The 57,671-nt window shown below is 70.4% G+C and carries 47 protein-coding genes (1 of these 47 running past the window's edge); 29 read left to right on the top strand and 18 right to left on the bottom strand.

Going from position 1 to position 57,671, the window contains the following annotated elements:
• The 8 genes from ACFU95_RS36245 to ACFU95_RS36210 all read left to right on the top strand — a co-directional run.
• Window positions 1-219 carry the 3' portion of a hypothetical protein gene (locus ACFU95_RS36245; RefSeq protein WP_383837041.1) on the top strand. It extends 1,908 nt beyond the left edge of the window, so only the last 219 of its 2,127 coding nucleotides appear in the window; the start codon falls outside the window, past its left edge; its stop codon occupies window positions 217-219.
• A 115-nt stretch (window positions 220-334) separates the two neighbouring features.
• Window positions 335-1,846: a GT4 family glycosyltransferase PelF gene (pelF, locus tag ACFU95_RS36240; RefSeq protein ID WP_383837038.1), complete on the top strand. Its 1,512-nt coding sequence runs from the start codon at window positions 335-337 to the stop codon at window positions 1,844-1,846.
• A complete protein-coding gene (locus tag ACFU95_RS36235) occupies window positions 1,843-3,258 on the top strand; it encodes a hypothetical protein (protein ID WP_383837036.1) in 1,416 nt (471 codons plus the stop codon). Before pelF ends, ACFU95_RS36235 begins: the two co-directional genes overlap by 4 nt.
• Window positions 3,259-3,352: 94 nt before the next feature.
• On the top strand, window positions 3,353-4,354 hold the full coding sequence (locus ACFU95_RS36230; protein WP_383837033.1) for a GDP-mannose 4,6-dehydratase: 1,002 nt from the start codon (window positions 3,353-3,355) through the stop codon (window positions 4,352-4,354).
• 31 nt (window positions 4,355-4,385) lie between these two features.
• Window positions 4,386-5,099: an NDP-sugar synthase gene (locus ACFU95_RS36225; RefSeq protein ID WP_383837030.1), complete on the top strand. Its 714-nt coding sequence runs from the start codon at window positions 4,386-4,388 to the stop codon at window positions 5,097-5,099.
• A gap of 6 nt (window positions 5,100-5,105) precedes the next feature.
• Window positions 5,106-6,032, top strand: a complete 927-nt coding sequence (locus tag ACFU95_RS36220) for an NAD-dependent epimerase/dehydratase family protein (RefSeq protein ID WP_383837027.1) — start codon at window positions 5,106-5,108, stop codon at window positions 6,030-6,032.
• A complete protein-coding gene (locus tag ACFU95_RS36215; protein ID WP_383837024.1) occupies window positions 6,029-6,691 on the top strand; it encodes a spherulation-specific family 4 protein in 663 nt (220 codons plus the stop codon). Before ACFU95_RS36220 ends, ACFU95_RS36215 begins: the two co-directional genes overlap by 4 nt.
• Window positions 6,692-6,741: 50 nt before the next feature.
• Window positions 6,742-7,497 (top strand): endo alpha-1,4 polygalactosaminidase, encoded by a 756-nt coding sequence (locus ACFU95_RS36210; RefSeq protein WP_383837093.1) that lies wholly within the window; start codon window positions 6,742-6,744, stop codon window positions 7,495-7,497.
• 48 nt (window positions 7,498-7,545) lie between these two features.
• Here ACFU95_RS36210 and ACFU95_RS36205 read toward each other — a convergent pair whose 3' ends face one another.
• The gene (locus ACFU95_RS36205) at window positions 7,546-8,376 is read right to left on the bottom strand and encodes a hypothetical protein (RefSeq protein ID WP_383837021.1); all 831 of its coding nucleotides are present in this window, start codon (window positions 8,374-8,376) and stop codon (window positions 7,546-7,548) included.
• 179 nt (window positions 8,377-8,555) lie between these two features.
• Entirely contained in the window at window positions 8,556-10,196 is a 1,641-nt protein-coding gene (pgm, locus tag ACFU95_RS36200; RefSeq protein WP_383837018.1) for a phosphoglucomutase (alpha-D-glucose-1,6-bisphosphate-dependent), read from the bottom strand.
• Window positions 10,197-10,391: 195 nt separating this feature from the next.
• Between pgm and ACFU95_RS36195 the strand changes: the two genes are divergently transcribed.
• From ACFU95_RS36195 to ACFU95_RS36185, 3 genes are all read left to right on the top strand, one after another.
• Complete coding sequence (locus ACFU95_RS36195; RefSeq protein ID WP_383837015.1) at window positions 10,392-11,378, top strand: hypothetical protein; 987 nt, start codon at window positions 10,392-10,394, stop codon at window positions 11,376-11,378.
• Window positions 11,379-11,510: 132 nt separating this feature from the next.
• On the top strand, window positions 11,511-13,367 hold the full coding sequence (locus ACFU95_RS36190) for an HSP90 family protein (RefSeq protein WP_383837012.1): 1,857 nt from the start codon (window positions 11,511-11,513) through the stop codon (window positions 13,365-13,367).
• A 2-nt stretch (window positions 13,368-13,369) separates the two neighbouring features.
• Window positions 13,370-16,309, top strand: coding sequence for a hypothetical protein (locus ACFU95_RS36185; protein ID WP_383837009.1), 2,940 nt, complete (start codon window positions 13,370-13,372; stop codon window positions 16,307-16,309).
• A gap of 48 nt (window positions 16,310-16,357) precedes the next feature.
• Here the strand turns inward: ACFU95_RS36185 and ACFU95_RS36180 are convergent, their stop codons facing one another.
• The 5 genes from ACFU95_RS36180 to ACFU95_RS36160 all read right to left on the bottom strand — a co-directional run bounded on the left by ACFU95_RS36180 (window position 16,358) and on the right by ACFU95_RS36160 (window position 23,181).
• On the bottom strand, window positions 16,358-17,683 hold the full coding sequence (locus tag ACFU95_RS36180; RefSeq protein WP_383837006.1) for a DUF6236 family protein: 1,326 nt from the start codon (window positions 17,681-17,683) through the stop codon (window positions 16,358-16,360).
• A gap of 48 nt (window positions 17,684-17,731) precedes the next feature.
• The gene (locus tag ACFU95_RS36175) at window positions 17,732-20,365 is read right to left on the bottom strand and encodes an amino acid adenylation domain-containing protein (RefSeq protein ID WP_383837003.1); all 2,634 of its coding nucleotides are present in this window, start codon (window positions 20,363-20,365) and stop codon (window positions 17,732-17,734) included.
• Between the two features lie 103 nt (window positions 20,366-20,468).
• A complete protein-coding gene (locus ACFU95_RS36170) occupies window positions 20,469-21,293 on the bottom strand; it encodes an SDR family oxidoreductase (RefSeq protein ID WP_383837001.1) in 825 nt (274 codons plus the stop codon).
• Between the two features lie 41 nt (window positions 21,294-21,334).
• Window positions 21,335-22,045 carry a thioesterase II family protein gene (locus ACFU95_RS36165; protein ID WP_383836998.1) on the bottom strand — a complete coding sequence of 237 codons (711 nt, stop codon included), beginning with the start codon at window positions 22,043-22,045 and terminating at the stop codon, window positions 21,335-21,337.
• Window positions 22,042-23,181, bottom strand: a complete 1,140-nt coding sequence (locus ACFU95_RS36160) for an LLM class F420-dependent oxidoreductase (protein WP_383836996.1) — start codon at window positions 23,179-23,181, stop codon at window positions 22,042-22,044. The genes ACFU95_RS36165 and ACFU95_RS36160 overlap by 4 nt, the downstream gene beginning before the upstream one ends.
• Before the next feature lie 122 nt (window positions 23,182-23,303).
• Here ACFU95_RS36160 and ACFU95_RS36155 point away from each other — a divergent pair, with 122 nt between their 5' ends.
• The 3 genes from ACFU95_RS36155 to ACFU95_RS36145 are packed head-to-tail and all read left to right on the top strand — an operon-like array spanning window position 23,304 to window position 25,825.
• Window positions 23,304-23,489 carry an MbtH family protein gene (locus ACFU95_RS36155; protein WP_383837090.1) on the top strand — a complete coding sequence of 62 codons (186 nt, stop codon included), beginning with the start codon at window positions 23,304-23,306 and terminating at the stop codon, window positions 23,487-23,489.
• 23 nt (window positions 23,490-23,512) lie between these two features.
• Window positions 23,513-24,514, top strand: a complete 1,002-nt coding sequence (locus tag ACFU95_RS36150; RefSeq protein ID WP_383836993.1) for a TauD/TfdA family dioxygenase — start codon at window positions 23,513-23,515, stop codon at window positions 24,512-24,514.
• 60 nt (window positions 24,515-24,574) lie between these two features.
• Window positions 24,575-25,825, top strand: coding sequence for a diaminobutyrate--2-oxoglutarate transaminase (locus tag ACFU95_RS36145; protein WP_383836990.1), 1,251 nt, complete (start codon window positions 24,575-24,577; stop codon window positions 25,823-25,825).
• A 94-nt stretch (window positions 25,826-25,919) separates the two neighbouring features.
• Here ACFU95_RS36145 and ACFU95_RS36140 read toward each other — a convergent pair whose 3' ends face one another.
• Window positions 25,920-26,126: a DUF2180 family protein gene (locus ACFU95_RS36140; protein ID WP_383836988.1), complete on the bottom strand. Its 207-nt coding sequence runs from the start codon at window positions 26,124-26,126 to the stop codon at window positions 25,920-25,922.
• 295 nt (window positions 26,127-26,421) lie between these two features.
• Between ACFU95_RS36140 and ACFU95_RS36135 the strand changes: the two genes are divergently transcribed.
• Complete coding sequence (locus ACFU95_RS36135) at window positions 26,422-26,970, top strand: GNAT family N-acetyltransferase (RefSeq protein WP_383836985.1); 549 nt, start codon at window positions 26,422-26,424, stop codon at window positions 26,968-26,970.
• A 372-nt stretch (window positions 26,971-27,342) separates the two neighbouring features.
• Here ACFU95_RS36135 and ACFU95_RS36130 read toward each other — a convergent pair whose 3' ends face one another.
• Window positions 27,343-27,711, bottom strand: a complete 369-nt coding sequence (locus ACFU95_RS36130; RefSeq protein ID WP_383837087.1) for an antibiotic biosynthesis monooxygenase family protein — start codon at window positions 27,709-27,711, stop codon at window positions 27,343-27,345.
• Window positions 27,712-27,998: 287 nt separating this feature from the next.
• Between ACFU95_RS36130 and ACFU95_RS36125 the strand changes: the two genes are divergently transcribed.
• On the top strand, window positions 27,999-29,939 hold the full coding sequence (locus ACFU95_RS36125; protein WP_383837085.1) for a protein-arginine deiminase domain-containing protein: 1,941 nt from the start codon (window positions 27,999-28,001) through the stop codon (window positions 29,937-29,939).
• Window positions 29,940-30,135: 196 nt separating this feature from the next.
• Window positions 30,136-30,516, top strand: coding sequence for a nuclear transport factor 2 family protein (locus ACFU95_RS36120; RefSeq protein ID WP_383836982.1), 381 nt, complete (start codon window positions 30,136-30,138; stop codon window positions 30,514-30,516).
• A 75-nt stretch (window positions 30,517-30,591) separates the two neighbouring features.
• On the opposite strand, the gene ACFU95_RS36115 is transcribed toward ACFU95_RS36120, so the two are convergent.
• Complete coding sequence (locus ACFU95_RS36115; protein ID WP_383836979.1) at window positions 30,592-31,698, bottom strand: LacI family DNA-binding transcriptional regulator; 1,107 nt, start codon at window positions 31,696-31,698, stop codon at window positions 30,592-30,594.
• Between the two features lie 126 nt (window positions 31,699-31,824).
• Between ACFU95_RS36115 and ACFU95_RS36110 the strand changes: the two genes are divergently transcribed.
• The 6 genes from ACFU95_RS36110 (at window position 31,825) to ACFU95_RS36085 (ending at window position 41,447) form a co-directional block, all read left to right on the top strand.
• Window positions 31,825-34,065: a glycoside hydrolase family 36 protein gene (locus ACFU95_RS36110; protein WP_383836976.1), complete on the top strand. Its 2,241-nt coding sequence runs from the start codon at window positions 31,825-31,827 to the stop codon at window positions 34,063-34,065.
• Between the two features lie 317 nt (window positions 34,066-34,382).
• Window positions 34,383-35,708: an ABC transporter substrate-binding protein gene (locus ACFU95_RS36105; RefSeq protein WP_383836973.1), complete on the top strand. Its 1,326-nt coding sequence runs from the start codon at window positions 34,383-34,385 to the stop codon at window positions 35,706-35,708.
• A gap of 39 nt (window positions 35,709-35,747) precedes the next feature.
• Window positions 35,748-36,701, top strand: a complete 954-nt coding sequence (locus ACFU95_RS36100; RefSeq protein ID WP_383836970.1) for a carbohydrate ABC transporter permease — start codon at window positions 35,748-35,750, stop codon at window positions 36,699-36,701.
• Window positions 36,698-37,564: a carbohydrate ABC transporter permease gene (locus ACFU95_RS36095; protein WP_383836967.1), complete on the top strand. Its 867-nt coding sequence runs from the start codon at window positions 36,698-36,700 to the stop codon at window positions 37,562-37,564. Before ACFU95_RS36100 ends, ACFU95_RS36095 begins: the two co-directional genes overlap by 4 nt.
• A gap of 10 nt (window positions 37,565-37,574) precedes the next feature.
• Window positions 37,575-40,502, top strand: a complete 2,928-nt coding sequence (locus ACFU95_RS36090; RefSeq protein WP_383836963.1) for a Tat pathway signal sequence domain protein — start codon at window positions 37,575-37,577, stop codon at window positions 40,500-40,502.
• Between the two features lie 132 nt (window positions 40,503-40,634).
• A complete protein-coding gene (locus ACFU95_RS36085) occupies window positions 40,635-41,447 on the top strand; it encodes an alpha/beta fold hydrolase (RefSeq protein WP_383836960.1) in 813 nt (270 codons plus the stop codon).
• A 222-nt stretch (window positions 41,448-41,669) separates the two neighbouring features.
• On the opposite strand, the gene katG is transcribed toward ACFU95_RS36085, so the two are convergent.
• Window positions 41,670-43,859, bottom strand: a complete 2,190-nt coding sequence (gene katG / locus ACFU95_RS36080) for a catalase/peroxidase HPI (protein ID WP_383836957.1) — start codon at window positions 43,857-43,859, stop codon at window positions 41,670-41,672.
• 406 nt (window positions 43,860-44,265) lie between these two features.
• Here katG and ACFU95_RS36075 point away from each other — a divergent pair, with 406 nt between their 5' ends.
• The 3 genes from ACFU95_RS36075 (at window position 44,266) to ACFU95_RS36065 (ending at window position 46,901) form a co-directional block, all read left to right on the top strand.
• On the top strand, window positions 44,266-44,829 hold the full coding sequence (locus tag ACFU95_RS36075) for a dihydrofolate reductase family protein (protein WP_383836954.1): 564 nt from the start codon (window positions 44,266-44,268) through the stop codon (window positions 44,827-44,829).
• A gap of 327 nt (window positions 44,830-45,156) precedes the next feature.
• Complete coding sequence (locus ACFU95_RS36070) at window positions 45,157-45,870, top strand: haloacid dehalogenase type II (RefSeq protein ID WP_383836951.1); 714 nt, start codon at window positions 45,157-45,159, stop codon at window positions 45,868-45,870.
• Between the two features lie 368 nt (window positions 45,871-46,238).
• The gene (locus ACFU95_RS36065) at window positions 46,239-46,901 is read left to right on the top strand and encodes a hypothetical protein (RefSeq protein WP_383836948.1); all 663 of its coding nucleotides are present in this window, start codon (window positions 46,239-46,241) and stop codon (window positions 46,899-46,901) included.
• 148 nt (window positions 46,902-47,049) lie between these two features.
• On the opposite strand, the gene ACFU95_RS36060 is transcribed toward ACFU95_RS36065, so the two are convergent.
• The gene (locus ACFU95_RS36060; RefSeq protein ID WP_383836945.1) at window positions 47,050-48,513 is read right to left on the bottom strand and encodes an MFS transporter; all 1,464 of its coding nucleotides are present in this window, start codon (window positions 48,511-48,513) and stop codon (window positions 47,050-47,052) included.
• A gap of 520 nt (window positions 48,514-49,033) precedes the next feature.
• Here ACFU95_RS36060 and ACFU95_RS36055 point away from each other — a divergent pair.
• Complete coding sequence (locus tag ACFU95_RS36055; RefSeq protein WP_383836943.1) at window positions 49,034-49,462, top strand: hypothetical protein; 429 nt, start codon at window positions 49,034-49,036, stop codon at window positions 49,460-49,462.
• A 448-nt stretch (window positions 49,463-49,910) separates the two neighbouring features.
• On the opposite strand, the gene ACFU95_RS36050 is transcribed toward ACFU95_RS36055, so the two are convergent.
• From ACFU95_RS36050 to ACFU95_RS36035, 4 genes are all read right to left on the bottom strand, one after another.
• Complete coding sequence (locus tag ACFU95_RS36050; protein ID WP_383836940.1) at window positions 49,911-51,257, bottom strand: hypothetical protein; 1,347 nt, start codon at window positions 51,255-51,257, stop codon at window positions 49,911-49,913.
• Window positions 51,258-51,448: 191 nt separating this feature from the next.
• On the bottom strand, window positions 51,449-51,616 hold the full coding sequence (locus ACFU95_RS36045) for a hypothetical protein (protein ID WP_383836937.1): 168 nt from the start codon (window positions 51,614-51,616) through the stop codon (window positions 51,449-51,451).
• Window positions 51,617-51,749: 133 nt separating this feature from the next.
• The gene (locus tag ACFU95_RS36040; protein WP_383836934.1) at window positions 51,750-52,187 is read right to left on the bottom strand and encodes a hypothetical protein; all 438 of its coding nucleotides are present in this window, start codon (window positions 52,185-52,187) and stop codon (window positions 51,750-51,752) included.
• 425 nt (window positions 52,188-52,612) lie between these two features.
• Window positions 52,613-53,485: a DUF4394 domain-containing protein gene (locus ACFU95_RS36035; RefSeq protein ID WP_383836931.1), complete on the bottom strand. Its 873-nt coding sequence runs from the start codon at window positions 53,483-53,485 to the stop codon at window positions 52,613-52,615.
• A 279-nt stretch (window positions 53,486-53,764) separates the two neighbouring features.
• Between ACFU95_RS36035 and ACFU95_RS36030 the strand changes: the two genes are divergently transcribed.
• Window positions 53,765-54,970, top strand: a complete 1,206-nt coding sequence (locus ACFU95_RS36030) for a PucR family transcriptional regulator (RefSeq protein ID WP_383836928.1) — start codon at window positions 53,765-53,767, stop codon at window positions 54,968-54,970.
• Window positions 54,971-55,052: 82 nt separating this feature from the next.
• Here the strand turns inward: ACFU95_RS36030 and ACFU95_RS36025 are convergent, their stop codons facing one another.
• Complete coding sequence (locus tag ACFU95_RS36025) at window positions 55,053-55,574, bottom strand: hypothetical protein (protein ID WP_383837082.1); 522 nt, start codon at window positions 55,572-55,574, stop codon at window positions 55,053-55,055.
• A gap of 231 nt (window positions 55,575-55,805) precedes the next feature.
• On the bottom strand, window positions 55,806-56,384 hold the full coding sequence (locus ACFU95_RS36020; RefSeq protein ID WP_383836925.1) for a TetR/AcrR family transcriptional regulator: 579 nt from the start codon (window positions 56,382-56,384) through the stop codon (window positions 55,806-55,808).
• An 89-nt stretch (window positions 56,385-56,473) separates the two neighbouring features.
• Here ACFU95_RS36020 and ACFU95_RS36015 point away from each other — a divergent pair, with 89 nt between their 5' ends.
• The gene (locus ACFU95_RS36015; protein WP_383836922.1) at window positions 56,474-56,920 is read left to right on the top strand and encodes an anthrone oxygenase family protein; all 447 of its coding nucleotides are present in this window, start codon (window positions 56,474-56,476) and stop codon (window positions 56,918-56,920) included.
• The last annotated feature ends 751 nt before the right edge of the window (window positions 56,921-57,671 follow it).

Genomic DNA, 57,671 nt, shown 5'->3' with positions numbered 1-57,671 from the left:
GGCACCACACGAGCCGGCGCCGCCTTCGGCGACGCGTACGCGGGCGAACGGTCCGCATGGACCACCGCGTCCGCCACACCGCTCACCCTCACCCTGCCGCAGTCCGCGGCCTCCTCCACGGCCACCGGCACGGACACGTCCGCGCCGGCCACCGACCCGGCACCGGACGCCCGCGTGCCCGAGGGCGTGGCCGAGCCGGTCCTGCCCGCGGGGAGCTGACCGGGACAACCGGCAGCGAGCGGTCCCCGGCCGCGGCGTACGGCGCACTCAGGCGCCGTCACCCCGGCGGCCGGGACCGGCACCCCTTTCCACACCTCGGCCGTGGAGCACATCGATGCACGTTCACCACGGCGCGCGACGCAACGCCGCCGCGCGCGTCACCCTGCTCACCGAAGGCACCTACCCGCACAGCCATGGCGGTGTGAGCGTCTGGTGCGACCAACTCGTCACCGGCATGCCCGACATCGAGTTCGACGTCATCGCCGTCACCGGCACCGGACGGGAGCCGATCGTGTGGGACCTGCCCGACCATGTCCGCGGCGTCCTGTCCGTCCCCATGTGGGGCACCGCTCCCGAGGGCCGCCCGCCCCGCGGCCGGTCCCGCAGGCGGCTCGCCGGCGCGTACGAGCGGTTCCTGACCGCGCTCGTCGACCCCGCCGCCGAGGACGGCTTCGCACCCGCCCTGCACACCCTGGCGCGGGCCGCGGCAGGCGGCGAACTCAGCGCGTTCCTACGGGGCGACACCGCCATCGCGATCCTGACCGCCGTATGGACGCGCCCCGGGCTCGCCGTGCGCGAGGCGCTGCCGACCCTGCACGACGCGCTCACCGCCACCGCCCTGCTCGAACACGCGCTGCGCCCGCTGGCCGCGCCACCCCCGCAGGACGGCGTCGCACACGCCGTCAGCGGAGGCGTCGCCGTCCTGCCGGGGCTGGCCGCACGCGAGCGGCACGGGGTTCCGCTGCTGCTCACCGAACACGGCGTGTACCTGCGCGAGCGCTACCTCGGCTACCGCACCGCACCGTACCGCTGGCCGGTCAAGGCCGTGATCCTGGGCTTCTTCCGGCTGCTGGCGGAGGAGAGTTACCGCCAGGCCGCACTGATCACCCCCGGCAACCGCTACAACCGGCTGTGGGAGGAGCAGGGCGGCGCCGACCCGGCGTCCATCCGCACGGTCTACAACGGCGTCGACCCCGCCGCCTTCCCGCCGGCCGGACCGGAGCCGCAGACCCTCACCCTGAGCTGGGCCGGACGGGTCGACCCGATCAAGGACCTGGAGACCCTGATCCGCGCCTTCGCCCTCGTCCGGGACCGGCTGCCGGACGCCCGCCTGCGGATGTTCGGCGGCACGCCCCGGGGCGGAGAGGCCTACCGGGAGCGCTGCGAGGCCCTGGCCGCCAAGCTGGGGAACGCCGACGCGGTGACCTTCGAGGGCCGCGTCGACGACATCAAGGACGCCTACGCGGCCGGGAACGTGGTGATGCTGTCCAGCATCAGCGAAGGCTTCCCGTTCACCCTGATCGAAGCCATGTCGTGCGGGCGGGCGACCGTCTCCACCGACGTCGGCGGGGTGCGCGAGGCCGTCGGCGACACCGGCCTCGTGGTGCCGCCACGCGACCCGGCCGCGATGGCCGCCGCCGCACTGGAACTGCTGGGCGACCCCGTCCGGCGCCGGGCCATGGGCGAGGCGGCGCGGCTGCGGGTGATCGAGCAGTTCACCCTCCGCCAGACCATCGACACCTTCCGCGCCATCTACCACGAACTGGCGGCAGGCAAAGCGCAGTCGCCGGCCAGAATCGTGCTGCCCGCTCCGGCGGTCACCGGCACGGGGAGCCTGACCGGATGAGCGGCCCGATATCCCTCGAACCCGGCGACTCCGGCCAGGACACCCTCGCCCTGCGCCTGGCCGAACCCCGCCCGCCGCGCCGCCGCCCCCGCTGGGCCCTGGACGACGCCACGCTCGCGATCCGGCTCCCCGGCCACGGCCCCGACGAGGCGGCGGTCAGCACACTCGCCGCCGAACTCGCCGACGCCATCGGGCCCGCCGTACACCCCTACGAGGTGGCGGCGCTCCTGGAGTCGGAGGGCCTGTCCGCCTCGCTGATCAAGGAGAGGTACGGCCACCCGAACCTCTTCTCCCTGGCGACCGCCCTGTACGAGCGGGTGCCCAGGACGTTTCCCGAGCCGCCGCCCGCGACCGACCCGTGGCAGCCCGACACAGCGCGCTGCCTGCTGCGCGGCGTGCTGTTCGCGCTGCCCGCCCTGGCCTACCTGCTCACCGCGCCGCTGTGGGCGGTCGACCGGCATGCCCCCGTCCTGATCGTGGCGGGCATCGCCTCATGGGCATGGGGGCAGGCGCTGGGCCACCGCGCGCACCTACGCCTGGTCACGGGCCGCCGGGAGGCGTCCGGCACGCTGCTCACCGGGTCCCTGCTGGGCGCCGCCGCGGCCACGGCCCTGGCCGCACTGCCCGCCGACAGCGCACTGGCTCTCACGGTCGCGGCCGCCCAGTCGCTGTACCTGGCCGGCGCGGGCGTGTTGCTGGTCCTGGGCCGGGAACGGCTGCTGCTGGCCGCGCTCAGCCCCCTCGTCGCGGGCGCCGCGGTGCTCCCGTGGTGGGAGCCCGGACCGGCACTGCGGACCGGATTGCCGGTCCTCGCGCTGCTGGCCACGCTGCTGACCGCCGCCCGGGTCCTGTGGGCGGGGCGCGCCGGCCCGGCCGCGTCCGACGCCGGGCGCCCACGGCTTCGCGCGTCCCTGCCCTACGGACTGTTCGGACTGGCCGCGGCCGTACTGGTCATGCTGGAAGGCCGACGACAGCCCTACGCGGTGATCGCGCTGACCCTGAGCATGGGCCCGGCCGAGTGGCTGCTGTACCGCTACCGCGGCTGGTCGGTGGCCGCGCTGCGCGTCAGCGCGACCCCCGCCGGATTCCGGCTGCGGTCGGCCGCCGTCCTCGGCCTGTGCCTGTCCGGCTACCTGTCGCTGCTGCTGCCCGCCGCGCTGCTCACCGGCTCCGAACCGGCCACACTGCTCCTGCTCGCGGCCGTCCTGTGGACCGCCCTGCTGCTCCAGGCCTTCGGGGTGGCCTGGCCGCCGGCCGTGCTCTGTCTGGCAGCCGCCGGCGCGTCCGGGGCGGTGCCCGCGCTGGACCTGCCGCCGGGGCCGGCCGTGCTGCCGTGGGCCTGCGGACTGGCCGCCTGCTGTCTCGCGGCCTGCGCTATACGCCTGCTCGGCAGGCCCTCCCCGCACGCCTGACCACGCCAACGACCCATCGGACGACAGACCGGCACCCGCTCCGCGCGGGGACACCGGCCTCCCGCCCGACGACCACTACGAAGGGAACCAAGAGTTGACCACCGCACCGCTCGCCGCCGTCACCGGGGCCGAAGGCTTCATCGGCTCGCATCTCACCGAGGCGCTCGTCGCCTCCGGACACCGTGTGAGGGCCATGGCCCAGTACAACTCCTTCTCCTCGTACGGGTGGCTGGAGACCCTGCCCGCCGACGTCCTGGACCAGGTCGAGATCGTCCTCGGCGACGTACGCGACCCCGGCTCGGTGCGCGGCCTGCTCGACGGCGCCGACTGCGCCTACCACCTGGCCGCGCTCATCGCGATCCCGTACTCCTACCAGGCCCCGCACAGCTACGTGGACACCAACGTCACCGGCACGCTCAACGTGCTGGAGGCGGTGCGCGCCCTGCGGACCCCGCGTCTGGTGCACACCTCGACCAGCGAGACGTACGGCACCGCGCAGACCGTGCCGATCACCGAGGACCACCCCGTCAACACCCAGTCGCCGTACGCCGCTTCGAAGGCGGGCGGTGACCGGCTGGCCGACAGCTACCACGCCAGTTTCGGCACACCCGTGGTGACGCTGCGGCCGTTCAACACCTTCGGCCCGCGCCAGTCGATGCGCGCGGTGATCCCCACCGTCATCGGCCAGGTGGCCGCCGGACAGCGCACCATCACGCTCGGCGACCTGCGCCCCACCCGGGACTTCACCTTCGTCGAGGACACCGCGCGGGCGTTCCTCGCGGTGGGCACCGCTCCGGCGGAGCGGGTCGTGGGGCGCACCTTCAACGCCGGGACCGGCGGGGAGATATCCGTCGGCGACCTCGTCGCGCTGATCGGGAAGGTCATGGACGCCCCGCTCGACGTCCGGGAGGAATCCGCCCGCCTGAGGCCCGCGGGCTCCGAGGTGATGCGGCTCGTCGCCGACGCCACCCGGCTGACCACGGCGACCGGCTGGCGCCCCGGCAGCACGCTGGAGCAGGGGCTCGCCCGGACCGCGCGCTGGTTCACCGACCCGGCCAACCTGGCCCGCTACAAGACCGGCATCTACAACATCTGACCCGACCGGCACGTATCGCAGGAGGTATGCCATGCACGCAGTGATCCTGGCCGGCGGAAAGGGCGTCCGGCTACGGCCGTACACCACCGCGCTGCCCAAGCCGCTCGTCCCCATCGGTGACCAGCACGCGATCCTGGAGATCGTGCTGCGCCAGCTGTCCACGGCCGGCTTCACCCACTGCACCATCGCCATCGGCCATCTGGGCGAGATCATCCGCGCCTACGTCGGCGACGGCACCCAGTGGGGCATGCACGTCGACTACGCCACCGAGGAGAGCCCCCTCGGCACCATGGGCCCCCTGCTCACCCTGCGCGAGCGGCTGCCCGAACACTTCCTGGTCATGAACGGCGACGTCCTCACCGACCTCGACTACGCCGACGTACTGCGCACGCACCAGGTGTCGGGCACGCCCCTGACCATCGCCACCTACGCCCGCAAGGTGCACATCGACTTCGGGGTGCTGACCACCGACGCCAGCCGCGTGGTCGCCTTCACCGAGAAGCCCAGCATCGACTACCGGGTGTCCATGGGCGTCTACGGCGTCTCCCGCGCCACGCTCGACGACTACACGCCCGGGCTGCCGCTCGGCTTCGACGAACTGGTGATGGACCTGCTCGCCGCCGGACGCCCGCCGCACGCCTACGAGTTCGACGGCTACTGGCTGGACATCGGCCGCCCCGACGACTACGACCGGGCCAACGCCGAGTTCACCAGCCGCAAGTCGCTGCTGCTCAAGGGGGCTTGACGAACCATGCGCATCCTCGTACTCGGCGCCACCGGCTACCTGGGCACGCACGTCGCCGAGCGGCTGCGCGCCCTGCCGGGCGCAGGGGTGCTCGTCGGCGGCCGTTCCCCGGCCGCCGACGTCAGGGTCGACCTGGCCGCCGACCGCCCGGCCGACCTGACGGCGGCGCTGGCGGCGGTCGCACCCGACGCCGTCGTCAACTGCGCGGGCGCGACCGGCGGCGACGCCGTCACGCTCGCCGAAGTGAACGCCCGCGGCCCGGCCGTGCTGTGCGCCGCACTCCGGGACGCGGCGCCCGGGGCCCGCCTGGTCCATCTGGGCTCGGCCGCCGAATACGGGCCCACAGAAACCGCGGTGCGGGTGACGGAGTCGGCCGCGACCCGGCCCGCCGGGCCGTACGGCGCGACCAAGCTGGCGGGCACGGTGGCGGTGACCGCGTCCGGGCTGGACGCGGTGGTGCTGCGGGTGGGGAACCCGGTCGGCCCGGGGGCCCCGCCCACCGGACTGCCCGGCCGGGTCGCCGCGCTGCTCGCCGATGCCGGGGACGACGCGGAGGCGGTGCTGCGGCTCGGTGACCTGTCCGCGCACCGCGACTTCGTGGACGTACGCGATGTGGCGCGGGCGGCCCAGCTGGCGGTCACCGCCGGGGGACCGCTGCCGCCGGTGCTCAACATCGGCGGCGGAGACGCCCGCCCGGTGCGGGAGCTGGTGCGGACGCTGGCGGACGCGGCCGGATTCCGGGGCCGGATCGCCGAGGAGCAGACCGACGGATCCGCCCGGTCCGCGCAGGTGTCCTGGCAGTGCTCCGACATCACCGCCGCCCGCGACGCCCTCGGCTGGTCGCCCTCCCACTCCCTCGAAGCGTCCGTGGCAGCGCTGTGGGCGGCCGCCCGCCCACGGGCCCGCACCGCCGAGGGGGTACCGGCGCGGTGAGCCTGCTGATCCCGCTGTACGTGCATCCGGCGGAGGACCCGGCCGCCTGGCACCGGCTCATCACCTGCGCCGCACGCACCTACGCCGTCGTGCTGAACCCCGCGAACGGACCCGGCCGAGCCCCTGATCCGGCGTTCGTCGCGGCGGCCGAGGCGCTGCGCACGGCGGGAGCCCGGCTGCTCGGCTACCTCGACACGGACTACGGCGCCCGCGACCCCGACGACATCACCGCCGAGCTGCGCCGCCACCAGGAGTGGTACGCCGTCGACGGCTGCTTCCTGGACCAGGTGCCGACGGCCCCGCACGGACTGCCGGACTGCCGCCGGCTGGTCCGCTCCGCACGCCGGCTCGGCGCCTCGACCGTCGTCCTCAACCCGGGCGTCCACCCCGCACCCGGCTACGCCCGCCTCGCCGACCTGACGGTCACCTTCGAAGGCCCCTGGTCCCGGTATGTGTCGGACTTCAGCCGCCCCTCGTGGACCACACGGCTGCCCGCCGAGCGGCTGTGCCACCTGGTCTACGGGGTGCCCGAACCGCTCGTGCCGCTCGCCCTGCGAACCGCGGGGGAGCGGGGCGCGGGAGTGAGCGGACCGGTGACGGGAGAGCCCCCGAACCCCTGGTCCCGGCTGACCCCCGCACTGGCGGAGGCGGACCGGTGAGGCGGACCGTATCGCCCGTAGTGGCCGCGCTGATCACGCTGATCACCCTGATCGCCGTGGCGGGGTGTTCCGGCGGCCCCGCTCCCGCTCCCGCCCCTGCCCCCGGTGCGCGGTGGCAGCCGCGTCCCGGGCTGGCGTGGCAGTGGCAGCTCGACGGGAAGGTCGACCCGTCCGTCGACGTACCCGTCTACGACATCGACGGATTCGAGAACTCCGCCGCCGACGTCGCCCGTCTGCACCGGGACGGCCGCAAGGTGATCTGCTACGTCAACGTCGGCGCCTGGGAGGACTTCCGCCCCGACCGACGCGCCTTCCCCCGCTCGGTACTCGGCAGGCCCAACGGATGGCGTGGCGAACGCTGGCTGGACATCCGCCGGCTCTCCCTGCTGCGGCCTCTCATGGAACGCCGGTTCGACATGTGCCGGGACAAGGGCTTCGACGCCGTGGAACCGGACCTGGTCGAGGGCTACGGCAACGACACCGGCTTCCCGCTCACGGCGCGGGACCAGCTCCGGTACAACCGCATGATCGCCGCCATCGCCCACGAACGCGGCCTCGCCGTGGGCCTCAAGAACGACCTCGCCCAGATCCCCCACCTGCTCGACGACTTCGACTTCGCCGTCAACGAGGAGTGCGCGCAGTACGACGAGTGCGCACTCCTCGAACCGTTCACCGCGGCGGGCAAGGCGGTCTTCCACGTGGAGTACGCGGAGCTCCCGGACCGCTTCTGCCCGACCTCCCGTGAACTGCGCCTGTCGTCGATGCTGAAGAAACCGGAGCTGGATACCTGGCGGAGGCCGTGTTGACTTCCCGCGAAGGGCGATGCCGGTCAATTGCCGGGGGCCGGGTGTGAGTCAGTCCCGTGGAACGGCCCGCATCGCGGTCACGACGATGGCGCCCGGAAAGAGGATCGCGAACGCGCTCATCGTGTAGATCAGCCCCCACGGGACATCGAGCTCATCGGGAGGAGTGCCGACGTAGTAGGCGCTGGCAGCCGCGAGGACCGCGCTTACCAGCAGAGCGGTCCAGGCGCTCACCGTCACCCTCTTGTTCAGGTACGTGTCATAGGCCCAGTCAGCCGGTGCGCTTGCGGGAGGAGAAGGGACAGGCTTTTGCCAGAAACGGACGACCAGGCCGACGAGAAGGACGAAGATGCCCCAAATCATTACGTCGGCACTCCACGGCGCCTCGCGCTCCGTCCACGCGTTTTGGAATGCGACAGAGGACACGGCAAGCATCAGCAGCACAAATATCGACGCCACGAGTATGAGCCGCCGGAAGAACCGGACCTCACCATTGCCGTTCCGCTGGTACGCGAGGAGCAGCCAGGCCAGCGCGGCGATGACGACGGCCGCGTCGGCCGCCAGAATCGCGCCGGCGAAGAGCTGTTCCACCAGGGCGCGGCGGCAGACCAGCTCCCCGGCGGTCAAGGCATAAAGGTAGGCCGCCACCGCCAGCCCGAAGAAGCTGGACAACAACAGGCGAAGGCCGCGGGAGGCGTGCCCGTCACCGCCTTGCGGGTTCTTCTGCCCGATCACCATGACAATGCCGGCGAAGACGAAACCCGCGAAGATTCCGCAGAAGGAGCTCATCGCTTCGGCGGAGGCGACCGGGCTCCAATCGACGGATCCCGTGTCGCAGATATCCGGCGTGAATTCTGCCGTGTCGGCGGCAAAGACAGTCATGTGCCGATGGTGCCAGGGAAGGACCCGGACCGGGGCCCGAACATACAAATTGGTATGCCGTACTGCCGAATTCGGGAGTGCGCTCAACTCCGAGAGTTCGGGCCGCCGACCGTAATGGGAACTCCACCGCGCGCCTGCCGTTCCGGTTCAGCGGCGCGGAAACCGCGTTCCCGTCCCTGTCAGGCACCCAGCGCGCCGAGCACGACGGACCTTGCCTCCTCCTGGACGCGGCGCAGATGGTCCGGGCCGAGGAACGACTCCGCGTAGATCTTGTACACGTCCTCGGTGCCCGAAGGACGTGCCGCGAACCAGGCGTTGGCGGTGGCGACCTTGATCCCGCCGAGGGCGGCGCCGTTGCCGGGGGCCTCGGTGAGGACCGTGGTGACCGGCTCGCCGGCGAGCGTGTCGGCGGTGACCTGGCGCGGGGACAGCTTGGCGAGCAGCGCCTTCTCCTCGCGGGAGGCCGGGGCGTCGACGCGCGCGTAGGCGGGGGCGCCGAAGCGGTCGGTGAGCCGGGCGTAGTGCTGCGACGGGGTCTTCCCTGTGACCGCCGTGATCTCGGAGGCGAGCAGGGCCAGGATGATGCCGTCCTTGTCGGTGGTCCACACCGAGCCGTCGCGACGCAGGAAGGACGCTCCGGCCGACTCCTCACCGCCGAAGCCGAGCGTGCCGTCGGACAGGCCGTCCACGAACCACTTGAAACCGACCGGGACTTCGACCAGCTGTCGGCCGACGTCCGCCGCGACCCGGTCGATCATGCCGGACGACACCAGGGTCTTGCCGATCCCGGCGGTCGCCGGCCACTGCTCCCGGTGCGAGAACAGGTACGAAATGGCCACCGCCAGATAGTGGTTGGGGTTCATCAGGCCCCCGTCCGGCGTCACGATGCCGTGCCGGTCGGCGTCGGCGTCGTTGCCGGTGGCGATGTCGAACCGGTCGCGCTGTTCGATGAGCGAGGCCATGGCGTACGGCGACGAGCAGTCCATGCGGATCTTGCCGTCCCAGTCCAGCGTCATGAAACGCCAGGTGGGGTCGGTCAGCGGGTTCACCACCGTCAGATCGAGCCGGTACTGCTCGGCGATCCGGCCCCAGTAGGCGACGGAGGCGCCGCCGAGCGGATCGGCGCCGATACGCACACCGGCAGTCCGGATCGCGTCCAGGTCCAGCACGTTCGGCAGGTCGGCCACATAGGTGCCGAGGAAGTCGTAGCGGCCGGTGCCGGATGCGGCCAGGGCGCGGGTGTACGGGATGCGCCGTACGTCCTTCAGACCGCCCGTGATGATCTCGTTGGCGCGGTCCTGGATCCAGGAGGTCGCCTCGGAACCGGCGGGGCCACCGCTCGGCGGGTTGTACTTGAAGCCGCCGTCGGCGGGCGGGTTGTGCGAGGGGGTGACCACGACGCCGTCGGCGAGGCCGGACGTGCGGCCGCGGTTGTGGGCGAGGACGGCGAGCGAGACCGCCGGGGTGGGCGTGTAGCCGTCGGCCTGGTCGATGAGGACCGTCACGTCGTTGGCGGCGAACACCTCCAGCGCCGTGATCCGGGCGGGCTCGGACAGCGCGTGGGTGTCGGCGCCGAGGAAGAGGGGGCCGTCGGTGCCCTGGGCGGTCCGGTACTCGCAGATCGCCTGGCTGGTGGCCGCGATGTGGTCCTCGTTGAACGCCGCGGCGAGGGACGAGCCGCGGTGCCCCGAGGTGCCGAACGCCACCCGCTGCCCTGGTTCGGCCGGGTCGGGGTGCAGCGCGTAGTACGCCGTGACCAGTCGGGCCACATCGACCAGGTCCTCGGGTCCGGCGACCTGTCCCGCTCGCGCGTCCTGCATTTCCCGCTCCTCTGCCCAAGGGTCGACCGCTGGGTACGGCCCCCATTCTCCCCTGCCCGGCCGACAGGGATGCCCACGGGCGGGCCGTCGACGAGGTCCGGACCGTGGAGCGGGAGTGAAAACCCTGTGGAAGCGGTGTCAGTGGGGCCGTTTATGCTGCACCGAAGATCACGCGGGACCTGGGGAGGGCGCGGCATGTTCGGCAAGCTGTTCGGCAGGGGCGAGGAAAGACCGGGGGCGGATCCGTACGCCCTGCCGGTCCCGCGCAGGCAGAAGAACGGGACCTACACGCTGCGTGCGCTGGGGGACGCCCGGGTGCTCGCGCTGGTGGAGGCGGCCGACGCGGGGGACTGGGAGGGCGTCAAGGCGGCGCTGGCCCCCTTCGACCTCGGCCGAGACCACCAGGTCCTGGACGAGATCGCCGACCTGGACGGAGTGCAGGACTGGATCGGCCGGGCCGTCGAGGAGGACAAGGAACACCGGGCTACGGCCCTGCTGATATCCGGGGCGCGCCACATCACCTGGGGCTGGGAGGCGCGCACCGCCCAGCGCGCCGTGAACGTCACACAGGAACAGTGGCGGGTCTTCCGCGAACGGCTGGAGATCGCCGAGGAGCAACTGCTCGAGGCAGCCGAGCTACGGCCCGAGTGGATCACGCCGTGGCGCCGCCTCCTCACCTCCGGCCGCGGCATGTCGCTGGGCACCGCCGTCAAGGAGACCCGGCTCGACGCCGCCCTGCGCCGCGACCCCCTGGACCTGGAGACCCACGTCGACTGGGTGTCGCAGTTGCAGCCCCGCTGGGGCGGCAAGCCGGGGCAGGCCCTGGCGTTCGCCCAGGACGCCGTCTCCCGCGCCCCGCAGGGGCACCGGCTCGGATGCGCGATCGCCATGGCGTACATCGAGGAGTGGGTCGAGGCGGATCGCGGGGACTACCTCGAAACCTCCGAGATCCAGGCGCAGTTGAGGGAAGCGGCCGACCACAGCATCCTCCACCCCGCCTACGCGTGGCGCCCGGGCTGGCAGCAGGACTTCAACATGTTCGCGATGGCCCTGTCGCTGTCCGGTGAGCGCCACACCGTCCGGCGTGTCTTCCAGACGCTGGACGGCGCCTACACCAAGTGGCCGTGGACCTATTTCGCGGAGCCCGAGAAGCAGTTCGCGCGCCGTCACCGCCGCGCCTGAGCACACCTCGCTCCCCGCGCCTGAGCACACCTCGCTCCCCGCGCCTGAGCACACCTCGCTCCCCGCGCCTGAGCACACAGCGCTCCCCGGTCCCGATCGTCACCTGTCACCACTCGCACCCCGGACTGCCCGATGACTCTGCCCGACACCGCCGCGAACACGGCCGGCGCCGACCGCACCTTCCAGGTGGATCTGCGCGGCCTCGTCGACCTCCTCTCCCACCACCTCTACTCCAGCCCCCGCGTCTACCTGCGCGAACTGATGCAGAACGCGGTGGACGCGCTGACCGCCCGGCGCGTCCTCGAACCGGCCGCCCCCGCCGACGCCTTCGGGATCCGCCTGTACGCCGACGGCTCCGTGGTACGCGTCGAGGACGACGGCGTCGGCCTCACCGAAGCCGACGTCCACACCTTCCTCGCCACCATCGGCCGCAGCAGCAAGCGCGCCGAAAAGATCGCCGAGCAACGCGCCGACTTCATCGGCCAGTTCGGCATCGGCCTGCTCTCCTGCTTCCTGGTCGCCGACGAGATCCACGTCCTGAGCCGCTCCGCCCGCACCCCCGACGCACCCGCCGTGCAATGGCGGGGACGCGGCGACGGCAGCTACACCGTCCGCACCCTGCCCGCCTCCGCCCGCCCCCGGCCCGGTACCACCGTCACGCTGACACCGCGCACCGACGCGGGGGAGTGGACCCGCCCGGCCCAGGTGCACGCCCTGGCCCGCCACTTCGGCTCCCTGCTGCGCCACCCGGTGACCTTCGACGACGGCACGGGCGCCGCGGGCGGCCCGGGTGCGCCCGTCAACCCCGAGCCCGCACCCTGGGCGCGTACGTACCCCACCCCCGGAGCCCGGGCCCGCGCCCTGGCCGCGTACGGCGAAGAGGTCTTCGGGTTCAAGCCGCTGGACACCATCGAACTGGACCTGCCGGCCGTCGGTCTCAAGGGCATCGCGTGCGTGCTGCCCGAGACGGTGCCGGCCGGGCGCCGCCACGGCCACCGCGTGCACGTCAAGGGCATGCTGCTGTCCGAGCAGGCCGAGGAGATCCTGCCCGAGTGGGCGTTCTTCGTGCGCTGCGTCGTCGACGCCGAGAGCCTGCGCCCGACGGCGTCCCGCGAGGCCCTGTACGAGGACGACACCCTCGCCGCCGTCCGTGACGCCCTCGCCGAGCGGCTGCGCGACTGGATCGCCCGGGCCGCCGCCAGCGACCCCGACCTGCTCGCCCGCTTCCTCCAGGCCCACCACCTGGCCGTGAAGTCGCTCGCCGTGCACGACGACGAGATCCTGCGGATGCTGCTGCCCTGGCTGCCGTTCGAGACCACCGACGGCCACTGCACCCTCGACGAGTTCGCGCGCACCCACCGCACCGTGCTCGTCACGGCGAGCGTGGAGGAGTTCCGGCAGGTCGCCGCGATCGCCTCGGCCGCCGGACTCGGCGTCGTCAACGGCGGCTACACCTACGACCGTGAACTGGTCCACCGGCTGCCCGAGATCAGGCCCGAGGCCACCGTCGCCGACCTCGACCCGGCGACGCTCACCGCCCACCTCGACCCCGTCGACCGGGAGACCGAACTCGCCGCCGCGGCCTACCTCGCCCAGGCCCGCGACGCCCTCGCCGTCTTCGACTGCGACGTCGCGCTGCGCACCTTCCAGCCCGTCTCCGCCCCCGCCCTCCTCATCGACAGCCGCGAGGCCCGGCACGAACGCACCCGCTCCCAGCTCGCCCGTGAGCAGGAGGGCGGCCTGTGGGGCGACATCCTCGGCGCCCTGCGCCAGGAGGCCCCGCGCGCCCAGCTGATCCTCAACCAGCTCAACCCCCTGGTCCGCACCGCCGTCGCCATCGACGAGCCCGAACTGGCCCGCACCAGCGCCGAAGCCCTCTACGGGCAGGCCGCGATGCTGTCCCGGCGCCCGCTCAGGCCCGCCGAATCGAGCCTCATCAACCGCTCCTTCCTCGACCTTCTCGCCCACGCCCTCCGCAAGGACAGCTGACGATGCCGACCGCACCCCATCCCCAGAGCACGGACGAGCTGTACCAGGCGCTCCAGGAGAACGACCACCGCCCCTACGGCCGCACGCGCACCGTCACCGCCGAGGAACTCGTCGACGCCGCCGAGCAGTTCGCGGAGCCCGTCGCGCTCGTCCACGCGCTCCTCGAACTCCAGGAGGCGTACACCTACGGCTCCGAACCCCGGAAGTCGCCCGTCGTCTTCGCCCGCCTGCTGACCCTCTTCGACGAGCAGCCCGACGTCTTCGACGACCGTCTGCGGCACATGATGTTCTGGCGGTTCAAGTGGGTGGGCAACGCCCTGCGCCAGCTGCCTGAGATACCCCTGGCCAGCATGCGCCAATGGCTGACCGAGATGCGCGACCGCTACGAGAAGGCCGGCCTCGGCCTCCAGCCCTACTACGGGCAGGCGTACCAGCTCGCCGCCCACGTCGGGGAGGACACCACCCTCGCCTATGAGCTGTGGGCGGGCCGCACCCGCACCCGGCTCAGCGACTGCGAGGCCTGCGAGATCTGCGAGCGCGCCCTGTACCACCTCACCGCGGGCGACGACGAGCGTGCGCTGCGCGCCTGGGAGCCCGTCCTGGCCGGGAAGGAGTCCTGCCAGGAGGAGCCCGCCCGCTCCCTCTCCTACGCGCTGCTGCCCCTGCTGCGCACCGACCGCGCCGACCGGGCCCGCGAACTGCACCTCACCGGCTATCGCGGTTGTCGCCGCAACCCCTCGATGTCCGGGGAGGTCGGCCGGCACCTGGAGTTCTGCGCACTGACCGGCAACGAGGCACGCGGCCTGGAACTGCTCGCCGAGAACCGGAACCTGTTCGACGAGGTCGACTCACCACTGGACCAGCTCGACTTCCTCACCGGCGTGGAAGTCCTCCTCCAGCGCGTCGAGGGCTTCGGCCACGGCGAACTGCCCGCCGCCGGATACGCGGGCCGCACCTGGACGGTGGCCGCTCTGCGCGCCGAGGTGCGGGGCCGCGCCGACGACCTCGCCGCCCGCTTCGACGCCCGCAACGGAACCACGGCCCACACCGACCGCCGCAGGACCCGTCTCGACCGCGAACCCCTCCTCGACGCGCTGGAACTGACCCTGCGCACCCGCAGCCTCGACGACGTCGCCCCGGCCACCCCTTCGGCCGCACCCGCCTCCCGTACGGCCGCCGCCGTCCCCGAAGACCTGCACGAACTCATCGTCAGCGCAAGGGAGTTGGAGGAGCGGGGGCACCCGGAGGCCCGCGCCTGCTGGGCGCGGCTGCGCACCCTCGTCGCCGCCCGCGACTACACCCACCCCGACGACCCGGCCGTGGGCCCGCTCGTCCGGCTGCGCGCCGACCTGCTGGCCGAAGAGGCGGGCCGGGCGGGCGCGAAGGACGAGTACGCCGACGCCGCCGCCCTCCATGAGGAGGCCGCGGCCCTGTACGACGACGCCGGACTGCCGGGTGACGCGGCGCTCGCCCGCGCCTGTGCCCTGCTCGCCACCGCCGAGATTCCCGCGCAGGGCGGGGACGGATCCGAGGCGAAGGCGGCCGCGCTGACCGCCGCCCACGCGTCCATGGTTCGCCTGCACGAGGAGACGGCCGGCTTCGCCCCGTACCAGGAAGCCCGTCTGCTGCGGCTGCGGGCCACCGCTCTCGGCCTGCGCCTTCAGACGACGGGGAACGAGGAGCATGCCGCGCCGGTCTTCGCCGAGGCGGAACTGCTGCACCGGTTCGCCACCCGGCACGCCGTCGACGGGCAGATCTCCGGTGCCTTGCTGCTGCGGGCCAGCACGTACGCCATCTCCGGCGACCTGCCCACCGCCGTCACCGAGATCGACGCCCTCCTCGACCGGCTGAAGACGGACGGCCCCGCCTGGCACCTGCCCCGCACGCTGGGCATGCGCGCCCGGATCCAGCTCGCCCTGCGAGACCCGCAGGCCGCGCACGCGAACCTCACCGAGGCCCTGCGCCTGGCCGCCGACTGGCCGGCCGACTCGGTCGACGCCGGGCGCCTGAACGGTGACCTGGCCGAGGCGTGTATGCACCTGGGCCGCCCCGAGGAGGCACTGCGGCACCTGACGCGCTCGGCTGAACTGGACCTGCGCGACGGCAGCCGCACGGACGCGTTCTGCGCCTACAGCAACGCGGCCCAGCTCAGCCTCGACCTCGGCCGCGTCGAGGACTGCATCGCGCTGCTCGACTCCCTGCTGGCCGAACCCGACGTCACCGCCGGAGAGCTGGACGACCGGCTGGTCGCCCAACTGCGCCTGACCCGCGCCCGGGCGCTGCACGCGGGGGAGGACCTCAAGGCCGCCACAGCGGAGTTCGTCGCCCTCGCGGCCGAGTCCGCGGGCTGGGAGGACGACCCGGGCAGCCACGCCATGATCGCCGCGGAGACGGCCACGCTCCTCGGTGAGTCCGGCGAGTTCGGCCGGGCCCGCGAGGCCGCGGACCAGGCGATCGCCGCTCACGCGCGGGACCCGCGCTACGAGCAGCTCAGCAGCTGCCTGCGTGAACTCGGCCGCCTCCAGGCGCAGCAGCAGGGCCGCGACGGCCTGGCGGACGCCCTCGCCTTCCTCGCTGACGCCGGCCGTATCGCCGACGAGGCCCGCGCCGCCGACCACGAGAGTCAGGGCCGCTCCCTGGACACGGCCCTGGCCTACGAACACGGCCGGGTCAACGCCTACGCGGGCGCGTACGAGGACGCGCTGGCCGCCCTGGACAAGGCCCTGGCCCTGCTCGGAGAGCCGGGAGCGCAGGACGGCCGCGCCGGTGAGTGGGCCGAGTGCGTCCGCCTCGCGGGCGCGGTGGAGGGCCTCTACCTGGAACGCCCCGCCCCCGCCCTCATCCGCCTCGACGCGGCGGTCTCCCTCCTCACCGCCCAGGGCCACACCGAGGAGGTGGAACCGCTCCTCTCCCTGGCGGCCCGACTGCGCGACGAGGAGTGAAGCGGCAGGCACGGCCGCGTTCCCGCGGCCGTGCCTGCCTGCCGTGTGTCAGGTGAAGCGGGTGATCCGCCGCAGGAGGGACGGCGGAGTGAGGCCGCGCTGGACTGCCAGGAGGTACGCGGCCGGGTTCTGCGCCTTCAGGGCCCTGGTCTGCTGAGCGTGTGTGTGGCGAAGGCTCGCGAAGGCCAGGGCCGCGCCCACCGCGCCGCCGATCAGCGGCTGTTGGCCCGCGAGGAAGCCGGCCCCGCCGGCCGCGGCCGCCAGCGCGGGGACCTCGAACTTGACGTTGGCGGCGCTGTAGACGGTGCTGACTCCCTGACCTTTCATGGCCGCCCGCAGTGCTCGCAGGGGAGCCTCGAAGCGCTGTTCCACGGCCATCTCCAGGTAGCGTTCGCGTGCCTCGGGCAGCGTCGTTCCGGCCAGTTCCTGCTTTAGTTGGTCCACCGTGTCCGATACCGCGCCGGTGAACGCCGCGAACTCGTCACGGTGGTCCTGGCGCAACTTGACGATCTTCTCGACGGGGATGTCGGTGAGGTCGGCGGGGACGACGATGCGGATCGCCAGCAATCCGACCACGTCGGCGGAGAGGTCGGGCGAGGCGGGCGAGGCGGATGTGCCGGGTGTGCCGGGTGTGGGCAGGAGCACCTCGGCGATGCGGGAGGCGTCCCAGCCGTCCGACGCGAGATGGGCGTCGGGCTGGTCGGTGGTGGGTGTGTACCGGCCCTGGGCGGCGAGTGCCTCGACGAACGCGCACTTGTAGACCCAGGCGAGTGCGGCGTCCATGGCGACCCACCGCCCCTCCAGGAGCGATCGCCTTGCCTGGAGGGAAGGAGTACGACGCGCGTCCGTGGCCAGACCCGTGGCTAGCAGCGCCTCGCGCAGCTCGGGGGTGAACTCGTCCCAGTAGGAGGCCGCCACCCGGGCCCGTTCGGGCCGCGTGGAGCGACCCTCGCCGGACGGGTGCCGCAGCGAACGCGGGGGCGTGGGGTCGAGGGTCGCCGCGGTGTGGAGGTTTCTCTCCCCCCACGCGTCCGACGCGCCGTATCCCGCGGCGCGTAAGGCGTCCGCGTGGCGGTCGAGCAGTTCCAGGAACATGGGTGCCACCTGCCGCGCTGTAGCGCCCGGAGACACCTCGGTCACGAAGCCCAGCTCCTCGGTGAGGACCCGGGCGGTGCGGGAATCGGAGAGCCGGTAGCCGTCCGGGACGACTCGGGCCAGCTCCCGCCAGTAGAGCGCAGCCGTCTTCAGCCAGCGCTCGTCCCGAACGTGGATGTAGGGGTAGTACAGCCCGATGTGCGGCAGCACGGCGTTCTCCTTCCCGGCGGCCGTCCGTACGGCGGCCGCGCTCGGGCCACCGTAGTCGGGAGTGATCATGCGCTGCCAGGGCCGCCACAGGGCGGCGGTGGCAGGGGTCGGTGTGGCCTACACGCTCCCCGCGTCCGAGGAGGCGAGGCTCCGGGCCGTCGCGCGGATCGTCGGATGGCGGTACAGCTCCCGCAGCCGCAGTGACGGAAGGCCACGCGCGCGCAGGGCGGCGCCGATGCGGACGGCGAACAGGGAGTTGCCGCCCAGTTCGAAGAAGTCGTCGTCCAGGCCGACGGATGTGCCGAGCACCTCGCTCCAGATGGCCCGCAGCTGCTCGGTGAGATCGTCGTCGGCGGTGCCGGATCCGGGGGTCGGGGTCGGCGGCGCCGCGGGTGTCGCGGGGGCGGGAAGGCGGGCCGTGTCGAGTTTGCCGTTGGCCGTCAGTGGGAGGGTGTCCAGGGCGGTGACCGTGGTGGGGAGCATGTAGTCGGGCAGGATGCCCGCGGCCCGTTGGCGGACGGCGCCGGGGTCGCCGGCGGAGAGGACGACGTAGGCGTCGATCCTGGCGGTGGCGGCGTCGGCCGGGTCGTCGCGGCGGACCACGACGGCCGCCGTCCGCACGTCCGGGTCCTCCAGCAGCACCGAGCGGATCTCGTCCAGCTCGATCCGGAACCCGCGGATCTTGACCTGGCTGTCGATCCGGCCGAGGTGTTCGAGGCGGCCGTCCGGGCGGAGCCGTCCCAGGTCGCCGCTGCGGTACATGGTGCCGCCGGTGTGAGGGTCGGGAACGAAGCGCGTGGCGGTCAGTTCCTCCTGGCCGAGGTAGCCGAGCGCGACCCCGGCGCCGCCGACGCAGATCTCGCCCGCCACTCCGGGCGGCAGCAGCCGGCCGGCCGGGTCGGTCACGTACAGGTGCCAGCCGGGCAGCGCACGTCCGACCGAGCGGGTCGCCGCGAGCGCCGGCCCGCGGGTGAGGGTCTGCTCGGTGACGTGGACCGTCGTCTCGGTGATGCCGAACATGTTCACCAGCCGGCAGACCGACTCGGGGTGCCGGTCGAACCAGGGCAGCAGCATGGGCGCGTCGAGCGGTTCGCCGCCGAAGACGACCAGCCGGACGGCGACCTGCGTGTGGTCGACGTTCAGCAACTGGGCGAAGGCCGACGGGGTCTGGCTGAGCACGGTGACCTGCTCGGCCACCAGCAGGTCACGGAAGCGGTCGGGTTCCCGCGAGACGAAGTACGGCACGACGACGAGCCGTCCCCCGGTCAGCAGGCAGCCCCAGATCTCCCACACCGAGAAGTCGAAGGCGGCGGAGTGGAACCAGGTCCAGACGTCGTCGCCGCCGAAGCCGTACTCCTCGCGGGTCGCGTCGATCAGCGCGATCACGTTCCGGTGCGGCACCTCGACGCCCTTGGGACGGCCGGTGGAGCCGGACGTGTAGATGACGTAGGCGGGGCTGTCGGGTGTGGTGGCCGACGGTGGGGGCACGGTGCCGGTGAACTTCCCGGTGGCGTCCAGCAGTTCGTCCGGAGTCACCGGCGCGCAGCCCGCCACGTCCGGGAACTGTGACTGCCGGGTGACCACCACGCGCAGTCCCGCGTCCTGTGCCGTGTGCGCGATGCGGTCCGCCGGGTAGGCCGGGTCGACGGGTACGTAGGTCGCGCCGGCCTTCAGCACGGCGAGCAGGGTGACGACGAGTTCGGCGGTGCGCTCCAGGCAGACGCCCACCCGGTCGCCTGCCGTGACTCCGCGTTCCCGCAGGCCGTGCGCCAACCGAGCCGACCGCTCGTCGACCTCGCGGTAGGTGAGCCCGGCGGCGCCCTCGGTCACGGCGATGCGCTCCGGTGTCGCCGCCGCGATCCGCGCGAACGCCTCGGGCACGGTCACCGGGGTGGTGACCAGCGGGCGGGGCGGGCGGCCCAGTGCCGCCACGCTGTCGCGTTCGGCCTCGTCGAGCAGCTCGACGTCGTCGACCGCGGTCCGCGGCGAGGTGAGGATCATCCGGTGCACCCGCACCAGGTGCCGGGCGAACTGTGCGGCGATCTCGGTGGACACATGACCGCTGACGTGGTCGCAGCGCAGCCGCCAGCCGTCGGCGTCCTTGAAGACCGACAGGGTGAGCGGGAAGGGCGGTGCGAGGCAGGGCACGTACGCGCCGGGGAGTTCCGCCTTGCCGAAGAGCAGGCCGGCGAGTACGGGACCCTCCGCGGGGGAGGGCTTCAGCTCACCGAGCGTGGGGGCCTGCGGCACGGTGAAGGTGCCGTGGCCGGTGCCGATGACCGGGGTGGTGTCGGGATCGTGGCGGTGCAGGGTCACGGCGAGGGCGGCGAGCCAGCTCGCCTCGTCGCCTCCGTCGTCCAGGGCGAACAGGTGTGGGACGCCGGGGCGTTCGTCGCCCAGGCCCCAGGCGGGAGGGGGCGCGGTGGCCGGTGCCTCGGGGGCGGGGTGGCCGCTCGCCGGTGCGACGGACTCGCCGGCCGCCAGCCGTCCGAGGGCGGCGCGGTCCCACTGGTCGCGCGGGGCCACCAGGATCAGGTCGCAGGGGCCGTCGGCGTAACGCAGCAGGACCTTGCGCGGTCGGTCGGCCGGGCGGGCGAGTTCGATGGCGCGGCGGCGTTCGGCGAGGGGGTCCGACGCCGGTACGGGAACGTCCTCGATCCACAGGTCGGGAAGGGCCGTCGGGTACGGGGGGCGCTCCGGGCGGACGCGCACCGCGTGGCAGCGGGCCGCGGGGTGGAGGGGGCCTGACACGGTCGTACTCCTTGTTGTCCAGGGGAGTTGTACGGGGCGAAGGGCGAAGGGCGAAGGGCGAACGGCGAACGGTGAAGGGCGAGGGCGCGGGCGCTCCGTGACCTCAGCGGCTGCTGAATCCGCCGTCCACGGTCAGGACCGAGCCGGTGATCTGGCGGGAGTCGTCCGAGGCGAGGAAGACCACCGCCGCCGCGACGTCCTCCGGCTCGATCAGCGCGTTCATCGGCTGCGCCTCGACGAAGGTCTTCTCGTGTTCGTGCACCGGCACGTCCAGAGCCCGGGCGATCTCGGCGAGCATGCGGCCCTCGGCCTGCGCGTCGTCGCGCACCGACCCGGGACAGACCGCGTTCACGCGGACCTTCGTCGGCGCGTAGTCGAGCGCCGCCGCCTTCGTGAGCCCGACCACGGCGTGCTTGGCGGCGACGTACCCGGCGAAGTGCCGGTAGCCCACGAGCCCCGCGGTCGAGGCCACGTTGACGATGCTTCCGGCGCGCCTGGCGCTCATCGCCTTGCCGACCTCGCGGATCACCCGCCAGGCGCCGGAGAGGTCCACGTCGATCATCAGGGACCACTCGTCCTCGTCGATGTCGTGCACCGGCTTGCCCGAGGGCGCGGCGATGCCCGCGTTGTTCACGACGACGTCGATCCGGCCGTACCGGTCCTCGGCCCGGGTCACGGCCTCCCGTACGGCCCGCAGGTCCCGGATGTCGGTCTCGGTGGTGAGGACGGCCGCGCCCGCCTCCCGGCACAGCGCGGCCGTGTGCGCCAACTGCCCCGGTGTGCCCAGCGAGTAGGGCACACCGGGCAGCTCGGCACAGATGTCCAGCAGGGTGAGATCGGCGCCCTCGGCGGCACAGGCGAGGGCGATGGCCCTGCCGAGTCCGCGGGCGGCGCCGGTGACGAGGACCGACTTGCCGTCGAGTCGCATCGGGTACTCCTTGAAGCTCGGGGAAGCTGGAACGGGCGGGGCTACAGGACCGTCGAGACGATCAGCCGGACCAGCGCGGGCGCGGCGTCGGTGAGGTACATGTGGCCGCCGGGAACCTCGACGTGCTCGAAGTCCCGGGCGACGACCTTGCTCCAGGACTCGGCGTCGTCGTAGCCGACCAGGTCGTCGTCCTCGCCCCGTACGACCGTGAGCGGCGCGTCCAGCGGGAGGCCGGTGGAGGGCGTGTAGTTCTCGTGCATCTCGACGTCCGCGCGCAGGGCGGGCAGGATCATCTCGCGCATCTCCGGGTCGTCCAGCGCGGGATGGTGGTAGCCGGCGAACTCGCCGACCCGGGCGAGGAAGTCCTCGTCGGTCAGTCCGGTGGCCCGCCGCTCGCGTCCCCGGGCCGGTTCGGGGGACCCGCTGACGAACACGTGGACCAACTCGACGCCGGGCTCGGCGACCAGCCGGTGGGCGAGTTCGTAGGCGAGCACCGCACCGAGGCTGTGCCCGAAGAGGGCCACCCTGCCCCCGCCGTCACCGAGCAGTTCCCGCAGCTCGGCCAGGAGGCCGTCGACGGCCTGGTGCACGTCCCGGTACGGCTCCTCGTCGATCAGCCGTTCGCGGCCCGGCAGTTGCAGGGGCACGATCTCCAGCGTGTCCCCGGCCAGGGTCGTCCAGGGACGGTAGAGGGAGGCGCCCGCCCCGGCGTACGGCAGGCAGATCAGCTTGGTCGTGTCATGCGTGGTCATGGCTTCGGGTCTCTCCTGGTGTGGTGGGTGCTTCGTGGGCGGGAACCTTCGGGGCGCGGGTCGGGCGCGAGCAGCCCGGCGAGTTCCGCCGCCTCGACGGCGATGCGCAGCGCACCGGCGGCGCGGTCCGGTCCGGGCAGACCGGGGCCGACCGGCATGACGTTGAGCGTGGTGGCACCGGCCTCGGCGAACGCCGTCATCCGCTCCGCGATGCGCTCCCGCGGCCCGAGCAGCGAGGTCGCGTCGAGGAATTCGAGCGGTACGGCGGCCATGGCGCCCGGGTAGTCACCGGCCAGGAACCGCTCCTGGACGGCACGGGCCTCGGGGCCGAAGCCCATGCGTTCGGCCAGCTGGGTGTAGTGGTTGTCCGCCCGCCCGCCCATGCCGCCGAGGTACAGCGCGGCGTACCCCCGCACCCGGCGTGCGCAGGCCCGCCAGTCGGCGCCGGTCACCAGGGGTACGCCGGGGGCGATGTCGAACCCGTCGAGGGTGCGCCCCGACTTGGCGAGGCCCGCCTTGAGCGGCGCCAACTGCTGGGCGGCGTGGGCGGGGGAGAAGAACACCGGGAGCCAGCCGTCGGCGATCTCCCCGGCCAGCTCCAGGTTCCTCGGGCCGAGCGCGGCGAGGTACACCGGGATCCGCTCGCGCGGTGGCCGGATGGTCAGCGCGAGTGCCTTGCCGGGGCCGTCCGGCAGCGGCAGCGTGAAGTGGCGGCCCCCGTACTCCAGGGGCTCGCGGCGCAGCGCGCGGCGCACCAGGTCGACGTATTCGCGGGTACGGCCCAGCGGTGAGCCGAATCTGACGCCGTGCCAGCCCTCCGAGACCTGGGGGCCGGACACACCGAGGCCGAGCCTGAGCCGACCGCCGGACAAGGTGTCGAGGGTGGCGGCGGTCATCGCCGTCATGGCGGGCGAGCGGGCCGGGATCTGCAGGACCGCGCTGCCGACGTCGATGCGGGAGGTGCGGGCGGCGATCCAGGACAGCAGGGTGACGGCGTCGGATCCGTAGGCCTCAGAGACCCACACCGCCGAGTAGCCGAGGTCCTCGGCCAGGGAGGCGAGCGGGAGGTTGGAGGCGTCGTTGCCGCCGACCCAGTAGCCGAGGTTGAGGCCGAGGCGCAGGGTGGGGACGGTCATGGGGGCTCCTGTGCGGGGTGGGCGCGGGGATCGGCCCGGCCCGGTGGTGGCGCGATCGCGGTCGCGGTCAGCGGCTCGTGCGGGTGCGGTAGCGCCAGGTCGACAGCGTGACGAAGACGGTGATGAGCAGCACCGAGCAGGCGGCCAACGACGAGGGCCAGCACTCGCTGTGGCCCGACTTCACCGCCGTACCCGCCGGCTGGACCACTGTCTTCGGCCCGGACAACCGCACCGCCTGCCTGGAGTACGTCGAGCGCGAGTGGACCGACCTGCGCCCCAAGAGCCTCGTGCAGGCCATGGGCGAGTGACACGGACGAAAGGGAACACGCACGTGAGCAGCGTCGAGATGACGCAGGCGCCGTACGCCCCGGCGAGCGCCGACGGCACGGTGCGGTGCGACGCCCGCACCCTGGCCCGGCTGGGCCATGTGGCGGCTGAAGTGCTGGACCAGGCGGGCGACCGGGTCGACGACCCGGCATGGGTGGCGCACGCCCGGCACGCCTGGGAGGACGTACCCGCCGAACTGCGGCGCACCGTAAGGGAGTTCCGCAGGCATTCCGGCCCGGACGGCGCCCTCGTCCTCAGGAGGCTCCCCATCGGTGCCGCCCACCTGCCGCCGACCCCCATGGTGCGGGGCTCGGTCCAGCACAGCCCGTCGCTGCCGGCGGCAGCACTGCTGCTGTTCGCGGCCGGGCTCGGCGACCCGGCCGCGTTCGCGGCGGAGAAGTCCGGCGCCCTGGTCCAGGACGTGGTGCCGGTGCCGGGCCAGGAGGCGGTCCAGGGCAACGTCGGCTCGGTCGAACTCACCTTCCACACCGAGAACGCCTTCCACCCCCACCGGCCCGACTACGTGATGCTGCTGTGCCTGCGCCCCGACCACGAGGGTGTCGCGGAACTGCGCACCAGCTGTGCACGCCGCGTCCTGCCCCTGCTCACTCCCCGCACCCGCGAGGCGCTCGGCAGGCCCGAATACCTCACCGAGGCACCACCGTCCTTCGGCCTGACCGGCGAGGGCACCGCACACGCCGTGCTCACAGGTGACCCGGGCGACCCCGACTGGTGCTTCGACGAGGCGGCCACCAAGGCGGTGACTCCCGAGGGCCGGGCCGCCCTCGCCGAACTGGCCGAGGTGGCGCACCGCACGTACACGGGGGTGCTGCTGCGCCCCGGCGACCTCGCCGTCGTCGACAACCGCGTCACCCTGCACGGCCGTTCGGCGTTCACCCCGCGCTACGACGGCCGTGACCGCTGGCTCCAGCGGACGTTCGCGTTCAGCGACCTTCGCCGCTCCCGGGACCACCGCCCCGATGACGGAACGGTGCTGGTCAAGTGACGCCTCAAGCGACGTCGGCCCCCGACGCGTTACGAGAACCGATGAAAGGTACGTGCTGACATGACCGAGACCGACCGGACGCCCCTGGCGGTGTTCGAACGTCACGAGTCGAACGTACGCAGCTACTGCCGCGACTTCCCGGTGGTCTTCGAACGAGCCGCCGGACACCACCTGTGGGACGCCTCCGGGCGCCGCTATGTCGACCTGCTGTGCGGGGCCGGCTCGCTCAACTACGGCCACAACCCGCCCGCGATCGTCGAAAAGGTGACGGCCTATCTCGCGGCCGGGGGCCCGGTGCAGTCCCTGGACCTGCACACGGCGGCCAAGGCCGACTTCCTGGAGCGCTTCGCGAGCCTGGTCCTGGAACCGCGCGGGCTCGGCGACCACGTGATGCAGTTCCCCGGACCGGCCGGAACCCTGGCGGTCGAGGCCGCCCTGAAGCTGGCCCGCAAGGTCACCGGACGCACCGAGGTGATCGCCTTCACCGGAGGCTTCCACGGCGCGTCACTCGGAGCCCTCGCCGCCACGACCTCCCCGCTGCTGCGTGGAGCGGCTGGCGTCCCGCTGACCGACGTCACGATCCTCCCGTACGGCGACGCCCCCGACGCGGCCGCCGCCCTGGAGCGCGCCGAGGCCGGCCCCCCGCCCGCGGCGATCCTGCTGGAGACGGTCCAGGGCGAGGGCGGACTCCACACAGCGCCCCGCCTCTGGCTGGCCCGGATCCGTGAACTCGCCGACGCCACCGGCGCGTTGGTGATCGTCGACGACATCCAGGCGGGCTGCGGACGCACCGGCACCTTCCTCAGTTTCGAGGACGCCCCCGAACTCCGCCCCGACCTTGTCTGCCTGTCGAAGTCCCTCAGCGGCATGGGGCTGCCCATGGCGGCCCTGCTGATCCGGCCCGAGATCGACCAGTGGGCGCCCGGCGAGCACAACGGCACCTTCCGTGGCCACAACCTCGCCTTCGTGGCGGGCTCCGCAGCACTCGACCACTGGACCGACCCGCACTTCACCCACCACACGGCCGAACTGGCCACCGCCATCCGCACCAGCCTCGTGAGCATCACCGACTCCCTCCCAGCGGGTGCCGCCGAAGTCGTCGGCAAGGGAGCGATGAGCGGACTCAGGTTCCCCGACCCCGAAGCAGCCGAGCGGGTACGACGGGCCTTGTTCCGCGCCGGCGTCATCGCCGAGACCTCAGGACTGGGACACGTACTGAAGCTCCTGCCCCCCTTGACGATCTCACTCGCCGACTGGAAGGAAGTGGCGGACCTCATGGGCGACACCGTCCAGGCGCTTGCCACGGCCTAGCCGGCCGGCGCCCCGGGGAGCCGGCCGTACGGCGGCCGTCCCCGGGGGCGGGTGGTGCGTTCAGGCCCAGGCGCTCACACCGTGCCGCCGGCCCCTACCTGGATTCCTCAGCCTCGCGGCATACGGGGCACGTCAGGCTGCGGGCCGCTCGGTCATGAGTCACCTTGCCCGGACTCGCGGTCTCACGGAGAAGCTTGCTCTCGGAACGCACGTGATCAGTGCACACAGCTGCTCCGCACACTCGGCAGACGGCGATCGCGGCCACCGTTCGACCCTGCTGGGCACATTCGTAGCAGTTCATGGCCGGACCTTCCTTCGGACGATGTCATCGCATGCTCTGGCCGTCCGCCGGCGGCCGGAGTACAGAGCCGTGCCCAGCGGCCAGGCGGCAGCGCCGGAGCCTGTCGCATCGTTCGATCAACTCCGTAGGAGCGAGGGGTGCGCCCTGATCATGGATTCCTCCCTGCGGTCTGGCCCGAGTGGACCACGCCCCTCACCTATACGGTCGCAGCCGTCGGATCCCGCCGCATCCTGAGTCCTCGTATGCCGGGCCATTCTCGGGTTCCTGAGCGGGGGTGTGCGGTAGGTTGCCCGCCATGACTGATCTCGGACCCGTCGCCTGGCCACCTGCCCCGATAAGGACCGAACGGCTCGTGCTCCGTGAGTCCGAGGCCCGGGACCGCGCGGCGTTCATCGACTTGTTCGCCTCGCCAGAGGTGGGCACCTATGTCGGCGGCGCTCGACCGCGTGATGAGCTCGAGCGTGCGGTGCCTGAGGTGCCCGGGCGGCGCCCCGGCTTCTTCGTGATCGATCTCGACGGGGCGATGATCGGCATGGTCACGCTCGACCGGCGCGACGCAGGACGTCAGGGGCGCGTCCGTCCCGATGGCGGGGAGACCGAGCTCGGCTACATGTTCCTGCCGCAGTCCTGGGGATTCGGGTACGCCGCCGAGGCGTGCACGGCGGCACTCGACTGGTTCTCCGACGCGCTTCCCGGCGAGCCGGTGGTGCTCTGCACCCAGACTGCCAACGACCGCGCGATGCGCCTCGCGGCGAAGCTGGGGTTCACTGAGGCGGAGCGGTTCGAGGAGTTCGGCGCCGAGCAGTGGTTCGGCGTGAGGTTGGCGGTCACGCCGTCTGGTTGAGGTCCGCCACCTGCGTGGACCCCACCGCCATCGACGCAGCCCCAGGCCGATGACCTGGGGCTTCGTCGGGGTAGGGGACTGTGCCCTTTACCGGTCGAGGACCTCCCCCCACGCGTGGCCGATGATGCCGGCGATGCCTCCCAGAACAGCCATCACGAACAGCAGGACCTCGCGTCGGCTCCCGCCCGATGCACGGTGGTTGGCGCTGCGCTGGGCAACGAACCCCTGTCGACCATGGCGGGACTCTGGCGCGCTGGACGGGCAGGTGCCGAGGATCGTCCCGAGCCTGCGGAGCGTCCCGGCCCGGCCAGCTGAGCAGGCGGCCTGGGGCAAACCCACATGAGCTTCACGGAACCGCGCACTGAGCCAGACTCAGGGAGCCTCATCAGCGCCGTTCAAGAACCCGTGACTGCGCTCCACCTTCGCCACATGCAGCGTGTAGCTCTGGTACCACTCGGCTCGTCCGCGCTCTTGCGCCGCGCGGTGCTCGACGTTGGTCCGCCACGCGGTGAGGGCATCGGCGTCACGGAAGTAGCTGACGGTGATGCCCAGTCCGCCAGGAGTCTGGGCGTGGTCCATCCCCAGGAACCCGGCAACGCCCTGCACCAAATCCTCCATGCGTGCGTTGGTCTCGCTGAAGTCGTTCTGGTTCTCGGTTCGCACCGCGGTGAAAACAGCCACGTAATAGGGGGGTTCATGGGCCTCGACGGACGTGACAGGCACTTCGGAGTGACGGCTCATGGCGTCAATGCAGGGCAGGGTGCTCCAGCGATCCGGCGTCATTCCTGAACGCGAGAGGTCGGCCACGGAGCGGCCATCCGCGGCGTGCGCTCCAACCCTGTACAGCCTGATCCGGCCCCCCGATCGGCGGGGCCCCGTCATACCTCGGTATGACGTTCTGTCAGCACAGTGAACGCACAGCCGCTTCTTTGTCTCTTGCACGGTGCACACCCCCCTGAACTGAGGAGGAACGCACTGTGCGTTCACACCGCCACATACGAACGAACCCTGTCGGCCCCGTGGCCCTCGTGCTCGCCGCGGTCGGAACGGTCCTGGCCGTGCCGCCCGCACCTGCCTCGGCCGCGGGACCTGCCGCACGGGCCGACCTCCGTGCCGACGTGAACCGCGACGGGCGGGTCGACGTCACCGGACGCACCGACACCACGGGTGAGGACACCTGGTCCGTGGGCCGCGGAGCGGTCTACCTGCCCAACATCGACGATGACACCAAGCGCTGCCCAGTCACCGGACCCGGCGGCAGACCACTGTCCGACGCCAAACTGGCCGCCTGCAACGACGCCTCCGACACCCGCGTCAACGGCTCCGCCGACGCCGCCGACCTCGCCCGTGTCCGCTCGGTTCCGATGAGCGGCCTGCCGTCGGGCGCCAAGGGCAGCGTCAAGGTCACCACCGGCGCCAAGCACACCCGCGTCTACCTCAAGCGTGCGGGCAACTGGGTCATGGTCACGCCGCAGACCAGACTGTCGGCGGCAGAGTTGCGTTCCGGCGTGGAGTTCGGGGTCGAGGCCACCGACGTCATCCGGGACACGCGCAAGTGGGACGGCAAGACGGCCATCCGTCTGACCGTGACGGCGGGCGGCCAGAGCACATCCGACTCGATCACCCTGCGCGTCGCCCCCCTCCTCACCCACCATCATCTCCAGAAGGCCCAGCAGATGATGGTCACCAAGCTGAACAGTGACGCGGACTGGAGCGGGCTTCAGGGCAAGTTCGTCACCGATCTGAAGAAGGAGGCGGAGAAGGCCGGCATCACCCGGCCCCTGGTGACGTTCGACAAGTACCAGGACCCCTGGGCGCAGGACTTCGTCGAGCCGGCCTACGTCAGCATGACCGGAACGAACGGGCGTCGGCACGTGATGCGGGTGATGCTGCGTTCCGCGCAACCGGACCGTGAGGCCGGCCGGGAGCTGTTCGAGAAGGTGCGGGGACGGGACATCGGAGTCGTGCAGGCCTTCGACGCGTCGGCACCTGCGGACTGGTCTCTCAACTCCATGGGGAACCTGGAGACCATCCCGCCGTACGCTCAGGGCGGCCGCGCGTTCCCGGCCGGACGGATCATCATGGGGTGGCGCAAGGACAGCGGCAAGCGGCCCTCGGCGACCATGCGTACGCTGCTGAAGTCCCAGGGGCTCCAGGATCCGTTGCTCCTGGACACCTCCTGGCTGGAAGTCGGGCACGTCGACGAGTTCGTGCAGTTCCTGCCCGCCGACACTCCGCGTGGCTGGCGGATCGGCGTGGCCGACCCTGGAGCGGGCCTGGACCTGCTGCGCGACGCTCAGCGCGCGGGCCATGGAAGCACCAGGATGTTCTCCGTTCCGGGCCTCGGGGGCTCCCCGCCGCTTGAGGAGACCATCGACCAGGCCCTCGCCTCTCGACACCTGGTGGCCGACAACACGATGGCGGCCCAGCGGATCGCGGCCAATCTGGACACTCTCAAGCGTGAGACCGGCGTGACCGACGACGAGATCGTGCGCGTGCCTGCCCTCTACACGCGCGGCTCGATGGCCCGTACAGCGGGTGGGGAGGAAGTCCCCGTGCCGCGACTGACACGCATGGGGGGTGGCGCAGGGGGTGGCACGCCCCTGCTGGACGGGCTGAAGGAGCGCGGTCAGCAGCGGTGGCTGGCCGGGGACGGAACCGACTCCGGCTCCGCCGCGGCCGCCCGGGCGACCGTCGCGACCAGCGCGTACGTGCCCGGCGCGGTCAACGGCATCCTCCTCAGCCGCGACCGCTACCTCGCTCCCCGCCAATGGGGTCCTGTGATCGGCGGCAAGGACATCTTCACGCAAGCCGTCACAGCGGCCTATGTGCGAGCGGGCATGAAGGTGTCGTACATCGACGACTGGTACACGTACCACCTCGGCATGGGCGAGGTGCACTGCGGCACCAACACCCTGCGTGATGCCTCCGCCGCCTGGTGGCGAGCGGCAGGACCGACGACGCCGTAGCACTCGGCGCCTCGCACACGGCGTCCCTCCGGAACCCCTGGCCTACCGCGTCGGGCTCACGCCTGCCCGGGCCCGCCAGGAGTTCCGGAACACGTCGTCGTACGGCCAACCCTGCCCGGCCCGTCCCCGTCGGCGCCGACCACCTGCTCGACGTACTCACCGCGCCGCACCCGGCGCTCGACCCTACGGTGGCACCATGACCGACCTCGACAAGAACAAGGCCGCGGCCAAAGCGTTCTACGACTTGATGTTCAACCAGTGCCGCCCGGCGGAGGCCATCGACCGGTTCGCCGGTGACACCTACATCCAGCACAACCCGCACGTCGCCGACGGCAAGCAGGCGTTCATCGACTACTTCGAACGCATGGCCGTCGAGTATCCCGGCAAGCGCGTCGAATTCAAGCGCGCCTTCGCGGAAGGCGACCACGTCATCCTGCACTGCCACCAGATCTGGCCCGACGAGGAGTACGCGGGCATCGACATCTTCCGCTTCGACACGGGCGGCAAGATCGTCGAACACTGGGACGTCCTCCAGGTCATCCCGCCCACCTCCGCGAACGACAACACCATGTTCTGAGCGACGCCCCAGGCTGGGTGCCCGGCCCGGGCAGGAACCCGAGAACGCGCACCGCGGCCCGGCACCACAGCCTGTTCATCTGGGGGGCCGGACGGACTCCCGGATCACCAACTGCGTGCTGAGCACCACGTGGTCGTCGGTCCCGACGCTCTCCTCCCGGTCGAGAGCCAGGCGTACGGCGGTCCGCCCGAGCTCCTCGTAGGGGACGCGGACCGTGGTGAGGGCCGGTGTCAGGTCCGTGGCGTAGGGGACGTCGTCGAAGCCGACCACGGAAACGTCATGGGGCACCCGCAGTCCCGCCTCGCGCAGGGCGGCCAGCGCGCCCACGGCGATCGCGTCGGTGCCGGCGTGGACGGCGGTGAAGTCCAGGCCGGCGCCCAGGGCGTCCCGCACCCGCCGGTAGCCCGAGGTGCGGGTGTACGAGCCCGGAAGGTCCAACTCCGCCTCATCCGCCGTCGCATGGGCGCGCAGAGCGGCCGCGTGGCCGTCGCGGCGCTCGTCGGCGCTGCTCAGCCCGGGCTCGCCGCCGAGGAAGAGGATGCGCCTGTGTCCGGCTGCGAGCAGGTGCGAGGTGGCCTGGAAGGCGCCGCCCCGGTTGTCGTACTCGACCACGGTCGCGGGGCTCCCGGCGGGCAGGGGAGGGCGCCCGACCAGCACCAGCCGGGATCCGGCGGCGTCGAGAGCCTTGGCGTACTCGGCCATACGACGGTGGTAGGCGTCGTCGGGCACCACACCGCCGACGAGGACGACCGCGGCGGCATGCTGCTCCCGCATGAGCTGCACCAGGTCGTTCTCCCGGGCGGCGTCGCCGTGTGTGGAGCAGACCAGGCTCAACCGGCCGCGGCTGGTGGCCTCCTGCTCCACGCCGGCGGCGACGTGGGCCAGGGAGGGACCGGTGATGTCCTTGATGACGAGGGCGACGGGACCGGCGACCCTTCCGGAGAGAGCCTTCGCGTGGACGTTCACCACGTAGTGCAGTGACTCCACGGCCGCCATGACGCGGGCCCTCGTCTCCGCCGACACCGGGTAGTTTCCGGCCAGGGCACGGGAAACGGTTGCTACGGAAACGCCCGCCTTGGCCGCGACATCGCGGATCGTGCTCGGGCCCTCCGACCCAGCTGTCTTCCTCCTGGCTTTGCCGCGCCCAGAGGGTTTGCGGGCACTTCCACCGTTGTCCGTCACAAGCCCGACGTTACTGCATACGGCACTGCTTGCGGCCTGGTGGAGGAACCAACTAGCGTGGTCGTGCAGTAAGCGTTTTCTATTCCGTTTTCTATTCCTCACTTACACAGACTTAGGGGCTCCGCCATGTCCGCCACGTACCTGCGCTGGGGTCACGACGACCTGTGTCTGCTCCTCTCCTGGGAGCCCGAGGGCCCGGTCACGGTGCTGGCCGCGGGTGAGGCGCCCTCGCTGCCCGACCCGGTGCGCGAGCCGGAACGGTGTGCCCAACTGGCCCGGCGGGCCCTGCCCCTGGTCGAGATCCAGACCACGGACAGCGGACGGCTGGGCACATCCGGCAAGCGTCACGTGGACGGCGCCGCGGCCCGGTGCCTGCGCTACTCGGGCCATGAGGAGAGCGAGAGCGGCGATGTTCGCGTGCTGAGTGTGCACATGACCGACGAGACCTCCGGTCTGGCGGTCACCGCTGTCTACACGCTGCGCGCCGGCATACCCGTCCTGCATGCCGAGGCTCTGGTGGAGAACACGGCGGACACGGGCGACACGGCGGATACCGCCGGCCCCGCCGACCCGGCAGACGCCGGCGGGCGTCCGGTCTTCCTGGAGTACGTCTCCTCTTTCGCCCTGTCCAACCTGGCGCGGCACCTCCCGGTCGGCGAACGCTGGGAGGACGGCCTGTCACTGTGGCTGGCCGCCAACCCCTGGAGCGGCGAGTTCCGCTGGTCCCGGGCCACCCTGGCGGAGCGCGGCCTGTACGACGTCGGCATGGTCGCCTACGGCCAGACCGGCTCGAAGAACCGGATCGCCGTGACCAGTACCGGTTCCTGGTCCTCCTCCGAGTACCTGCCGATGGGCTGCCTTGAGCAGCCGTCCACCGGCCGTGCGCTGCTGTGGCAGATCGAGCACAACGGTTCCTGGCACGCCGAACTCGGCGACCGGTTCGACGACGTGTACCTCGTGCTGTCCGGCCCCACCGACCGGGAACACCAGTGGCGCCGTGCGCTCATGCCCGGCGACAGCTTCCGTACCGTCCCGGCCGCCGTCGCCCTGGTCGCCGAGGGCGGCTTCGAGGCCGCCCTCGCGGCGATGACCGCACACCGCCGCGCGACCCGACGACCGCACCCCGACCTGGAGCAACTCCCTGTCGTCTTCAACGACTTCATGAACAGCCTGATGGGCGAGCCGAGCACCAAGGCCCTGCTGCCCCTGATCGACGCTGCGGCGGCAGCCGGCGCCGAGGTCTTCTGCGTCGACGCGGGCTGGTTCGACCCTGAGCCGCCCGGCACGGTGGGCCCGGGCGGGGTGCCGGGCTGGTGGGACGCGGTGGGGGAGTGGCGTGAGGCGGCGTCCCGGTTCCCGGGAGGGCTGGGCGAGGTGATCGAGCGGATCCGTGGCGCGGGCATGGTGCCGGGGCTGTGGCTGGAACCCGAAGTCGTCGGTGTACGCAGTCCGATCGCCGCCGAGCTGCCCGACGAGGCGTTCTTCCGCCGTGACGGCGTCCGTGTGACGGAGTGGGGCCGCCACCAGCTCGACCTGAGGCACCCGGCGGCCCGCGCGTACCTGGACGCCGTCGTGGACCGGATGGTCGACGACTACGGCGTGGGCTGTCTGAAGCTCGACTACAACATCGACATCGGCGCCGGCACCGACGGCCCGGACGGCACCGCCGGGCTCGGCGACGGTCTGCTGGGTCACAACCGCGCCTACCTCGCCTGGCTCGACGGCGTCCTCGACCGGCACCCCGCCCTGGTCCTGGAGAGCTGCGCGGCGGGCGGCAGCCGCACCGACCACGCGATCCTCTCCCGACTGCCCATCCACTCCGTCACCGACCAGCAGGACTTCCGGCTGCTGCCCGCCATCGCCGCCGCCGCGCCCGCCGCCGTCACCCCGGAACAGGGCGCGATCTGGGCCTACCCCCTGCCCGAGCACACCGAGGCCGACCTCGGCACGGTGATGGTCTCGGCGCTGCTCGGCCGGGTGCATCTCAGCGGCCGCCCCGATCTGCTGACCGACGCACAACTCGCCGTCGTACGAGAGGCGTTGGACACGTACAAGACCTACCGCCACCTCCTGCCGACCACCCGAGCGCACTGGCCGCTCGGCCTGCCCGGCTGGCGCGACGGTTGGATCGCCCTCGCCCTGACGACACCGGACGACGCCGCCACCCTGCTCGCCCTGTGGCGTCGCGAAGGTGCTGCGGCGACCGTGACGGTGCCGCTGCCGTGGGTTCCCGAAGGCGCGCAGCCTCACGGGCTGTTCGCATCCGGGCCCGGCACCACGCTCGCCTGGGACGAGCGCGCGCGTGCGCTGACGGTGGGACTCGCGGCTCCATCGGCCGTCCTGGTCGCCTTCGGCGGGAAGGCGTAGTAACCGTATTCTGAATCAGTGCTGATGGCGAGCGGCAGTCACAGCGTCCCACGGTGCCGTCTGGCCTGGGTGCGCGCTCGAAGCTGAAGGGGTTCGGCTGCCCAACTGCCCAGTTCAGCAGCAGTTTCGGTGCAACCTGCGCGCAAATCTGGCGAAACAATTGACCACCTTCCTCTTGTCGGGTGGCCGCCTGTGGTCTTACGGTCCACGGGAAACGGTTTCTACAGCCAAATCTTTCCCCCTTTCTCTTGCCCTGCCTCCAGTCGCCCGCGGGCTCCCCCTGTCGCAGGCACTGTCCGCCCTTCTCCGGAGGACCGATGAGCAGCACCCGTACGAGAGCCTTGGCCGGCGCGGCCGCCGCCCTGTCCCTGTCCCTCGTCCTGAGCGCCTGCGGCGGCGGTGGCGACACCGACTCGGCAGCGAAGACCACCAAGGGCAAGGTCCAGCTGGAGTTCTGGAGCTGGACCGACGGCATCCAGCAGCAGGTCGACGTCTGGAACAAGGAGCACCCCGAGACTCGGGTGAAGTTCGTCAACGCGGCCGGCGACACCGTGTACCAGAAGCTGCGCGCGGCGGTGACCTCCGGCAACGCGCCTTGTCTGTCGAAGATGGACGGGATGAACCTGGCGAACTTCGCCGCCGACGGGTTGCTCACCGACATCACCGAGATCGCCGCGCCGTACAAGTCCCGCTATACGACGCCCGCCTGGAACGCGGTAAGCCCCGGCGGCGCCACCTACGGCATCCCCACCGGTTCCTCACCACTGTTCACCGCCTACCGGGCGGACCTCTTCCAGAAGTACGGCATCAAGGAGCCGAAGACCTGGGACGACGTGATCGCCGCGGGCAAGGCGGTGCGGAAGAAGGACAAGGACGTCAAGATCTACAACATGGCCGGCGAGGACCCGAGCACCCTCGTCGACCTGTCCTGGGAGTCGGGCGCGCGGTGGTACGACATCGCCGGTGACCACTGGGAGATCGGCTTCACCTCGCCCGAGGCGCTCAGGGCGGGCGAGGTCGTGCAGCAGCTGGTCGACGACGACCTCGCCTCCAACGCCTCCTACGCCGACCCGGGCGTCTTCAAGACATGGGACCTCGGCAAGACGATCATGATGACGACGTCGACCTGGCAGCTACCGATCTACGACACCAACTTCCCCAGGTCCAAGGGCAGGTGGCAGCTCGCGGACGCACCGCTCTTCGACCCGGCCGAGCCGCGGACCTCCAGCAACTTCGACGTGACCGCCGTACTCAAGGGCTGCGCGTACCCCGACCGGGCCGCCCAGTTCGCTTCCTGGCTGTCCAGCAGCAAGGAATCCCTGACCGCGCTCACCGACCCCGCCTCCAAGTCGGGCCTGTTCCCGGCGGTCAAGGACGTCTCCCCGTACGTCGACAAGATCATCCCGACGGAGATGTTCAACGGGAAGTCCGACAGCGCGCAGGTGATCACCACCGCCGCTTCCCGGGTCGGTGACCAGTGGCAGTACGGGCCGAACTACGCGGCCATGTACTCCGAGATGCAGAAGCAGTGGGGCAAGGTCATGAAGAAGGAACTCACCGTGCAGGAGATGCTGACCCATCTTCAGGGCTGGGTGCTCGCCGACCTGAAGGACAAGGGCGTCAAGGCCGTCGCGGCCGGCTGATCCACCTGATCTGCTGATCCACCTGATCTGGAGACTGCCTTGTCCACCCTCACGCGACCGGCGAAGGTCGCCACCGAATCCCCGGTCCGGCGGACCTCCCCCCGCCGGACCGGAAGACGGGGAGCCTACAAGGGCCTGCTGTTCATGCTGCCCTTCCTGATCGGCTTCCTCCTCACCTACGTCGTCCCGATCGGCTACGCCTTCAGCCAGAGCCTGCACGAGAAGAAGAGCAGCGGCATCGGCTTCGGCCCGACGAAGATCGTCTACGCGGGCTTCGCCAACTTCTCGGCGATCCTGTCGGACGGCACCTTCTGGACCGGCATGCTGCGCACGCTCCTCTTCGGGGCCGCGCAGATCACCGTGATGCTGGGCATCTCCCTGCTGCTTGCCCTGCTGCTCGACGGCGTCGCGGCCCGCGCGGTCCGCTTCTTCCGGGCGGGCCTGCTCATCCCGTACGTCATCCCGGGCGTGGTCTCCACCCTGATCTGGCTGTTCCTCTACAGCCCGACCGCCAGCCCGATCGTCGACATCGCGGACAAGGCCGGCACGAGCGTCACCTTCTTCGGCGGCCTGAACACCTATCTCTCCCTGGGCAACCTGCTCACCTGGCAGGGCATCGGCTTCAACATGATCCTCATCTCCGCCTCGCTCCAGGCGCTGCCGCGCGAACTGTACGAGGCCGCCCGGCTCGACGGGGCGAAGGAGTGGCGGATCGCCTGGTCGATCAAGGTGCCCAACATCACCGGCATCCTCGTGCTGACCGGCATGTTCTCCCTGATCGGCCGACTCCAGCTGTTCACCGAGCCGCTGTTCCTGCGGTATGTGGCGCCGGAGTCCATCAGCACGGACTTCACGCCGATGCTGGAGATCTTCGACCGGGCCTTCAAGACCGGCGACTACCAGTACGCGGCCGCGGAGTCGCTGGTCCTCGCCGTCGTCACCGGTGTTCTCGCCTTCGTCTTCTACCGCGTCACGAACAGGAAGATGTCATGAGCAGCGTCGCCCACGGGGGCGGTGTGCGCCCCACCCGCCGCGCGGTGGCGCTCACCACCGGCCTCCTGATCGTCTTCCTCGTCTACTCCCTCGCCCCCACCTGGTTCCTGCTGGTCGCCTCCACCAAGAACCAGACGGACCTGTACTCCACGTTCGGCCTGTGGTTCTCCTCCAACCATCTCGCCGACAACTTCACCGCGATCTGGGACTACCACGACGGGGTCTTCGGCCGCTGGCTCCTCAACTCCGTCGTCTACTCCACCGTCGGCGCCGCGGGGTCGACCCTGGTCTCGCTCGCTGCCGGCTACGGGCTGGCGAAGTACTCGTTCAAGGGCCGGGGCACCCTGTTCGGACTGATCGTCGGCGCCTCGCTGTTGCCGAGCACCCTGCTGGCGTTCCCGCTCTACCTCGTCTTCGCGGAGATCGGGCTCACCAACACCGTCTGGGCGGTGCTGATCCCGTACTTCATCAACCCCTTCGGTGTCTACCTCGGCAAGGTCTACGCCGACACCTCGGTGCCCGTCGAGCTGCTGGAGGCGGCCCGTATCGACGGTGCCGGCGAGACACGGATCTTCCTCGCGGTCGCGCTCCGGCTGATGCGCACCGGCGGCATCACCATCTTCATGCTCGACTTCGTCAACATCTGGAACAACTTCTTCCTCCCCCTGTTCATGCTCAATGGCGAGCGCTCCTTCCCCGTCACCCTGGGCCTCTTCTCCTGGGTGCAACAGGCGCAGACCTCCCGCGACATGAACACCCTCGTACTCACCGGGTCGCTGCTGTCGATCATTCCGCTCGCGGTCTTCATGTTCGCGCTCCAGAAGTACTGGCGCAGCGGAATCCTCATGGGCAGCCTCAAGTAAAGGAACAACCGTGCCCAACGCACCCAGAAGACGTGACGTGCTCAAGTACGCCGGAGCGACCGGTGCCGCGGCCGCCGCGATCGGCCTGCCGACGGCCGCACCCGCGGCCGCCGCCGAGTCGGACACCTCGCGTGCACGCGGCTGCGCCCCGCTGGACGTCGTGGTCTTCGGCGACGCGGACTCCGAGGCCGCGCACCATCTCAACGCCACCCTCTCCGACACGGTCACCGGTGGCCTCGGCCAGCCCGCCCGCGTCCTCAACCCGACCGCTCCCGCGTCGTACTGGGGCGGCACCCTGAAATTCGACGTCGCCGTCCGCCCGAGCGGCACCACCTACGTCACGGTCCGGCTGTGGGGCGACGACCACGACGACACCTCCGAGGAGGCCGCGGCCGGCACCGACATGTGGCGGCTCCAGCTCTTCTGCGAGGGCAAGCAGGTGGGCTACCAGGACCAGGGCGCCGTGGACAGCCTCGACATCCTCGACACCGCCCCGCGCACCCCGGGCCGCTTCTTCTTCCACACCCTGCCGCTGCCGGAGAAGATGACCGCCGGCCGGAAGAAGGTGACCCTGGAGATCCGGGCGATGGGCCGCATCTGGGCCTACGGCCAGAACGCCACGCAGCTCTACCGCACCATGACCACGCCCTCGCGCGGCATCTACCGCCTCTACACCCACACCGACCCCTACTTCGTGCCGCCCAAGGGCGAGGTCCAGGGGACCGCGCCCACGCCGACCGCGCGCACCGGCGGCGAGGAGGTCATCGACGCCATCAAGGCGCGGGTGCAGAAGGACCAGAGGAACCTCCTCACCACCGGCAACCCGGCCACCCTGGACGGCTGGGCCATGCAGTCGCTGGCCGAGGGCTATCTGTGGCAGGGCAGCCCGGCCCACGGCAGGCCGGAGGCGATCGACCGTGTGCTCCAGGCGATCGACGGCCGGTACATGGCGTGGAAGGCCGACTCCACCGTCATGACCGGCTCCGACCAGCAGTGGCAGGGCTTCGGCCGGGTCGGCCTGGTGCTGGCCCTGCTGTGGGAGCACCTCGGCGCCCGCCTCGACGAGCGGGTCACCGGTTCTCCGTACGCCATCGCCAACCCCGGCTTCGAGTCCGGTGCCGCCACGCCCACCGCGTGGCAGATGCCAGGCTGGGCCACCGCGGGCGGCGGTACCTGGACCCGAGACAGCACCGTCTCGCACTCCGGCACCGCCTCGCTCAAACTCCAGGTCACCACGGCCAACGGCTACAGCTACGTCAGCCCCGCGTCGAAGACTCGTATAGCCCAAGGCACCTACACATACGGAGCCTGGATCAAGACGGACGGCGTCACCGGCCTCGGAGCCCACATCGACCCGCTGTTCTACGACGCGAGCGGCAAGATCGTCGGAAGCGACCACAAGGTGTACGCGGCCAAGGGCACCCACGACTGGGAGTACGTCGAGTTCGTCTTCGACACCCCGGCCGGCGCCACCCAGGTCGACATGCACCTGCGCCTGTCCGGCCCCGGCAGGGCCTGGTTCGACGACGTCACCCTCGTCGCCCCCGCCGACACGACCACCCCCGTGCCGCCGGTGCGCAAGGCCGCCTACGTCGACATGCTCAGGTCCAGCCGCGACTACTGGCGACAGCACTTCCCGCACTACAGCAACCAGGCCCAGATCTGCGCCATCGGCCTCTACCAGACCAACCGCGGCCTGAAGCTCCTCGCCCCGGACCTGGCCCAGTCCGAGGACAGGGCCCGCGACTACCTGTACCAGTCGATCGGGATGGTCCCCTACCTCGGTCCGGAGGACGCGAACGGCAAGCCGACCAAACCGCTCGGTGACGGCTACCACCAGGTGACCAAGGCGGGTCTGACCCGTGAACTCGGGTATGTCGGCAGCTACGGGGAGGTCATCGACTGGCTGGTCATGATGTACGAGTCGGTCACGCGCGGGTACCAGGGACAGGAAGCGCCCGAACTGCGCGACCACATGGTCATGATGACCAAGGCGCGCGGGAGGTTCCGGGTCGTCGACGTCGACAAGGACCACCACCGGATCTCCCGTATCGAGACCGTCATCGGCTGGCGCAACGAGGTGTTCCCCGGTGAGACCGCGTACGCCTCCCGCACCGCCTGGGACTCCAACCCCGTGATGTCGGCGGCCGTGTTCAAGGACCCCGACATCGTCGGCTGGACACAGGAGATGGTCGCCGACGGCCAGCTCTACCCGCAGTTGAACCTCCAGGCCACTCACACCTGGACCAGGGTCGGCCTGAACGCCCTGCGGTTCCTCTCCCGTGACTGGCCGGAGTTCCAGTCCCTGGCCTCCCGACCGGCCCGGATCCCGACCGACTGGGACCAGCCCGACTTCGTCCTCACCGACGAGGAGAACGGCTGCGTGGCAGTGAAGAACGGCAGGGAACTCCTCTTCGCCTCGCTCTACTTCCGCTCCCGCCAGGGCGTGAACAACTACGCCCGCATCCACCACGTCACCCCCGTCGACCAGCGCTCCGCCACCATCCGCGAGCGCAGCGCGGGCACCACCGACAAGACCTTCACGGCCCGCGACTGGGTCCTGTGGGACTACGCCATCAACGACCCCGGCGCCGCCCACATCCCGCCCGGCGGCTTCCCGCCACCCGGCGACGCCCTCCACCAGGCACTCGCCGGCGACGTCTACCACCTGGCCCCCGTCCCCGACGACATCCCGGACCCCACCCTCGGCGTCCACTTCGACGGCGTGGAGACCATGCTCGTAGGCCGCGCACCCTTCTATCTCTGCGAATACGGCGACTACCTCATCGCCATGAACACCAGCACCGACAAGACCTTCACCCTCCCCGCCCGCCAGGACTTCGGCCCCGCCCGGGACCTCGCCACGGGCAGGAAGTTCGGTGCCGGCCACCGGCCGAAGCTCGGCCCGCTCAGCACGCTCGTGCTGTACCGGGGCTGAACCCACTCCCGGGCCGGTGCGGTGCGAGAGAACCGCACCGGCCCACGTCGCTACCTCGACCTTCTCGTGCGGTCCGTGAGGTACGCCGCCTATCCAGCTATCCAGCTATCCAGCTATCCGGGAGGGCCACACGTGATCGACCTAGGCCGCATCCGCCTGTTCTTCACGAGCTTGGGGCCTTCCGACGCTACGGGCCTGCTGCTGGTCCATGGCTGGGGTGGCGACGGCCGGGAATGGTCGGTCCACGCGGAAACGCTGGCCGACCGGTTCCGCGTGATCGTCCCCGACCTGCGCGGTCACGGCCGCTCCGAAGCGCCGGAACAGGGCAACTCGCCGCTGGAGATGGCGGACGATCTGGCCGTGCTGGTCGAGGCCCTGGACTGCGACCCGGTCGTCGCCGTCGGCCACTCCATGGGCGGGCAGGTGGTCAACCTGCTCGCCGTACGGCATCCGGGACTGGTCCGGTCGGTCGTCGCCCTCGACCCCGCCCACGGGGCGCACGGTGCCGAGGTGGACGGCATTCCGAGGAGGCTGTCCGAGTACCGGGAGCAGGGGGCTCGGGCGGCCGCCGCCTTCGTGGCCGGGGCCTTCTCCGCGCACGCCCCGACCGGCCTGGGCACCGCTCACATACGCACCATGCTCGGCACCCCGGACCACGTCATTGCCCAGGCATACGCCGGCATGTACACCGACCCGGACGCCGTCGGTGTCCGCCCGCACAGCGAGGCGTACCTGCGCAGGCGTACGCAGCCAGCCCTGACGGTGTGGACGTCGGCCGAGGCCGCCGAGTGGGAGCGAGGCACCCTTCACGTACCCGGCTCGCGTGTGGACCACTGGCCCGGGGTCGGCCACTACCTGCACGAGGAACGCCCCGAGCGGACCGTGCGGCTCATCCAGGACTGGGCGGATGGGGCCACTGCCGGGGCTTCCCTGCGACTGCCCTGAAGCAGGCGCCGAGGGTGACCGCGCGGTCACCCCGCAGCTGTCGGACCTGATCGCCCCCGGCTGCGGGGGAGGCCGCCTCGATGGCCCGACCGGTCGTGGCGCGGCCCGGTCACGCGAACGGACAGGCTCGCGATCGACAACCAGGACGCTCGAAGCGGGCTTGTGTCCCCGTCGGCGCCTGATGGTCGCCCCTGCCAGGCCACGGACCTCGGGACGTTCGGGTCAGGTGAGGTCGAACCGATCGAGGTTCATCACCTTGTCCCACGCGGCCACGAAGTCACGCACGAACTTGTCTCCCGCGTCCTGGGACGCGTAGACCTCCGAGACGGCTCGGAGCTGGGAGTGTGAACCGAAGATGAGGTCGACCGCGGTGGCGGTCCACTTGAGCTCGTTCGTGGCGCGATCGCGGCCTTCGAATACGTTCTCGTCCGAAGCCGCGACCTTCCACTCCGTGCCCATGTGGAGCAGGTTGACGAAGAAGTCGTTGGACAAGGTCTCGGGCCGGTCTGTGAAGACACCGTGGGGTGATCGCTTGAAGCCGGTGTTCAGGACCCGCATGCCGCCGATCAGCACCGTCATCTCGGGAGCGGTCAGCGTCAACAGGTTGGCGCGATCCAGAAGCAGGGTCTCCGGCGACAGCTTCTCTCCCGCCCGGAGGTAGTTGCGGAACCCGTCGGCTCTGGGTTCGAGCACGGCGAACGCCTCCACGTCGGTCTGGTCCTGCGAGGCGTCCGTGCGCCCCGGTGCGAACGGGACCGTGATGTCGTATCCGGCGTTCTTCGCGGCTTGCTCGACGGCCGCGCACCCGCCCAGGACGATCAGGTCGGCGAGCGAGACCTTCGTTTGGCCGTTGTGCGAGAGGTTGAAGTCGTGCTGGATCTGCTCCAGTTTCTGCACCACCTCGGCCACCTCGGGCAGGTCGTTGACCTCCCAGTCCCTTTGCGGCGCGAGCCGGATCCGAGCCCCGTTGGCCCCGCCCCGCTTGTCGGTGCCGCGGAAGCTCGCTGCCGCCGCCCACGCGGTGGTGACCAGCTGGGAGATGGAGAGTCCCGAGGCGACGATCGTGTCCTTGAGGGCGGTGACGTCCGCGTCTGCGACGAGTTCGTGATCGACCTTCGGGACGGGATCCTGCCAAAGCTGCGGCTCGGGGACCCACGGCCCGAGGTACCGCGTGACGGGACCCATGTCGCGGTGCAGCAGCTTGTACCAGGCCTTGGCGAACGCTTCCGCGAGGTAGTCCGGGTTCTCGTGGAAGCTCTTCGCGATCGGGCCGTAGACCGGATCCAGCTTCAGCGCCAGGTCCGTCGTCAGCATCATGGGTGCGTGCCTCTTCGACGCGTCATGGGCGTCGGGCACCGTGTCCTTGGCCGAGGGGTCCGTGGGAGTCCACTGCTTGGCACCGGCAGGGCTCGTCGTCAGCTCCCAGTCGTACCGGAACAGGTTGTCCAGGTAGCCGTTGTCCCATCTGGTCGGCTCGGAGGTCCAGGCGCCCTCGAGCCCACTGGTGAGCGTGTCGGCGCCCTTGCCGCTGCCGTACGTGTTGCGCCAGCCGAGGCCTTGCTGCTCGATGTCGCCGGCCTCGGGTTCCGGACCGATGTACCCGGGGTCGACGGCACCATGACACTTGCCGAACGTGTGCCCGCCGACGATGAGCGCCACCGTCTCCTCGTCGTTCATCGCCATCCGCCCGAACGTCTCGCGAATGTCCCTGGCGGCGGCCATCGGATCCGGGTTGCCGTTGGGTCCCTCCGGATTGACGTAGATCAGTCCCATCTGCACAGCACCGAAGGGAGGGGCGAGTTCCCTGTCGCCGCTGTAGCGCTCATCTCCCAGCCAGGTGTCCTCGGGCCCCCAGAAGACTTCCTCGGGTTCCCAGATGTCCTCCCGCCCGAAACCGAAGCCGAACGTCTTGAACCCCATGGATTCCATGGCACAGTTGCCGGCGAAGACCAGAAGGTCGGCCCAGGAGATCTTCTTGCCGTACTTCTGCTTGACCGGCCAGAGCAGACGGCGCGCCTTGTCGAGGCTTGCGTTGTCCGGCCAACTGTTGAGCGGGGCAAAGCGCTGGGCGCCGGAGCCGCCACCGCCCCGGCCGTCGTCGATCCGGTACGTTCCCGCGGCGTGCCAACTCATCCGGATGAAGAGCGGCCCGTAGTGGCCGTAATCGGCAGGCCACCAGTCCTGCGACGCCGTCATCACCTCGAAGACGTCCCGCTTCAGCGCGTCGAGGTCGAGGCCGGCGAACTCTCTCGGGTAGTCGAAGTCCTCGTCCATCGGATTGGAGCGGGACGAGTGCTGGTGGAGAATCTGGAGGTCCAGCTGATTCGGCCACCAGTCCCGGATTGTTCTGGGCCGGGTCGGCGTGGGGGTCGGGGAGGCGATTGCCGGGTTTTCGCTTTCGCTGCCGGACACGTACGTCCTTCTTTCTGTGTCGGTGTTTCCACGCGCAATGCCGATGATGGTGATGAGTCGGCGTCGGTATGGTCGCGCACCACAAGACCGCATCGCCACGGAACACGCAGAGCACCCGGTGCAAGAAACGTGCGTGAAGAGGCTGGATTTCTCGTCCCGTGTTGGCTTCCTTGTCTGGCGTCAAGGAGTTGGCAGGGTTTGATCTTGGTATGGCTGGGCTCGGTACGTGTATGTCACAGCGGTGGCGGCGGGCTTGCCTTGTCCCCGCCGGTACGTCGGAGGTTCCTTTCCGTACGGAGTATCTGCTCGGCGTGGTGGTCCACTTGCCCTCGGGGCGGCTGACCGATGATTTTTGCGCGCGGTACTGGTCTGTACGCCGAATACCGACTCACGGGAGGCTGACGCCATGCGGAAACTGACCTTCGGCATGAACATGAGCGTGGACGGCTACATCGCCGCGCCCGGCGACGACCTCGGCTGGAGCGTGCCGAGCGACGAGCTGTTCCAGTGGTGGTCCGACCGGGTGGACGCGACGGGCCTGGCGCTGTACGGGCGCAAGCTGTGGGAGACGATGAGCTCCCACTGGCCGACCGCCGACAAGCAGCCGGGTGCCACACCGGCGGCGATCGAGTACGCCGGCCGCTGGCGGGACATGCCGAAGGTGGTGTTCTCCTCCACGACCAGGTCGGTCGACTGGAACACTCGTCTGGTCACCGGCGACGCGGTCACCGAGATCACCAGGCTCAAGGCCGACGACGGCGGCCCCATGGACATCGCCGGTGCCACACTCGCCGCGGCGGCCATGCGGGCGGGGCTGATCGACGAGTACGTGACCGTCACCCATCCGGTCCTGGTGGGCGGCGGCACGCCGTTCTTCACAGCCCTGGACAACTGGGTGAACCTGAGCCTGGTGGAGACCCGGACGTTTCCCGACGGTGTGGTGCTGACCAGGTACGAGACCAGGGGCTGAGTGCCCGACGGTGGATCAGCGCGGGCTTCGGGCGAACCTGCGCGTCCGGGTGGTTCCTGACAACAAAGACGTCAAGGGTGTGACTGGCAACTCACGCCTGCCGCATGCGCATGCAGGTGCAGTCGGTCGTACAGGGTGTGCCGGAGCGGTGTGAAATCCTTCCGGCGAGGATCCGTTTCTCGACGGGTCCGGAGACGAGCAGGAAGGCCATCGCCACGGACAATAGGTCGAGGCGTCGGCCCGTGAACGGTTCGGGAATTCGGGTGGCTTCCGTGGTGTTCGGGTAACACCCGCTCATTTGCCTGCTGCTACCGGGAGACTGCGTCCATGTCCCAGCCCGAGATCGACGCCATCGTCTTCGACGTGCTCGGCACGCTGGTCGACGAACCCGCCGGTATTCGCGCTGGCATTCGTGCACTCGCCCCATCGCTCGATGAGTCCAAGGCCGAGCAGCTTGTGTCTCTGTGGCAGCAGCACGTCGACCGCGAACAGCGCAGCATGCTCGACGGTGTCCGGCCGTACCTCACGAGCGACCTCCTCGACCTGGAAGCCGCTCGGCTCGTCGCCGATGCCGCCGGAGTCGATGACCCCAACGCCGTGGCGGCACTGGCCGTTTGTGGTCGCAGGCTCCCGCCGTGGCCCGACACCGTGGCCGGGCTCGCCCGACTCGCCGAGAGGTTCCCGCTGATCGGACTCTCCAACGCGAGCCGGACGGCACTGCTGGAGCTCAACGCCCACGCCGGGCTGCGCTGGCACCAGGCCCTGTCCGCCGAAGAGGCCCGGACCTACAAGCCGGACCCAGCGGTCTACCAGCTGGCCATCACCCTTTCCGGACGAGCGCCGGAGCGGCTCCTGATGGTCGCTGCCCACGCCTGGGACCTGCGCGGGGCACAGAAACTCGGCCTGCGCACGGCTTACGTGTCCCGCCGTGCCGGCGACCCGCCCACCTCTTCGGACCGGTTCGACCTGTACGCCGACGACCTGGCCGGCCTGGCCGATCAACTCGACCATGCGGGTGGGCCGAGCCCTTGGGTCGTCTGAGGACCGAACCAGGCGCTGCGCGGCCGTGGAACTCGGCGGACTCTCCACGCCGCTGTCGGGCCGCGGCAGGTTGAGGGAGTCCGGCGACCTGGTGGGGCCGGCCGACTGGTGGCGGTGCCGGTGCCGCGTGCGGTGCCCGCCGTGTTCTGGCTCGTTGTTCTGGTCATCATCACGATCGTTTGTGATCGGGCACCGGTGACTCAACGAGGTGCCACCAGGCCATGCGCAGCGCTGGATCCCGGGCGCTGCCAAGACTCACAAAACCCACCGACATCGTTCTCCTGGCCTCCATACGGCTGCCTGAGCCGGGGGAGCGGGAACTGCTGGCGTTCGGGCCGATCATTCTGAGTTGACTGGGGGAGTAACCAATGATGCAGCGTCCGATGGCCGTCGTCGGCATCGCCGCGGCCGTCGTCCTGCTGGCCGGTTGCAGTGGCAGCGACGACAAGTCCGATTCGAAGACCGAGAGCAGCGGCAGCGCCACACCGTCAGCGCCGGCAGCCGTCTCCTTCGACCCGCCCAAGGAATTCGCCGCGATGTCGGCGTTCGGGGTCGCGCGCACGGACAAGGACAACCAGTACACGCTCCAGTCCGGCATGGTGGGCCAGACCTCCTTGATCGCGGGACTCACCGGCGTCACCGGCCGCGATATCGCCGCGAAGGGCGAGCCGTGGACCTTCCCGTCCGCTGCGGCGTCCACCACCGAGACGCTGAGTGTGACCGCGCCGATGGGCGTCAAACTGGACGGCAAGGACGTCGTGGCGATCGCCTACGTTCAGAACGACAAGGGCAACGGCACCCAGAAGGCCAAGGGCCAGGTGGTGTTCCAGTGGCTCGACGCGACCGACGGTAAGAAGGTCGCCGAGGTCACCGCCGACCCGGGCAGTGCGAACGGTTCGGACATGTCGCTGTACGACGGCAAGATGAAGTCGCCGACGGCGGTCACGCAGTACGGCGGTACCTACCTCCAGGCCAGCGGCAGCAACTACGACCTCCAGTCGATCCTGATCGCTCTGGCACCCACCGCCTGAACACCTGAACACGACGAAGACCCCGGTCCATGTGAGCGGGGTCTTCGTCACAACAGGACCATCCGCCGGAGGAGCGAATCGAACTGCCGAGCACGGCACATCCAGAGCCTGGGGCGAGACGGTCGTGGCAGGGGCTCGGGCCCACGTCTCAGCAGCGACGCCACTGGCGGGGTGCGGGTGCTGGTTCCCGCGCTGGTGGTGTCGGGCACCGGGTCACAGCGACGAGGAGCATGGCGACGATCCCGCCGGCCACCACGAACAGTGTGGTGCTGATTCCGTCTGCGGTCGCGATGCGCAGGCGTTCGCCCGTGAAGTCGTCGAGACCGGCGGTCGCGACGAGGACGAGGAGGGCGAGGCCCACCGCGGCGCCGACGCCGGAGCCGGTGGACGCGATCCCGGAGGCGGTGCCCTGGTCCCGGTCTGCCACCCCGGTCGCGGCTGCGATGAACATGGCCGTGAACACCACGCCGTCACCGATGCTGAGCGCGACGAGTCCCGGGACCAGTTCGACGTACGAGCCGTCTGGCGAGATCGCGACGCCGAGCAGCACAGCGCCGAGCGCCCCGAAGGCAAGGGCAGCCACCAGTGTGCGTTTGAGCCCGAACCGAGTGACGAACTGGCCGGCCGTAGTCGAGCCCGCCACCACGACGGCTGTGGGGATCAGAAAGCCGGCGCCACTTTGCAGGGGGTCGTAGCCGAGGACCTGTTGAAAGTAGACCGAGAGGAAGTAGAGCACAGAGCCGAAGGTCGCCATGAACATGAACGCGATGACGACGCCGGTGATGAGGTTGGAATTCGACAGCAGTCGAGGAGGCATGAGCGCGTCGGGGCTACGCCGCTCGACTACGGCGAATGCTCCGATCAGCAGCAAGCTGGCCACGGCACTTACCAGAATGCCCGGCGAAAGCCAGCCCAGGCCGGGTCCTTGCACCAGCGCGAATACGATCAAGGTGACGCCCAGAGTGACGCTCAGCGCGCCGGGCAGATCGAACGTACGGCCCTTCTCGCGTTCACCGTCGGGCGGGATCAGCACGAACGCGAGCAGCAACGCCGGACCCGCCAATGCGACATTGACCAAGAAGACGGCTTCCCATCCGAAAGCCTGGGTCAGTACTCCGCCGAGGAGTACGCCGATCACCAGACCGGCAGCGCCCGCCCCGCCCCAGATGCCCAATGCGCGATTACGCGCCTGACCTTCGGAGAACGTGGTGTTGATGAGCGCCAGCGTGGTCGGAAAGACCAGGGCTCCGCCGAGTCCCTGGACCGCGCGTGCGGCGAGCAACAGGCCCGGCCCGGTCGCGAGTCCGCCCGCGAGTGCGGCTCCGGCATACAGCGCGAGTCCGGTCGCCAGGATCCGGCGCCGCCCGAGCAGGTCGGCGGCGCGACCCCCGAACAGCAGGAAGCCGGCCGAGGCCACCGCGTAAGCGCTGATCACCGACTGAAGCGTTTGTGCCGAGTAGCCCAGATCGCGCGCGATGTCGGGCAGCGCCACCACGACGATGTACTGGTCCAGCGAGACGATCAGCATGGCGAACGACAGCAGCGCCAGTGTCGCGGTCTCACGGTTCCAGCCAAGACTGCCGGGCGCTGATGAGGCATCCGTAGATCGCAAAGCAGCACTCCTGGTCTACCGGGTAGGCCACCCCGGCTCCGGCTCCGGCTCCGGAGCCGGCTCTGGCTCCGGCTTTGAACGTTCGAACGGGCAGGACAGCCGAAGCTGCTGGAACGCCCCGAGTGCGGAGCGCCAATACCAAGACCTTAAGGACCACGATCCCTGACTGTCGCGACAACACACTCGCCGGACGAAACGACCTCCGAACACGCCGAGGCGTTACCCGACCTCCGGACGAGGCCCCCCGATCAGCCGCGCCAGCGGACCACTTCCAGGGCGGCGGCAACGGCGTCGACTTCCCGGCGTTGAAACCGGCGCCCTCGATACCGAGGAACTCGGGACCGTCCGGCATCGCTCGCGCCGAGTGCGAAGAGCTCTCCTCGCCGGGTTCCCCGTGCGGAACGTCCCCGGTGAAGTCCCGTCGCCCTGAAGAGTTATAGGTACGCCGCCCGGCGCGCGCCCGCCAGACTGCCCGTGCATGGCAGACCGGCCATGTGGACCTTGGGGGAAAGGACGACTCATGAAGATGAAGAGACGGCTGGCCACGGCGGCACTGGGCGTGGCGACGAGTGGCGTGCTCATCGTCGCCACGGCTGGCGCGGCGCACGCCGCGAGTGCGGATGCCAGCCGGACGGGGGTGAGTGTGAAGGCGACCTGGGACTGGTCGGCGAACTCGCTCACGGACATCGACTACACCGTCAAGGACACGGACTGCGACGCCAACGACGTGTACACGCGGATGCGCGTCTACACCAAGCTCGTCCCGGACGGCACCGACACCTCGAAGCGCTACAACTCCACCGGCTGCGACACGACCGTCACGTACTCCGACCTCAAGTTCGAGGCCACCAATCACATCACCGGCGTCCGTGTGTACGCGTGCGTCGATGACGCGGGGGCCGACTCCTGTACCCGCAGCACCTTCAAGGACAACCCTGAGGTGGACTGACACACAGCGGTGGTCCCGACTCCAACGGGGCCACCGCAGGTGCCTCTCCCGGGGCGGCCTCCTGGCAGTAGTGCGTACGAACCACGCTGACGTCTCGCTCCTGCGGAGAAAACGGCGTGAGTGCATAGGAGCCCCCTGGCCAGGGACATCAACGGCCCGACGTCATCGCCGCACAAGACCGCTACTGTTCCGCCATGGGCGGGGGAGTGGGAATAGGGATCCGGTCGCGGCCGTGCAAGTGGTGTGAAACGCCGGTCCAACAGCCACAAGGCCGTTGGCGCAGAAAGAACTTCTGCTGCGAGGACCACCGCCGGAGAAGCCGTGCCCTGCGCGCTCTGGCGAACTTCCTGGACAGTCTGTAGCGGTTGGGCACCTTCCTCCTCCGGGGCCTGCCGCCTCATCTGGTGGAGACGCCTCACGAGGTCGAGTCCAGGTTGTCCACGAACTGCTATTCCTGGAAGGCCGCGATCTGGTCCGGTATCGAGAACTCTGAAGTACAGTCCGGACACGTCGTGCGGCCGAACAGATGGACCAGATGGTTTGCGGCCGCCGGCTGGCCAGCCGTGACGGTCAGACCGTAGAGCCGAGACGCCGGCGGCGGCAGGTCTGCGGGGGCCGCCGGGCGGACCCCGGTGAGGATGGGTCCCTCACGACCGACGACCCGAAAGCGCGTGTTCTGGTCCCGACGGCGAGTGCCTCGGAGCTTGTAGGAAAGGTCGATCTCCAGGCTCAGCGCGCAGGAGGGGCACATGACGGGATACTCGTCGCGGCGCAGGTTGCGCCTCCATATGGGCACCCCCTCGAAAGCCAGGAGGTGCTCCAGCCAGTAGAGAAAGTCGTCTTCATCACCCTCGAAGGGCCCTGCCATCACGTGGTCGTGCGTCAGTTTGTGCAGCTCGTTGATCGCAGCCGGGTACCGTGCCTGGACGTGTCCGGGCTCGTGAAGCTGCTGCTCCTCAACGACGATACGGCCGGCCAGCCCAAGGGCCTGCCAGCGATCGCCCGGCCTGCGACCGGTAGCGATGTCTGTCAGTACGGGCAGGGCAGCAAAGCTGGCCGTGTACACCGTTCCCTGGTGGTAGAGCGAGGCCCACAGCTCCTCCCATGCCTCGTCGGCCAGCTCGGGATCGCCGGTCTCGTCGAAGAGCCGTGGCAGGTCGGACGCGGATCCATAGGCGTGCTTCAGACGGGACCAGTCCAGTGGCATGCCCGCAATCATCCCAGCCGGGTCCGTGGACGCCCTCCAGCGGGGCGGCGTTGGCCTCCCGAATTGGTCGGCGAGCCGCCGCAGTCTTTCCGGATGTTGTCGAGGGGGCCACCCCACCCGGACGATACCGCTACCGGTCGGGGGCGCGGCCGCCGTCGAGACATGAGTGCCGGCCGGGGTCGCCCAGTACGTGCAGTGCCTGGCACCGAAACGCCGGGCGTCCCACGAGCCCGCGTCCATCAAGTCGATGAAGACTGCTGCTCCTGACATCGACACAGAAGTCACGGAACCAGCGCACGACGTGCTCACGGTGCTGCCCGCCCGTTGCCAGGGGTGCGGACGCCCCGCGAACGTCAAGGCCGGACGAGGTTGTTCCGGAACATGTCGCCCGGCCACATGGCCGACCAGCACGAACAATGATGCCCGCGCAGGGCCTTCCGGAAGTCCCTCCAGCGCGTCGGCCGCCCGGCGGTCCTGCTCGCCCGACAGCGCACGCGTCACGTCGAGCGCTCCGCTGTCACGAACGATCGCGACCGCTTCCTCGACACCGTCCGCCGTCAGGTGCCCACGACGAATCAGGCTCGTCAACCTGCCGGGTCTGCGCCGCAGCACGGCCCGTGCGGGGTGAGCCACGTGTCTGCGCTCAGTGCGATGCCCACGGCTTTGTCCGTCGGGCGTGCGGCCCCGGTGATGATCCGGACGTCCTCGGTCAGCCGGAACGCGACGCCCAGGGCACGGCCGTGACTCCCGAGCTCTCCGACCTGTGATGTGCCGCTCCGTCACTGGGGCGGCGGCGTGGCGTTGACCGCCGCGAGTGCGTTGATCCTGCCGTACCAGAAGGGGCGATCAGCCCCGGCGTGGTCGGCACGATGAGCTTCCTGATCTCGCCGGGAGACAGGGTGTCGTTCCTGCCCGTCGGAGGCGACGCCGCTGCGGGACATGCTCATACAACTCTTCACCCAGCCCACGAGTCGCGACGCGGAAGCGGTGCTGCCGGGTCAACGCGTACGGGCCGTGCACGTGCCGCTTTGGTCGAGCACAGGAACGGACTGTTGCACATGCCCGCTCGGCGTCAGCGGGTTAGCCGACGGCGAGGACGTCGGCAAGACTCACAGCGGGGCGGCCAAACATGTCTGTCAGCACGCGCTGCTGGCGCTCGGTCAAGGAGGCAACGAAGATCACCGCATCAGCGTCGGCCTGTTCACAGAACTGAGCGACCTCGCGGACTTTTCCGTCACTCAGCAGAGTCCGCGCGGAGTAGGGCAGACCCATCTTCCGGGCCCCGCCATCTGAGACGCCTCGTCGTTGCACGATCTGCACGACGACCCGAGCGCCGCAGGCTGCCAGTTCTGTGGCTGCCGACGCCATGAGCGCTTTGAAGTCCTTCTGCTTCGCCGAGAAGTAGCCGACCAGGACTACGTCAGCGCCCTCGGCCGTGAAACGGAACGCCCGGCGCTGGGCCGGCTCCGAGGGGACACGGCGAGCCAGGCGCCGGTCGCGCCTTCGAGGCTGATGCATGCGCCACAGGCTAAATGCCTGGCAGCCCGCAGTGATACTGCGTTTCTCACTGACCGAGTCTGGCGAGCGAGGTCAGAGCCACTCGTAGAGGCCGGCGATCGTGGCGGTGGCCGCGTAGCGGACGGGGATCTTGTCGTATCTCCTGGCCACGGGCTGATGGCGCATGAGGCGGCCGATCGCGGTATGTGGAATCGGGCAGGGGATCCCGTGTCTACGCAGGTAGCTGGGGTTGGTTCCGGACCCGTAGGACTGTCGGCCGGCACTCGCTCCGGGCCGCCTTCGTGGCAGTATCCCTCCCGGCTCCGGCTCCGGCTCCGGGCTTCTTGGCTGCTCGGCACCGCGGCGCTTTCGAACCCGGTAGGACAGGACTTACGGCCCGCCGGGCGTGGAACTGTCCGGCGGGCCGCTGTGCGAGCGGGTGCGCGTCAGCTTCCGGTGAGCGTGACCGCCAGTGACGTGATGTTCAGGGGGAACTGGAGAATCGGAGTCGGTTCACCGGTGACGAGGTTGATGCTGTAGAGCGTCGGGGTGCTGGCACCGTACGGGGTGAGCGAGGCGAATGCGGCGACCGACGTCGTCTTGCCGTTGGTCAGGTAGCTGAAGATGTCCAGGCCCGCGTTGGGCTGCGCGTCGAAACCGAGGGAACCGACCGTGGTCAGGGTGCCGTTGTTGGCCGGCGCCTGGAGGACGAGGTTGTCCGTCGTGGTGTCGATGCCGTACAGGAGCGTCCCCGTGGACGCGACCAGGTCGTTGTTCGTGTAGCCGGACGCGGTGACGCCCCGCGTCGGCCCGGTCAGCGGCGGGGTGGTGAGGGTGGTGTCCTCGATGGTGGTGTGGTCATTGAGGTTGTGCCGCAGGTTCTGCCCGTTGTCGCTGACCACCCGGAGCCGGTCGGCCGCCGGGTTGAAGTCGAAGCCGAAGTTGGTGCCGTACAGCGCGACCTGGAGCTGGGACACCTTGGTGACCACCACGTCGGAGGTCTGCGGCGGGGTCTTGATCGTGTAGATGCCGCCCTTCTCGCCGAGGCCGTACATCAGACCGTTCTGGACCCGGTGGTCGATGGCGAGCAGCTTGGTGTCGCCGCTGAGGCCCGTGATGACCCGGACCCAGTCGAGCACGTTCGGCCGGTCGGTGGTGAAGGTGGCCATGAGGGTGCCGTCGCCGGTGATCCCGAAGGCCCGCAGGCTGGGCGTGGCGGTGGCGGCCGAACCGGTGCCGGGCGCGCTCACCAGCAGTGCCGCGGAAACGGACAGGACCGCGGCCGCCGCCGCGAGTCTCTTCCTGATTCCTGCTTTCATCAGTGTTCCCCTCCCGTTGGATCGAATGACACCAAGGGAAATTGCACACGCGATGCTGATCTCTGCGCATGCGAATTTCGGCATGTTGACGACTCTCATTTAGCCGCCTTCACCGCAGCTCCACAACCGGATCGGGGCAGAACGCCTCCTTGATCCGGGAACTTTGCGCACCATGACAAATACCCGGCAGGGGCAAGGGGTGTTGATTCACGCGAAGTGACAAAGCGCGTCCTGATTTCGTCTGTCGACCCGCTCACCTGCGATGGCAGGCTCCCGCCCATGGGGAGCCTTTTCGCCGAACTGGCCCGGCAGGCGCCGACCAACGCCCGCCGAGAGGTCGAGTTGTATGTGCGCGAGATTCCGGAGTTCCGCTCCTGGGAAACCAGACCCCGGGCCAAGGGTGAGACGATGGAATACTCGGTGTGGCTGCGGCGCCGCACGATCGAACTGTCTCCGGACAACAGCGAGCTGACTGACGAAGACCTCAGCTACATCGCGGCCATCGGCGAGGTAAGGGCCGATGCCGGAATGTCCTCGGATTCGCGGCAGAAGGTGCTTCAGCTGCACACCACGCTCATGCTGCGCGACATCCAGGAGGCGGCCGAGAGCCTGCGGGGCGGTGATGTCGAGGAACTCATGCAGGTGATGAGCTGGTTCGCCCCGCAGGGCGACCGCGGCATCGTCGCCTACCGACAGGGATTCGTGACGGTGCTGCGCCGCCGACTGCCCTACGTCGAACAGGTCGCCCTGCTGGCCAGGTCACTGCTGACCGGCGACCCCATGGCCGCGGACCTGGCCTCCGTCCTCGACCTGGCACTCCCCGAATTCTGCGCCGTCGCGGTGATCCGCGTGCCGGACGCTCCCCTGGACGACCAAGATCTGGCCATCGAGATCGAAGCGCTCGTGAAGACACACCGGGTCCCGGTCGTGTGGTACCCGGAGAGCGGCACGAGGGGCGGTGAGCTGATCGCCGTCGTTCCATGTGCCGACGAGGCGATACGGCTGCCCTCCGCACCCGGCGCCGTAGCGGACCTCGTCGGGGACTTCGCCGCGGCACTCGGCCGCCCCTGCGCCGCCGGCACCGCCACCGCACCGCTCGACGAACTCCCCGACGCCCTCGAACGGGCCCGCAGAATCAGCAAGTCGGCCCCGCTGGGGAAGCCGTCCAGCCGCTTACGGCCGTACACCATGGCGGACGTCTTCGTAGAACTCGCGGTCGCCGACGTGCCGTTCGTCGATGCCTGGCTCCACGCGGTGGCCCGGAGGCTCGAACCGGGACCGGACCTCGTCACCACGCTCGATGCCTACTACCGCCACGACATGAACCGCGGCGCGGCGGCAGCGGCCCTCAACGTCCACCCGCGCACCCTGGACTACCGTCTGCGCCGGGCCTGTGAACTCACCGGTATCGACCCGGGCTCGGCCCACGGCATACGCACGCTCAGCACTGTCGTGACGCGGCGGCTGTCGGGTGCGTGGGCCTGACGCTGCACCTTGGTGACACCGTTACTCCCGTACCTCAACGACAGCCCCCGCGCAGGATGTTGATGAAGCCAACGCTCGGCCGTCACGCAGTGGGATCCACATTCCACGTCGTCGGCAGATCGCTGCCGCAGAAGACGCAGACGAAGTCGTCCTCGCGCACGCTGTTGTGCTCCTGGCAGCAAGGGCACCGTCGGAACACCACCTCGTGGGTGAAGCCAGAGGGCCGCCCGAGCTGCACGCCGTCCAGAGCGCGGGCGACCGCGTACCAGGAGGTGACGTCCGGGCAATACCCGGTGGGCTGGTTGCTGACCTCGCTCACAGCCCATCGGCCCGCCTCACGCATGAAGCTGATCTCGCCGGCGCTCAGCACCATGTCTCCGCCGGCACAGGCCACGTGCTCGCTTCGCCGAGGCGCCAGCCGAAGCACACCGTCCGTGCCGACCACGAAGGTGAACGGTTCGCCCAGCTCCAACGCCGATCGCTCTGCGATCCAGCCCGCGAAGTCAGCCGCCGAGCCGATCGGGCACCCGCCGCCGCCAGGCCGGACCGCGGTCTTCAGCTCGACCGGTCCGACATATCGGTAGCTCCGCCCCCGCACACTCACGTCAGCCAACCTAGAGCACCTTCGACACACACATGCCCCAGCAGCGCGACCCGTCAGCTACCGGCCTGCGCTGGAGGGAGGTCATGAATAGTCCTGCCGTCACGTTCAGGGCCGCGGTGCCCGGCGATCTGCGGCTCCGCCGCGAGGGCGCGAGGGCGCGAGTTAGTCGGAAGCGATGCTGTCGGCCGGTGGCCGGGCCGCAAGACCCTGGCAACCCGCCCGGACGGCGCGTCAGATCACGGCGAGCCGGTCCACCAGCAACTCCACCCTCCGCTCGGCGTCCTCCTGCGGCAGCCGTCCCGCCCGGGTCAGGGTCGCCAGCCCATGAAGGGCCGCCCAGAACACCTCGGTGAACAGCGCCGGATGGACACCGTCCCCGGCGACCTCGCCGAGGCTCTCCAACAGGGCGGCGAAGGCGTCCTTGAGAGGCTCCGGAGTGTCCTCCTGCGCGAACGCCAGGCCGCCGTCGAGCTGGAACATGGCGTCGTAGACCGCCGGGTTGCGTTCGGCGAAGTCGAGGTAGACGCGGGCGAGGGTGGTGACCCGGGCGCGCGGCCCGTCCGCGACAGAGGCCGCGGCCCGCAGCGCCGCGGCCATCTCGGCGGCGCCCTCCAGGGCGACGGCACCGATGATTTCGCGCTTCCCGCGAAAGTGGCTGTAGAGCACGGGCTGGCTGTACTCGATGCGTTCGGCGAGCCGGCGGGTGGTGACCGCGTCCCAGCCCTGCTGCTCGGCGAGTTCACGGGCCGTCGCCAGGATGAGGCGTTCGCGGCTCGCCCGTTCGCGCTCCTTGCGTTCCTGTACCGACATACTTCGATCCTAGCACTGCTAGACAATCGAGCGGCAGTAGGACTAGCGTTGCCTCACTATCTAGCAACGCTAGATCCGGGAGGGTCATCATGCTCAATGCACTTGAGGTCTTCACCACCGTGGTCGTCGGCGTGATGGTGGGGGTGGAGTTCTGCGTCGCCTTCTTCGTCAACCCGATCCTCGACGGCCTCCCCGGCGACAACGGCCTACGCGGCCGCACCCACGGAGCCCGGCTGCTCGGCGCCGTGATGCCGTTCTGGTACATCGGCTCGCTCGTCCTCACCGCGGTCTGGGCAGTCGCCGGATGGCACCACCACGGCGCCGGCCTCGTCGTCACCGCCGCTGCGCTGCTGATCGTCAGCGTGGTCATGTCGATCCTGCTGCTCGTCCCGATCAACGACCGGGCCAAGACGTGGACCGCCGACGGCCCGCCGGCCGACTGGAAGCAGCAGATGAACCGCTGGGACCGCTTCCACTACGTCCGGGTGGCCGTCATCATCGCCGCCTTCGCCCTGCTGGCCGCCGCCCTCGCCTGAGCGCGTGGGCCGAGACCGCCCAGGTGGCGCGCGCATCTCCTCCGCGGGTGGGCGGGGAGGGGCCACCGAAAACCCGCGCCCTCCGTGAAGTGCTGTCGACCAAGGGCAGCACTTCCGCTACCGGCGCTTCCCTTCGGGGCCTGGATCGGACCTGGACGGAAGGCGAAGAGGTCGAACAGCCCCTGGCGCTCTCCGGCGAGCTCGGCTTCGAGGCCGTCCGGCAAACGGTGTTAGAAGCCCCGGGCGCCCTCTCGCTGCCGCGGACTGCCCTGGCGCCACGATCGCCGACCCGTGTCCTGCCCTCACGCCGACCGAACGTGCTCGGCGGGAACGCGGCGTCTCGCGGCTCGCTTCGCGGATGCGGGCCGAGCATCAGGCAAGTTCCGAACCGCTGCCCCGCCTCTCCTCCTCGATCCTGGCCAACCTCAAGCACCGCGGCCCGCTCGCGATCGGAGCGTCGGGGCCGGGTGACCCGCCGCCGCAGTAGCACTGACAAGCGGAGCCAGGACTTCGCGGTCACGGAAGCTGGCCAGCAGGCGTTGCGGGAGCACGTGAAGGACGGAAACGCCTGGCTGGCGTCGGCGCTGGCGCGGACCATGACTCCGGCAGAGCGCGGTCTGCTGCGGTTGGCCGGAGATCTCATGCAACAACTCGCTTAGCCTCGCGCTTTCACGAGGTGGGCTGTCCAAGAGTTGATCAGAAACACGGAAAGTGCCCTTGACCTGCAACGATAGGACTTGCTGAGGGTCCT

Source organism: Streptomyces sp. NPDC057623, assembly GCF_042800355.1.
GTDB lineage: Bacteria > Actinomycetota > Actinomycetes > Streptomycetales > Streptomycetaceae > Streptomyces.
The sequence above is the reverse complement of the archived record's forward strand: the minus strand, read 5'-3'. Positions and strand labels throughout refer to the sequence as shown.

What these genes read in the sequence shown, in the direction of transcription:
- pelF (WP_383837038.1), top strand. Translation starts at nt 335, where the DNA reads ATGCACGTTCACCACGGCGCGCGACGCAACGCCGCCGCGCGCGTCACC.
- ACFU95_RS36235 (WP_383837036.1), top strand. Translation starts at nt 1,843, where the DNA reads ATGAGCGGCCCGATATCCCTCGAACCCGGCGACTCCGGCCAGGACACC.
- ACFU95_RS36225 (WP_383837030.1), top strand. Translation starts at nt 4,386, where the DNA reads ATGCACGCAGTGATCCTGGCCGGCGGAAAGGGCGTCCGGCTACGGCCG.
- ACFU95_RS36220 (WP_383837027.1), top strand. Translation starts at nt 5,106, where the DNA reads ATGCGCATCCTCGTACTCGGCGCCACCGGCTACCTGGGCACGCACGTC.
- ACFU95_RS36205 (WP_383837021.1), bottom strand. Translation starts at nt 8,376, where the DNA reads ATGACTGTCTTTGCCGCCGACACGGCAGAATTCACGCCGGATATCTGC.
- pgm (WP_383837018.1), bottom strand. Translation starts at nt 10,196, where the DNA reads ATGCAGGACGCGCGAGCGGGACAGGTCGCCGGACCCGAGGACCTGGTC.
- ACFU95_RS36195 (WP_383837015.1), top strand. Translation starts at nt 10,392, where the DNA reads ATGTTCGGCAAGCTGTTCGGCAGGGGCGAGGAAAGACCGGGGGCGGAT.
- ACFU95_RS36190 (WP_383837012.1), top strand. Translation starts at nt 11,511, where the DNA reads ATGACTCTGCCCGACACCGCCGCGAACACGGCCGGCGCCGACCGCACC.
- ACFU95_RS36185 (WP_383837009.1), top strand. Translation starts at nt 13,370, where the DNA reads ATGCCGACCGCACCCCATCCCCAGAGCACGGACGAGCTGTACCAGGCG.
- ACFU95_RS36180 (WP_383837006.1), bottom strand. Translation starts at nt 17,683, where the DNA reads ATGATCACTCCCGACTACGGTGGCCCGAGCGCGGCCGCCGTACGGACG.
- ACFU95_RS36170 (WP_383837001.1), bottom strand. Translation starts at nt 21,293, where the DNA reads ATGCGACTCGACGGCAAGTCGGTCCTCGTCACCGGCGCCGCCCGCGGA.
- ACFU95_RS36165 (WP_383836998.1), bottom strand. Translation starts at nt 22,045, where the DNA reads ATGACCACGCATGACACGACCAAGCTGATCTGCCTGCCGTACGCCGGG.
- ACFU95_RS36160 (WP_383836996.1), bottom strand. Translation starts at nt 23,181, where the DNA reads ATGACCGTCCCCACCCTGCGCCTCGGCCTCAACCTCGGCTACTGGGTC.
- ACFU95_RS36155 (WP_383837090.1), top strand. Translation starts at nt 23,304, where the DNA reads ATGAGCAGCACCGAGCAGGCGGCCAACGACGAGGGCCAGCACTCGCTG.
- ACFU95_RS36145 (WP_383836990.1), top strand. Translation starts at nt 24,575, where the DNA reads ATGACCGAGACCGACCGGACGCCCCTGGCGGTGTTCGAACGTCACGAG.
- ACFU95_RS36140 (WP_383836988.1), bottom strand. Translation starts at nt 26,126, where the DNA reads ATGAACTGCTACGAATGTGCCCAGCAGGGTCGAACGGTGGCCGCGATC.
- ACFU95_RS36135 (WP_383836985.1), top strand. Translation starts at nt 26,422, where the DNA reads ATGACTGATCTCGGACCCGTCGCCTGGCCACCTGCCCCGATAAGGACC.
- ACFU95_RS36130 (WP_383837087.1), bottom strand. Translation starts at nt 27,711, where the DNA reads ATGAGCCGTCACTCCGAAGTGCCTGTCACGTCCGTCGAGGCCCATGAA.
- ACFU95_RS36120 (WP_383836982.1), top strand. Translation starts at nt 30,136, where the DNA reads ATGACCGACCTCGACAAGAACAAGGCCGCGGCCAAAGCGTTCTACGAC.
- ACFU95_RS36110 (WP_383836976.1), top strand. Translation starts at nt 31,825, where the DNA reads ATGTCCGCCACGTACCTGCGCTGGGGTCACGACGACCTGTGTCTGCTC.
- ACFU95_RS36105 (WP_383836973.1), top strand. Translation starts at nt 34,383, where the DNA reads ATGAGCAGCACCCGTACGAGAGCCTTGGCCGGCGCGGCCGCCGCCCTG.
- ACFU95_RS36095 (WP_383836967.1), top strand. Translation starts at nt 36,698, where the DNA reads ATGAGCAGCGTCGCCCACGGGGGCGGTGTGCGCCCCACCCGCCGCGCG.
- ACFU95_RS36075 (WP_383836954.1), top strand. Translation starts at nt 44,266, where the DNA reads ATGCGGAAACTGACCTTCGGCATGAACATGAGCGTGGACGGCTACATC.
- ACFU95_RS36070 (WP_383836951.1), top strand. Translation starts at nt 45,157, where the DNA reads ATGTCCCAGCCCGAGATCGACGCCATCGTCTTCGACGTGCTCGGCACG.
- ACFU95_RS36065 (WP_383836948.1), top strand. Translation starts at nt 46,239, where the DNA reads ATGATGCAGCGTCCGATGGCCGTCGTCGGCATCGCCGCGGCCGTCGTC.
- ACFU95_RS36055 (WP_383836943.1), top strand. Translation starts at nt 49,034, where the DNA reads ATGAAGATGAAGAGACGGCTGGCCACGGCGGCACTGGGCGTGGCGACG.
- ACFU95_RS36045 (WP_383836937.1), bottom strand. Translation starts at nt 51,616, where the DNA reads ATGAGCATGTCCCGCAGCGGCGTCGCCTCCGACGGGCAGGAACGACAC.
- ACFU95_RS36040 (WP_383836934.1), bottom strand. Translation starts at nt 52,187, where the DNA reads ATGCATCAGCCTCGAAGGCGCGACCGGCGCCTGGCTCGCCGTGTCCCC.
- ACFU95_RS36035 (WP_383836931.1), bottom strand. Translation starts at nt 53,485, where the DNA reads ATGAAAGCAGGAATCAGGAAGAGACTCGCGGCGGCGGCCGCGGTCCTG.
- ACFU95_RS36030 (WP_383836928.1), top strand. Translation starts at nt 53,765, where the DNA reads ATGGGGAGCCTTTTCGCCGAACTGGCCCGGCAGGCGCCGACCAACGCC.
- ACFU95_RS36020 (WP_383836925.1), bottom strand. Translation starts at nt 56,384, where the DNA reads ATGTCGGTACAGGAACGCAAGGAGCGCGAACGGGCGAGCCGCGAACGC.
- ACFU95_RS36015 (WP_383836922.1), top strand. Translation starts at nt 56,474, where the DNA reads ATGCTCAATGCACTTGAGGTCTTCACCACCGTGGTCGTCGGCGTGATG.